General features: G+C 59.7%; 55 protein-coding genes (1 of these 55 running past the window's edge). 22 read left to right on the top strand and 33 right to left on the bottom strand.

Going from position 1 to position 56267, the window contains the following annotated elements; translation table 11 throughout:
* From BG455_RS11005 to BG455_RS10995, 3 genes are all read right to left on the bottom strand, one after another.
* Nucleotides 1-673, bottom strand: partial view of an FAD:protein FMN transferase gene (locus tag BG455_RS11005; protein WP_071470054.1) — the 5' portion only. 254 nt of this gene lie to the left of the window's left edge; only the first 673 of its 927 coding nucleotides appear in the window; the start codon lies at nucleotides 671-673; its stop codon lies beyond the left edge, outside the window.
* Nucleotides 670-2778, bottom strand: coding sequence for a 4Fe-4S binding protein (locus BG455_RS11000; protein ID WP_084386294.1), 2109 nt, complete (start codon nucleotides 2776-2778; stop codon nucleotides 670-672). Before BG455_RS11000 ends, BG455_RS11005 begins: the two co-directional genes overlap by 4 nt.
* Before the next feature lie 118 nt (nucleotides 2779-2896).
* On the bottom strand, nucleotides 2897-4642 hold the full coding sequence (locus BG455_RS10995) for a PQQ-dependent methanol/ethanol family dehydrogenase (RefSeq protein WP_071470053.1): 1746 nt from the start codon (nucleotides 4640-4642) through the stop codon (nucleotides 2897-2899).
* Between the two features lie 213 nt (nucleotides 4643-4855).
* Between BG455_RS10995 and BG455_RS10990 the strand changes: the two genes are divergently transcribed.
* The 3 genes from BG455_RS10990 to BG455_RS10980 are packed head-to-tail and all read left to right on the top strand — an operon-like array spanning nucleotide 4856 to nucleotide 7217.
* On the top strand, nucleotides 4856-5827 hold the full coding sequence (locus BG455_RS10990) for an ABC transporter substrate-binding protein (RefSeq protein WP_071470052.1): 972 nt from the start codon (nucleotides 4856-4858) through the stop codon (nucleotides 5825-5827).
* Between the two features lie 5 nt (nucleotides 5828-5832).
* A complete protein-coding gene (locus BG455_RS10985) occupies nucleotides 5833-6642 on the top strand; it encodes an ABC transporter permease (protein WP_084386292.1) in 810 nt (269 codons plus the stop codon).
* Nucleotides 6639-7217: an ABC transporter ATP-binding protein gene (locus BG455_RS10980; protein WP_071470051.1), complete on the top strand. Its 579-nt coding sequence runs from the start codon at nucleotides 6639-6641 to the stop codon at nucleotides 7215-7217. The genes BG455_RS10985 and BG455_RS10980 overlap by 4 nt, the downstream gene beginning before the upstream one ends.
* A gap of 222 nt (nucleotides 7218-7439) precedes the next feature.
* On the opposite strand, the gene BG455_RS10975 is transcribed toward BG455_RS10980, so the two are convergent.
* From BG455_RS10975 to BG455_RS10965, 3 genes are all read right to left on the bottom strand, one after another.
* A complete protein-coding gene (locus BG455_RS10975) occupies nucleotides 7440-8336 on the bottom strand; it encodes a substrate-binding periplasmic protein (RefSeq protein WP_071470050.1) in 897 nt (298 codons plus the stop codon).
* A gap of 23 nt (nucleotides 8337-8359) precedes the next feature.
* On the bottom strand, nucleotides 8360-9070 hold the full coding sequence (pedF, locus tag BG455_RS10970; protein WP_071470049.1) for a cytochrome c-550 PedF: 711 nt from the start codon (nucleotides 9068-9070) through the stop codon (nucleotides 8360-8362).
* Between the two features lie 78 nt (nucleotides 9071-9148).
* Nucleotides 9149-9574: a cupredoxin domain-containing protein gene (locus tag BG455_RS10965; RefSeq protein WP_084386290.1), complete on the bottom strand. Its 426-nt coding sequence runs from the start codon at nucleotides 9572-9574 to the stop codon at nucleotides 9149-9151.
* 146 nt (nucleotides 9575-9720) lie between these two features.
* On the opposite strand from BG455_RS10965, the gene BG455_RS10960 reads away from it, so the two are divergent.
* Genes BG455_RS10960 through BG455_RS10940 form a run of 5 tightly spaced genes read left to right on the top strand, consistent with a single transcriptional unit; the run spans nucleotide 9721 to nucleotide 13954 of the window.
* Nucleotides 9721-10890, top strand: a complete 1170-nt coding sequence (locus BG455_RS10960) for an ABC transporter substrate-binding protein (RefSeq protein WP_071470048.1) — start codon at nucleotides 9721-9723, stop codon at nucleotides 10888-10890.
* A gap of 12 nt (nucleotides 10891-10902) precedes the next feature.
* A complete protein-coding gene (locus BG455_RS10955; protein WP_071470047.1) occupies nucleotides 10903-11877 on the top strand; it encodes a PQQ-dependent catabolism-associated beta-propeller protein in 975 nt (324 codons plus the stop codon).
* Complete coding sequence (locus tag BG455_RS10950) at nucleotides 11877-12605, top strand: ABC transporter ATP-binding protein (protein ID WP_071470046.1); 729 nt, start codon at nucleotides 11877-11879, stop codon at nucleotides 12603-12605. Before BG455_RS10955 ends, BG455_RS10950 begins: the two co-directional genes overlap by 1 nt.
* Nucleotides 12602-13399 carry an ABC transporter permease gene (locus tag BG455_RS10945; protein WP_071470045.1) on the top strand — a complete coding sequence of 266 codons (798 nt, stop codon included), beginning with the start codon at nucleotides 12602-12604 and terminating at the stop codon, nucleotides 13397-13399. Before BG455_RS10950 ends, BG455_RS10945 begins: the two co-directional genes overlap by 4 nt.
* A gap of 12 nt (nucleotides 13400-13411) precedes the next feature.
* Nucleotides 13412-13954: an SEL1-like repeat protein gene (locus BG455_RS10940; RefSeq protein WP_071470044.1), complete on the top strand. Its 543-nt coding sequence runs from the start codon at nucleotides 13412-13414 to the stop codon at nucleotides 13952-13954.
* A gap of 297 nt (nucleotides 13955-14251) precedes the next feature.
* On the opposite strand, the gene BG455_RS10935 is transcribed toward BG455_RS10940, so the two are convergent.
* From BG455_RS10935 to BG455_RS10900, 8 genes are all read right to left on the bottom strand, one after another.
* Nucleotides 14252-15145, bottom strand: coding sequence for an EAL domain-containing protein (locus BG455_RS10935; protein ID WP_071470043.1), 894 nt, complete (start codon nucleotides 15143-15145; stop codon nucleotides 14252-14254).
* Between the two features lie 51 nt (nucleotides 15146-15196).
* Nucleotides 15197-15496, bottom strand: coding sequence for a DUF6812 domain-containing protein (locus BG455_RS10930; protein ID WP_143079924.1), 300 nt, complete (start codon nucleotides 15494-15496; stop codon nucleotides 15197-15199).
* Nucleotides 15497-15583: 87 nt separating this feature from the next.
* The gene (locus BG455_RS10925; RefSeq protein WP_218147536.1) at nucleotides 15584-16516 is read right to left on the bottom strand and encodes a type II secretion system F family protein; all 933 of its coding nucleotides are present in this window, start codon (nucleotides 16514-16516) and stop codon (nucleotides 15584-15586) included.
* A 47-nt stretch (nucleotides 16517-16563) separates the two neighbouring features.
* On the bottom strand, nucleotides 16564-17574 hold the full coding sequence (locus tag BG455_RS10920; protein ID WP_071470040.1) for a type II secretion system F family protein: 1011 nt from the start codon (nucleotides 17572-17574) through the stop codon (nucleotides 16564-16566).
* Nucleotides 17575-17611: 37 nt separating this feature from the next.
* Nucleotides 17612-19030, bottom strand: a complete 1419-nt coding sequence (locus BG455_RS10915) for a TadA family conjugal transfer-associated ATPase (RefSeq protein ID WP_071470039.1) — start codon at nucleotides 19028-19030, stop codon at nucleotides 17612-17614.
* A gap of 78 nt (nucleotides 19031-19108) precedes the next feature.
* Nucleotides 19109-20413, bottom strand: a complete 1305-nt coding sequence (locus BG455_RS10910; RefSeq protein ID WP_084386289.1) for a CpaE/TadZ family protein — start codon at nucleotides 20411-20413, stop codon at nucleotides 19109-19111.
* A complete protein-coding gene (gene cpaB / locus BG455_RS10905; RefSeq protein ID WP_071470037.1) occupies nucleotides 20410-21183 on the bottom strand; it encodes a Flp pilus assembly protein CpaB in 774 nt (257 codons plus the stop codon). The genes BG455_RS10910 and cpaB overlap by 4 nt, the downstream gene beginning before the upstream one ends.
* 136 nt (nucleotides 21184-21319) lie before the next feature.
* Nucleotides 21320-21502, bottom strand: coding sequence for a Flp family type IVb pilin (locus BG455_RS10900; protein WP_071470036.1), 183 nt, complete (start codon nucleotides 21500-21502; stop codon nucleotides 21320-21322).
* 283 nt (nucleotides 21503-21785) lie between these two features.
* Between BG455_RS10900 and BG455_RS10895 the strand changes: the two genes are divergently transcribed.
* The 8 genes from BG455_RS10895 (at nucleotide 21786) to BG455_RS10855 (ending at nucleotide 28398) form a co-directional block, all read left to right on the top strand.
* Complete coding sequence (locus BG455_RS10895) at nucleotides 21786-22541, top strand: LuxR C-terminal-related transcriptional regulator (RefSeq protein ID WP_071470035.1); 756 nt, start codon at nucleotides 21786-21788, stop codon at nucleotides 22539-22541.
* A 393-nt stretch (nucleotides 22542-22934) separates the two neighbouring features.
* Nucleotides 22935-23915 (top strand): sensor domain-containing diguanylate cyclase, encoded by a 981-nt coding sequence (locus BG455_RS10885; RefSeq protein ID WP_071470033.1) that lies wholly within the window; start codon nucleotides 22935-22937, stop codon nucleotides 23913-23915.
* 186 nt (nucleotides 23916-24101) lie between these two features.
* Nucleotides 24102-24872 (top strand): pilus assembly protein TadG-related protein, encoded by a 771-nt coding sequence (locus tag BG455_RS10880; protein WP_071470032.1) that lies wholly within the window; start codon nucleotides 24102-24104, stop codon nucleotides 24870-24872.
* Nucleotides 24869-25438, top strand: coding sequence for a TadE/TadG family type IV pilus assembly protein (locus tag BG455_RS10875; protein WP_071470031.1), 570 nt, complete (start codon nucleotides 24869-24871; stop codon nucleotides 25436-25438). Before BG455_RS10880 ends, BG455_RS10875 begins: the two co-directional genes overlap by 4 nt.
* On the top strand, nucleotides 25435-25866 hold the full coding sequence (locus BG455_RS10870; protein ID WP_170124769.1) for a TadE/TadG family type IV pilus assembly protein: 432 nt from the start codon (nucleotides 25435-25437) through the stop codon (nucleotides 25864-25866). Before BG455_RS10875 ends, BG455_RS10870 begins: the two co-directional genes overlap by 4 nt.
* A 325-nt stretch (nucleotides 25867-26191) precedes the next feature.
* On the top strand, nucleotides 26192-26872 hold the full coding sequence (locus BG455_RS10865; RefSeq protein WP_071470030.1) for an amino acid ABC transporter permease: 681 nt from the start codon (nucleotides 26192-26194) through the stop codon (nucleotides 26870-26872).
* Nucleotides 26869-27576: an amino acid ABC transporter permease gene (locus BG455_RS10860; RefSeq protein WP_084386283.1), complete on the top strand. Its 708-nt coding sequence runs from the start codon at nucleotides 26869-26871 to the stop codon at nucleotides 27574-27576. The genes BG455_RS10865 and BG455_RS10860 overlap by 4 nt, the downstream gene beginning before the upstream one ends.
* Nucleotides 27577-27609: 33 nt before the next feature.
* On the top strand, nucleotides 27610-28398 hold the full coding sequence (locus BG455_RS10855) for a transporter substrate-binding domain-containing protein (RefSeq protein ID WP_071470108.1): 789 nt from the start codon (nucleotides 27610-27612) through the stop codon (nucleotides 28396-28398).
* A gap of 138 nt (nucleotides 28399-28536) precedes the next feature.
* On the opposite strand, the gene BG455_RS10850 is transcribed toward BG455_RS10855, so the two are convergent.
* The 4 genes from BG455_RS10850 to BG455_RS10835 all read right to left on the bottom strand — a co-directional run bounded on the left by BG455_RS10850 (nucleotide 28537) and on the right by BG455_RS10835 (nucleotide 32210).
* A complete protein-coding gene (locus BG455_RS10850) occupies nucleotides 28537-29406 on the bottom strand; it encodes an ABC transporter permease (protein WP_111361331.1) in 870 nt (289 codons plus the stop codon).
* Nucleotides 29403-30212 (bottom strand): ABC transporter ATP-binding protein, encoded by an 810-nt coding sequence (locus BG455_RS10845; RefSeq protein WP_071470028.1) that lies wholly within the window; start codon nucleotides 30210-30212, stop codon nucleotides 29403-29405. Before BG455_RS10845 ends, BG455_RS10850 begins: the two co-directional genes overlap by 4 nt.
* Nucleotides 30212-31231, bottom strand: coding sequence for an ABC transporter substrate-binding protein (locus BG455_RS10840; protein WP_071470027.1), 1020 nt, complete (start codon nucleotides 31229-31231; stop codon nucleotides 30212-30214). Before BG455_RS10840 ends, BG455_RS10845 begins: the two co-directional genes overlap by 1 nt.
* A gap of 64 nt (nucleotides 31232-31295) precedes the next feature.
* The gene (locus tag BG455_RS10835; protein ID WP_071470026.1) at nucleotides 31296-32210 is read right to left on the bottom strand and encodes a fumarylacetoacetate hydrolase family protein; all 915 of its coding nucleotides are present in this window, start codon (nucleotides 32208-32210) and stop codon (nucleotides 31296-31298) included.
* A gap of 200 nt (nucleotides 32211-32410) precedes the next feature.
* Here BG455_RS10835 and BG455_RS10830 point away from each other — a divergent pair, with 200 nt between their 5' ends.
* Nucleotides 32411-33088, top strand: coding sequence for a FadR/GntR family transcriptional regulator (locus BG455_RS10830; protein ID WP_245735532.1), 678 nt, complete (start codon nucleotides 32411-32413; stop codon nucleotides 33086-33088).
* A gap of 209 nt (nucleotides 33089-33297) precedes the next feature.
* On the opposite strand, the gene BG455_RS10825 is transcribed toward BG455_RS10830, so the two are convergent.
* Nucleotides 33298-33984 (bottom strand): fumarylacetoacetate hydrolase family protein, encoded by a 687-nt coding sequence (locus BG455_RS10825; RefSeq protein ID WP_071470025.1) that lies wholly within the window; start codon nucleotides 33982-33984, stop codon nucleotides 33298-33300.
* Between the two features lie 108 nt (nucleotides 33985-34092).
* On the opposite strand from BG455_RS10825, the gene BG455_RS10820 reads away from it, so the two are divergent.
* On the top strand, nucleotides 34093-34806 hold the full coding sequence (locus BG455_RS10820) for a FadR/GntR family transcriptional regulator (RefSeq protein WP_071470024.1): 714 nt from the start codon (nucleotides 34093-34095) through the stop codon (nucleotides 34804-34806).
* 205 nt (nucleotides 34807-35011) lie between these two features.
* On the opposite strand, the gene BG455_RS10815 is transcribed toward BG455_RS10820, so the two are convergent.
* A complete protein-coding gene (locus BG455_RS10815) occupies nucleotides 35012-35887 on the bottom strand; it encodes a hypothetical protein (protein ID WP_143079923.1) in 876 nt (291 codons plus the stop codon).
* Nucleotides 35888-35940: 53 nt separating this feature from the next.
* Nucleotides 35941-36633, bottom strand: a complete 693-nt coding sequence (locus BG455_RS10810; RefSeq protein WP_071470022.1) for a hypothetical protein — start codon at nucleotides 36631-36633, stop codon at nucleotides 35941-35943.
* 49 nt (nucleotides 36634-36682) lie between these two features.
* On the opposite strand from BG455_RS10810, the gene BG455_RS10805 reads away from it, so the two are divergent.
* A complete protein-coding gene (locus BG455_RS10805) occupies nucleotides 36683-37708 on the top strand; it encodes a hypothetical protein (RefSeq protein WP_111361333.1) in 1026 nt (341 codons plus the stop codon).
* Nucleotides 37709-37713: 5 nt separating this feature from the next.
* On the opposite strand, the gene BG455_RS10800 is transcribed toward BG455_RS10805, so the two are convergent.
* The 10 genes from BG455_RS10800 to BG455_RS10755 form a co-directional block, all read right to left on the bottom strand.
* Nucleotides 37714-38322, bottom strand: coding sequence for a hypothetical protein (locus BG455_RS10800; protein WP_143079922.1), 609 nt, complete (start codon nucleotides 38320-38322; stop codon nucleotides 37714-37716).
* Between the two features lie 231 nt (nucleotides 38323-38553).
* Nucleotides 38554-39543, bottom strand: coding sequence for an alpha/beta hydrolase (locus BG455_RS10795; protein ID WP_071470019.1), 990 nt, complete (start codon nucleotides 39541-39543; stop codon nucleotides 38554-38556).
* Between the two features lie 2 nt (nucleotides 39544-39545).
* Nucleotides 39546-40535: an NAD(P)H-quinone oxidoreductase gene (locus tag BG455_RS10790; protein ID WP_071470018.1), complete on the bottom strand. Its 990-nt coding sequence runs from the start codon at nucleotides 40533-40535 to the stop codon at nucleotides 39546-39548.
* Between the two features lie 85 nt (nucleotides 40536-40620).
* Nucleotides 40621-41673 (bottom strand): TRAP transporter substrate-binding protein, encoded by a 1053-nt coding sequence (locus tag BG455_RS10785; RefSeq protein ID WP_071470017.1) that lies wholly within the window; start codon nucleotides 41671-41673, stop codon nucleotides 40621-40623.
* 36 nt (nucleotides 41674-41709) lie between these two features.
* Complete coding sequence (locus BG455_RS10780) at nucleotides 41710-43017, bottom strand: TRAP transporter large permease (RefSeq protein ID WP_071470016.1); 1308 nt, start codon at nucleotides 43015-43017, stop codon at nucleotides 41710-41712.
* Complete coding sequence (locus BG455_RS10775; protein WP_071470015.1) at nucleotides 43017-43547, bottom strand: TRAP transporter small permease subunit; 531 nt, start codon at nucleotides 43545-43547, stop codon at nucleotides 43017-43019. The genes BG455_RS10780 and BG455_RS10775 overlap by 1 nt, the downstream gene beginning before the upstream one ends.
* Nucleotides 43544-44593 carry a phosphotransferase family protein gene (locus tag BG455_RS10770; protein ID WP_071470014.1) on the bottom strand — a complete coding sequence of 350 codons (1050 nt, stop codon included), beginning with the start codon at nucleotides 44591-44593 and terminating at the stop codon, nucleotides 43544-43546. Before BG455_RS10770 ends, BG455_RS10775 begins: the two co-directional genes overlap by 4 nt.
* Nucleotides 44590-46170 carry an AMP-binding protein gene (locus BG455_RS10765; protein ID WP_071470013.1) on the bottom strand — a complete coding sequence of 527 codons (1581 nt, stop codon included), beginning with the start codon at nucleotides 46168-46170 and terminating at the stop codon, nucleotides 44590-44592. Before BG455_RS10765 ends, BG455_RS10770 begins: the two co-directional genes overlap by 4 nt.
* Nucleotides 46171-46204: 34 nt before the next feature.
* On the bottom strand, nucleotides 46205-47413 hold the full coding sequence (locus BG455_RS10760; protein ID WP_071470012.1) for an acyl-CoA dehydrogenase family protein: 1209 nt from the start codon (nucleotides 47411-47413) through the stop codon (nucleotides 46205-46207).
* A 10-nt stretch (nucleotides 47414-47423) separates the two neighbouring features.
* Nucleotides 47424-48215 (bottom strand): SDR family NAD(P)-dependent oxidoreductase, encoded by a 792-nt coding sequence (locus BG455_RS10755; RefSeq protein ID WP_245735531.1) that lies wholly within the window; start codon nucleotides 48213-48215, stop codon nucleotides 47424-47426.
* A gap of 84 nt (nucleotides 48216-48299) precedes the next feature.
* Between BG455_RS10755 and BG455_RS10750 the strand changes: the two genes are divergently transcribed.
* The gene (locus BG455_RS10750) at nucleotides 48300-49049 is read left to right on the top strand and encodes a TetR/AcrR family transcriptional regulator (protein WP_245735530.1); all 750 of its coding nucleotides are present in this window, start codon (nucleotides 48300-48302) and stop codon (nucleotides 49047-49049) included.
* A 222-nt stretch (nucleotides 49050-49271) separates the two neighbouring features.
* Here the strand turns inward: BG455_RS10750 and BG455_RS10745 are convergent, their stop codons facing one another.
* Together BG455_RS10745 and BG455_RS10740 are read right to left on the bottom strand one after the other, a co-directional pair.
* Nucleotides 49272-49451, bottom strand: a complete 180-nt coding sequence (locus BG455_RS10745; RefSeq protein ID WP_071470011.1) for a hypothetical protein — start codon at nucleotides 49449-49451, stop codon at nucleotides 49272-49274.
* Nucleotides 49452-49598: 147 nt separating this feature from the next.
* Entirely contained in the window at nucleotides 49599-51080 is a 1482-nt protein-coding gene (locus BG455_RS10740; RefSeq protein ID WP_245735529.1) for a gamma-glutamyltransferase family protein, read from the bottom strand.
* Nucleotides 51081-51623: 543 nt separating this feature from the next.
* On the opposite strand from BG455_RS10740, the gene BG455_RS10735 reads away from it, so the two are divergent.
* Together BG455_RS10735 and BG455_RS10730 are read left to right on the top strand one after the other, a co-directional pair.
* The gene (locus BG455_RS10735; RefSeq protein WP_071470009.1) at nucleotides 51624-52847 is read left to right on the top strand and encodes an efflux RND transporter periplasmic adaptor subunit; all 1224 of its coding nucleotides are present in this window, start codon (nucleotides 51624-51626) and stop codon (nucleotides 52845-52847) included.
* A gap of 10 nt (nucleotides 52848-52857) precedes the next feature.
* Entirely contained in the window at nucleotides 52858-56001 is a 3144-nt protein-coding gene (locus tag BG455_RS10730; protein WP_071470008.1) for an efflux RND transporter permease subunit, read from the top strand.
* The last annotated feature ends 266 nt before the right edge of the window (nucleotides 56002-56267 follow it).

The raw sequence follows: 56267 nt of genomic DNA, 5'->3' as shown, positions 1-56267 counted from the left end.
CAGCCATAGCCCTGTTTTTCAGCTGAACAGTTGCAAAATGCCCCCGGTCCGGATCAGCCACCCCCAGATGCCACGGGCCACCCAGCGCGGCTGTCTCGCCCATGTCGACCATGACGCGCTGCATTCCGGCAGCCTTTAGCGTGGCGGTGACCGCATCTGTGGCCATGCCTTGGGCGATGCCATTGAAACTTAGCGCCTGCCCCGCAGCAAGGCGCACCCCGCGCCGCGCGTCGGTTGGCAGGGCGACACGCTGCCAACCGACCAGAGCGCGCGCCGCCCGCACATCCCCCCCGCGCGCATGGGCCAGCCATAAGGGCTGTATGGTCGGGTCGAACGCACCATTGGTGGCGCGGTGCAGACGATCACTCAGGCCCAACATATCCTGCCAGCGCGCATCCAGATCAGGCAGCTCGCCTTGTGTATTCAGCCTCACAAGATCGGAATCTGGCCGAAACAGGCTGAAACGCGCCTCATAGGCTTCCAGTTCCAGACGAGCGCGCGCAAGGGTTGCGCGCGTCAACGCCTCGGGGCCGTCCAGCGTGATGCTGACATCGGCCCCAAGCGCTGTGCCGCGCCATGTCATGCGCGGTGCGGGCGGCAGGCTCTGGCCAGAGCCTGCCAGCGCGGTGCAGGCCGCGATGGTCAGAAAGCGGCGGCGGGACAGCGCGCTCATACGGGGGCTTCCTGCGGCGGGGAAACTGGCTTGGGCACTGTTCCGACAGGTTCCGCCCGCCCTGCCCTGCGCGCGGCCAGTACAAGCGGCACGCAGCGTGTCGCGTCATCATGGATGGCGACACAATCAAGGCATTGGAAACATTCGGAATAGGCGATCTTGCCGCTTTTCTCGATGGCACCATAACTGCATTTCACGCGGCAAAGCTGGCAGGGGCTGCCACATTCCGCGCGCCGCGCGATCCAGTCGCGGCCCCGGACCAGCCCGCCAAGGGCCATGACCGCACCGAGAGGGCAGAGATAGCGGCAAAACCCCTTGAACAGCACCATCCCCGCAAGCAGCCAAAAGGCGGCATAGGCGACAAAATACCACTCGCGCAGGAAAAACACGGTAATCGCGGTTTTGAACGGCTCGATCTCGGCGGCTGTGTCCACATGCTGGGGCGCGAAGGCGACCAAGCCGACCAGCCCACCAAGGGCTATGTATTTCAGCGATTTCAGGCGCTTGTCCCATTGGGCCGATGGCTCGATCTGCGGCAGGCGCAGGGCGCGGCCCAGATGGTGTGCAAATTCCTGAAGCGCGCCAAAAGGGCACAACCAGCCGCAAAACAGCCCCCGCCCCCAAAGCACAAACCCAAGCCCCGCCGCCGCCCAGACCATCAGCGAGAAGGGATCATAAAGCAAGAACAGGTAAGACCCGCCTTCAAGCGTGGTGCGCAGCACGCCCAGCGGCGTCACAATGGACAACTGCCCCTGCCCCCAGAAGCCTACAAAGCCGGTCATCACCGCAAGGATCAGCAGCCGCGCGGGGGTGAAATGGCGCCATGCGGCAAAGCGGTTCATGCGCGCCCCCAGTGCCCAGACCAGTGCGGCCAGCCCTAGCGCCAGAAGGGCCAGATCAACTTGTCGATTATACAGCGCTTCCAGCCATGGGGGCAGCGGGGTGATGATTTTCTCGCGCAGGAAGAAGCGTTCATCGGTCTGATGCTCCAGCGCCAGCTCTACCCGCCCGATTTCAGGGGTGATAAAGCCATGCTCGCGCACGGCCTCGATGATCAGGGTGAACGGCTCGGCCGGATTGAACCCCAGACGACGATCGGTGCGCAGGATCAGGGCGGTCCCTTCGGGCACACCGGGGGCCAGATCGACCAGAAAATCGGCATCGCGCAGGGCGATGGGAAAGCCGCCCTGTTCCGCCTTGATCAGATCGGGCGCGGTGTTGCGCACGAAACTGTCACTGACCAACCCATGCCGCCCCGCATCGATCAGCAGCAGGAATTCATCGGTCGGGGCCACGCCTTGAAAGCGCCTCATCTGGTCGATCGTGCCTTGATCCAGCGCTGCGCGCGCCAATGCGGGCGGCGTCACATCGACCAGCCAAAGGTCGAGATACAGGCCATCGGGATCAGCCTGCGCGGCAGGGTCGGAATAAGCCCAGCGCGTGCCCTTGAAGGCTGCGTCAATCTCGGCATTGGTGACGCGCAAGTGGCGGGCAAGCCCCTGTTCGACCAGATCGGCCCAGTGCAACGGCGCGTCATATTCGGGATCGGGGCGCGCGGCAGGGGCGGCAACGCGGCCCTGCATATGTTCGCGCGCAACCGCATGCGCTGCGGCCATGATCGATTCATGCGCGATGCGCACCGACGCCGTGGCCTTGGAGATGCCGTCCAGATGCACCAGCGACGAGCCCGCATCCGCGCCGCCATAGGGCGTGCCGATGGACATGGGCGACCAGATCGACTTGCCGGCATATTGTTCAAAAAACTCTCGAAACGGGCCTTCGCCCATGCCCGAGATGAAGATCGGCTCGTTATGATGAACCACGCGCACGGTGACAAAGGTGCCATCGCGGTCCAGCACCACCAACGCATTGACGGGTGCACCGGCAAAGCCCGGCAAGGGGGCATAGGGCTGGGTGGTGAACGCATAGCCCGCAGGTGCGCCCCCGGAATTCACGACGCGGTATAGCCCCTTGTCATTGAGCGCCTCGCCCAAAGCGAAGGGCGGCGGCACATAGGCCTGCATGTCTTGCGCCGACAGCACTTGCGCGCGGGCAGGCAGGGCAAAAAGACATGACAGGACAATGAGGCGAAGAATCATGAACATGGGTCAAAGCGTAGCGAAGGTCGGTCTTTGTGGATATGCGACTTTCGCCCAAAGCACCGGACAGAAGAGAACCCGGCGCAAGGCCGGGTTCGCCGCAGTCATCGGATTTCGCGCGGGATCATTGCGCAGAGGCGAGAAGCGCATCAGGAATGCGGAAGGTCCAGACCGACCCGCCCTGATTGAGATAGGCGACCTGCTGCGCAACCTCGCCCCCCCAAAGCGGAACTGCCCCGCCCCAGCCGGACACGACCGACAGCCATTGCACACCGTCTTCATCTTCCCATGTGATTGGCTGGCCGACCACGCCAGACCCGGTCTGGAACTGCCAGACAACCTCGCCGGTTTCGTCATCGATGGCCTTGATATAGCCTTCAGGCGTGCCGTAGAACACCAACCCGCCTGCCGTTGCCATGACCGAAGACCACAGAGGCGCGGCATTATTGACCTGAAACTTGATTTCCATCGTGTTGGGGTCAATCGCTTTCAGCGCGCCGATATGGTCTTCAAACAGGGGCTTGATGGTGAAACCCGCACCCAGATACGCGGCCCCCTGACGATAGGTGATCGGCTCGTTCCAGATATCCATACCCCATTCATTCGCGGGCACATAGAAATAGCCGGTGCGCTGGGAATAGGCCATGTGCTGCCAGTTCTTGCCCCCAAGGAAGCCCGGCACGGCCCAGACCACCTCGCCGCGGTCCCCATCTGCCGACTCTGCCGGGTTGCCGGGGCGGTTATCGGGGTTGAAGATCGGGCGGCCATCTTCGCCAATGCCACTGGCCCAGCTGATTTCCTCGACAAAGGGCATCGCATCGACAAATGTCCCGTCTTCGCGGTTCAGCAGGTAGAAAAAGCCGTTGCGATCCGCAGTGGCCAGACGGCCATTGCCTGCGGCATCGGTGAAGGGGATCACCTCGTTCACGCCGTCATAATCCCAGCCTTCCCATGGGGTTGTCTGGTAGTGCCACTTGATTTCGCCTGTGGCCGGGTCAAGTGCCACGCGGCTGGCCGCATAGAGGTTGTCACCTTCGCGCAGGTGGCTGTTCCATGGCGCAGGGTTGCCGGTGCCGAAAATCAGCGTGTCGGTTTCAGCGTCATAGGTGCCGCCCAGCCATGGCGCACCGCCGCCGGTTTTCCACAGATCACCGGGCCATGATGCGTTCAACGTGCCGGTCATGGTGCTTTCTTCGCCGTTCAACTCGCCCATGTGCCCCTCGATCACCGGACGCCGCCAGACCAGATCACCGTTTTCGGCATCGCGCGCCTCGATGGCGCCGACAATGCCGAATTCACCGCCCGAATTGCCTGTAATCACCAGCCCGTTCACAATCAGGGGGGCTGCGGTATAGCTATAGCCTTCGCGGTAATCGGCAATGCGCTTGTTCCAGACTGTCGCGCCAGTATGCCGGTTCAGCGCGACGATGCGCGCATCCAGTGTGCCAAAATAGATGTTGTCGCCATAAATTGCGGCCCCGCGATTGATCACATCGCAGCAGGGCAAAATGCCTTCGGGCAGCCGCGCATCATGTTGCCACAGCTTGCGTCCTGTCTTGATGTCCAGCGCGAAGACGCGGCTGTAAGAGCCGGTGACATACATAACCCCGTCATAAACCAGTGGCTGGCTTTCCTGCCCGCGCTGGCGCTCTCCTCCAAAGCTGAAGCTCCATGCAGGAAACAGGTTTTGCACAGTGTCCTTGTTGATCTGGTCCAACGGGCTGTAGCGCTGCATATGCCGCCCCATGCCGTTGGTCAGAACACTGGTTGTGACCACATCATCTTGCGCCAGATCGGCATCCGTGACCTGCGCCACGGCCATGGGTGCGGCCATAAGCCCGGCACAGACTGCCAGCAGAAATCTATTCATCGATCTTCCTCCCAAAGGGCCGGGCTTGGCCGGGTATCGGCACGGCGCGGCAACATAAGTGACACGAAGTATCCCGAAAACGTGAGGGCCGCGAAATTGGCCTTTGGTCTTACGACCTTTGTGCGACAGGCGCTGCCGGGTCTTGGCCTTTGGTCGAATAGGAGGCGCAGGCGTCAGGGCATATCCTGCGGTCACATGTTGGGAGGAGAGACCATGTCGATATTCACAAGCTTCCGGCGCGCGGCCTTCGCGCTGACCTTTGCCGCCGGTCCGGTTCTGGCGGATTTACCGGTCCTGACAATCGCCAGTCAGGCTGGCGGCACTGTCGCATGGGAGTTGGACACAATCCGGCACCACGGCTTCGACACCGCCAACGGCTTTCGACTGGAGATACAAGAGGTCGCGGGCAAGGCAGCGGGCCAGATTGCCTTTCAGGGCGGCGCGGTCGATGTCATTGTCGATGACTGGATCTGGGTTGCGCGGCAGCGGGCAGCGGGTCAGGATATCGCGTTTATCCCCTATAGCCGTGCTGTCGGGGGGGTGATGGTGCCCGCAGACAGCCCCGCCCGGACCTTGCAGGATCTGGCCGGTGAGAAGATCGGCATTGCCGGTGGCCCAAATGACAAAAGCTGGCTGATCCTGCGCGCCTATGCGGCGCAGCAAGGGTTTGATCTGATGGCCGCGACCGAACAGGTTTACGGTGCCCCGCCGCTGATCTTTCAGACCTCGCGTTCGGGTGAGTTGGGCGGTGCGATCAATTTCTGGCATTTCATGGCCAAACAGGAAGCCGCAGGGATGCGGCATCTGATTTCCGTCTCGGACGCGGCAGAGGCGCTGGGAATGGACCCTGCAATGCCACTTCTGGGCTATGTGGTCCAATCCGCGCTGGTGGCAGAGAGGCCCGAACTGGTGGCCGCCTTCGCTGCTGCCTCGCGCGATGCGAAAACGCAACTGACCACCTCTGACGCAGATTGGGACAGGTTGCGCCCGGTGATGAATGCCGCAGATGACGGGGAATTTTCAGCCCTCAAGGCAGGGTTTCGGGCAGGCGTTCCCAGTGATGGCCCGATCAGCGAAGCCTCGGCGCGGACCATGTTCCGCCTGATGGTGGAACTGGGCGGAGAAGAGCTGGTTGGCACGGCAACCGACCTGCCGGAAGGTGTTTTTGTGCCTTTGGGATCGTGACCCGCATGGCGCTGAGTGACACCGCCCGCCTGACCAGCGGACAGAGTGCCATTCCCCCACCCCGCGCCTTGCCAAACTGGGTGGTGCGCGGGCTGTCGCTGTCGGGGCTGCTGGTCTTCTGGTGGGGGTTGTCATGGCTCAAGGCCGATCCGATGGTGTTGCCGGGGCCGCAGATCGTGCTGCCGCGCCTTGGGGCCGAAGCCATGTCGGGCGCGTTGTGGCATCATCTGGGGGCCACCCTGTGGCGGGTGGTGCAGGCTTTCGTCGCTGCCATGTCGCTGGGGTTGGTGCTTGGCATTCTGATGGGGCTTATGCCAAGGCTGAACCGCTGGCTTGACCCGTGGCTGGTGTTTTTCCTCAACCTGCCCGCGCTGGTGGTGATTGTGCTGTGCTTTTTATGGATCGGGCTGAATGAAACCGCCGCCATCGTGGCCGTGGCGATCAATAAAATCCCGCTGGTCACGGCCATGTTGCGCGAAGGGGCGCGCGCGCTGAACGGCCAGCTGGCCGATATGGCGCAGGTGTTCGGCATGACGCGCATGGCACGCCTGCGCCATATCCTGCTGCCGCAGCTTGCGCCGCATCTGGCCTCGACCGCGCGCTCGGGCCTCAGCCTGATCTGGAAGATTGTGCTGGTGGTGGAATTTCTGGGGCGCGGACAAGGGGTTGGGTTCAAGATACACCTGCATTTCCAGATGTTCGATGTGACAATGGTGATGGTCTATGCGCTCAGCTTTATCGGGGTCATGCTGGCGATTGAAACGCTGGTCTTGCAACCTCTCGAGGCGCGCGCGCGCCGTTGGAGAGAGGCATGAGCCTGCACGCGGCCATCCACGCCAAAAGCTTTGGCGCGCTGCCTGTCTTGCGCGATGTCATGTTTCAGGTCAGGCGCGGCGAGGTGCTGGCGGTGCTTGGGCCCTCCGGGGTTGGCAAGTCAACGCTCTTGCGCCTGCTGGCAGGGCTGGATGCAGATTTCACCGGCGAGATCCGGCGCGAGGGGCGTCTGGCGATGGTGTTTCAGGAACCCACGCTGATGCCGTGGCGCACAGCTCTGGACAATCTGCGCCTGACAGCAGGGGTAGATGCCACGCAGGCACAAGCCGCGCTGGCGCGCGTGGGGCTTGCGGGCAAGGGCGGGATGTATCCGGGGCAATTGTCGCTTGGCCAGCAACGCCGGCTGTCGCTGGCGCGCGCCTATGCGGCCAAACCCGCAATTTTGCTGCTGGATGAACCTTTCGTGTCGCTGGATACCGCGCTTGTCACCGATATGCTGGCCCTGACAGAAAGCGTGATCGCCGAGCAACGGCCCGCGACCGTATTCGTCACCCATGCGCAGGCCGAGGCCGACCGGCTGGCAACACGGCAGATGATGCTGGGCGCATTGGCCTAAAGCGTTTCGGGTTTCCTTGAGATGCCGAAACGCTTTAACTTTCTGTTTTGCCGCAAATTCGAACCAAAAAACCTGTCAGTTTTTCTGAAATTTCTCTAGGCAAGCTTTTCTGCCGTTCCACATGGCAGACACGGCAAGAGGCGCCGGATCAAGTCCGGCGCGACGCCGTGCCGGACTTGATCCGGCACCTCGTGTCAGACCAAGCCGGGGCAGGACGGGCGCTCACCGCCCCGGTTCGTCCCAACTCAGCCCATGGGCGTGGTAGATCGCCGCCACCCGCCCGTCGCGCACGGCCGCTGTCAGGATGTCATCGACCTCATAGCTCAGCATCCGCGCTGTATAGAATGCCGTTGCAATACCGACCGGCCATGACCCGATAGCCAGCCCCGGCAACGGCCCGCTTTCAACTGCAAATTCCGGGTCATCGCGCAGGAAATGCTCCAGCTGCGCGCGACTGCCCATCACCGCACTCACCTCGCCCATGCGCAACAGATCAACCGCTTCGGACAGGGTGCGGCGGCGGCTGATGTTGGACATCAGCGCGCCCTGTTGCAATCCGGTCAGGTAGAAATCGGGCAGGGAGTGGTTTTCGACCGCCACGGTTTTGGTGGTGAAGCTTCCCGGCCAGGGTGGCTCGTCCGCATAATCCGAGACACGGTAGCCAATGGCGATGCGTTCCTGCGCATAGCGTCCGGTCAGCGCGGCCAGTTCGTTGCGGTAATCCAGTTCGCGGTTATAGGGCACGCGCATCAGCACGTTGACCACGCGCCGCCCCATGTAATGCCCCCGCCAGATATAGTTGCGCAGATCGGTGTCAACATCCTCATCTGCGGGCAGATCGATCACGCGCAGCTCGACCCCCAGCCCGTCCGCGATAAGCTGCGCCAGATCAACATCGACACCCACCAACTGCCCCGAGCCGTTGCGCCACGAATAAGGCGCGAAATCCTGATAAACCCCGACCTCGATATAGCCGCGTTCCATGATCGCATCATAGTCGATGCCAACACGGTCACGGCCTGAATCGTCTGACGGGTATTCACGGGCAAAAAGTCCTGACCCCGCGAGGGTCAGGACAGTCATCAGCATCACGGCTGACAGGGAGGTTCTGAGGGACATTCACATCTCCGTTCTGATCCGGTCTAGCGCGCGACAGACAGGCCGATGGTCAGAGTCTCATCCGCATCGCGCAAGAACCGCTCGCCGCCGCGTTCCAGAATAACCGCCGCGCGGCGTGCAATGCTGTCGGCTTTGGGTGCGCCTGACAGGGTGGGCACAGCCACGGCAATCTCCATCAACTCGGCATGGAGGGCTGCGATTTCATCGGCATAATCGGCGTCTGTCGCGGTGCCTGCGGCAATCGCTTCCTGTTTGTCGCGCAACCCGTCGCGGATGTCACGCAAGCGCGGCATGAATTCGGCAATCCCATCCGGGTCTGGCCGTGTTTCGATGAAAGTGCGGATCGCCCACATGGCCTGCTGGTTCATCAGATCTTCATAGGCAGGCATCCGTTCGCCAGAGCCACGGCGAATACGCTCCATATACCACTCATCATCCATTTCCTCGGCCATCAGATAGCGCAGGTCCGGCGCCAGCCCGCCCGAGACGACCTCCAGCCCGTGGCAGCGCGCGCAATTCTGGTTATAGGCGCTGTCACCGATGCGCAGGGCACGTTCCCAATAGTCGCCAGCCGGATCGCGGAACGGGTTTTCAAGCTCCCACCCGCTGGCAAGGTCCGGCAGTCCTTCGGTGTTCACAGGCTGAGGTGCGACATCCCCATGGGCCAGCGCCAGCGATGTTGACAAGGTGACAGCAAGTGCCGCCGATGACAGGATATTCAGATGATAGGGCATTCTTTCCTCCGGACTGTGTCTTGGCATTGACCCTAGCGAAGCCACCCTGCCCGCGCTATTCGACCATGGGCTATGCGACTATTGGACGACAAATGTGCCGGTCATCCCGCGATCTTCCAGACCACGGCAGCCAAAGCTGTATGTGCCCGGACGAATCGGCACGAAGAAAAGCTCCACCTCGCCGTCTGCATCCATTTCCAGCTCATTAAGCTGGGCGACCTTGATTTCCATATTCCCGGCCTCGATCTTGCGCAGCCATGCGTTCTGAAAAAAGCGTGGCGCTTGCCAGTTGCATTCGTGCCAGCCTACCGCCTGAACCTTCAGGCGATAAGCCTGCCCGGTTTGCATCTGGAATTCACTGGGCTCCATGCCAAATCCATTGTCTCCGGTGCCGACCTGCAGCTCCAGCGCCTCGGGCAGCGATGACAGATCGCCCCCTATCGCATGCGCCGCCCCGCCAAAGGCCAGCAGGGACGCGGCCGCCAGTGTCGTGATGCGTATCATGTTTATCTCCTCCATCTGCATGATCGTCTCAGCCTAGTCAGAGCGGCGCAACGATGGGAATACGACCATGGTCTATCGGACCAAAGTCCTATTTCGCGCGCCCTGCCCTGTGGCTAGCCTCTTCCTAACCTTTGGGAGGAGGCCATATGAAACCCACGCCCCTTGTCATTCCGACCCTTCTCGCAAGCCTTGCCGCCAATGCCGCGCTGGCTACGATTGAAGTGCCGATTGCCTATCTGGAACTGGAAATCGAGCGGCCCCCTGTGCTGACCAATCTGGACCCGGTTCCCGCTGATCTGGGCCGCATGGGCGCGGCACTGGGGCTGGCAGATAACGCCACGACGGGCGGGTTCATGGGCCATAATTACAGCCTGAGCGATGTAGTGGTGCCTTTGGGCGATGACTGGCTGGAGGCCGCGCGCACCGTGCTGGCCGATCACAGCATCGTGGTCGTGAATGCCCCCGCCGAGGCACTTCTGGCACTGGCCGATCTGCCAGAGGCCCAAAGCGCGCTGATCTTCAACGCCAGCGCCGAGGCAGAGGCGCTGCGCGAGGGCGCGTGTCGCGCGAACCTGCTGCACACCATGCCAAGCTACGCAATGCGCGCGGATGCCCTGATGCAATTCCTGATTTCAAAACGATGGGGCGATCTGGTCATGATCACAGGCCAGCGCGAGAGCGATATGGCTTTTGCCGAAGCCCTGCGCAATTCCGCCACCAAGTTTGGTGCGCGCATCCGCGCAGAGAAGGAATGGGACATGTCGTCGGACATGCGCCGCAATATCGGGCAGGAATTTCCGGTCTTCACGCAGGATTTCCCCAGCCACCATGTCATGCTTGTGGCCGATGAGGCAGGCGATTTCGGACCCTTCCTTGAATTCAACGCATGGGAGCCGCGCCCTGTCGCAGGATCGAGCGGCGCGCGCCCCGACGCATGGTCAGACCGTGTCGAAGCTTACGGCGCGGCACAGTTGCAACTGCGTTTCAAACGGCTGGCCGACCGGCCCATGGGGGCTGTGGACTATGCCGCATGGGCAGCTGTACGCGCGGTGGGGGAAGCGGTGACACGCACAGGCAGCAACGATGCGGGCGAGATTCGCGCCTACATCCTGAGCGATGCGTTCGAGCTGGCCGCCTTCAAAGGTGCCGCCATCACCTTTCGGGACTGGAACGGCCAGATGCGCCAGCCCATGCCCGTTGCCACGAAAACCGCCCTTGTCGCCATGACACCCATGCCCGGCTTCCTGCACGAGGTCAGCACCCTTGACACATTGGGGCGCGACCGCCCCGAAACGGCCTGCACGGCCTTCGACTGAGAGGAAAACCAAATGATCCGCAGCACAGTATCCGCCCTTGCCCTGACAACCCTTCTTGCCGCGCCCGCAGTGGCGCAAGAAGTCTGGGTCTCGAACGAGCGCGACAACACGATCAGCATCATCGACGTGTCCAGCATGGAAGTGATCGAGACGATTCAAGTCGGCGCGCGCCCGCGCGGCATTATGTTCAGCCATGACCACAAGGTGGCCTATCTGTGTGCATCCGATGACAGCACCATTCAGGTGATCGATGTGGCGACGCGCGAAATCCTGCACAACCTGCCCTCGGGCGAGAACCCCGAAACCTTTGCCCTGCACCCCGACAACCGCCATATCTACATCTCGAATGAAGATGACAACATCACCTCGGTTCTTGATGTGGTGGATCGCCGGATCGTGGCGCAAATTCCGGTGGGGGTGGAACCCGAAGGCAAGGCCATCAACCGCGCGGGCACCATCGCCATCACTACGTCCGAGACCACCAATATGGCGCATTGGATCAATACCGAGACATATGAGATATTCCAGAACTCGCTTGTCGGCTCGCGCCCGCGCCATGCGGAATTCACCAGCGACGACAAACGCCTGTTCGTCAGTGCCGAAATTGGTGGGGGGCTGCATGTGTTTGACACCGAAACTTTTGAAGAACTGGCCGAAATCCGCTTTGAAATCCCCGATGTGCACCCCCATGACATACAGCCCGTGGGCTTCAAGCTGACCGAAGATATGACCCGCGTTTATGTGGCCCTTGGCCCGGCAAACCGCATTGCCGTGGTCGATGCCGAAACCTACGAGGTGCTGGATTATCATCTGGTGGGCCGCCGCGTCTGGCACATGGCCATGTCGGATGACGAAACCAAGCTGTTTACCACCAATGGCGTGTCAGGTGATGTCACGATCATTGATCTGGAACGCCAAGAGCCGGTCAAATCCGTCAAGGTGGGCCGTTTCCCATGGGGGGCTGCTTACCGGCCTGCGGATAGCTGATGCACGACCCTGCCCTAGAGGTCACGGATCTCAGCTTTCGCTACGGCAAGAAAGAGGCGCTGCGCAGCGTCTCTTTCCGCGTCATGCCGGGCGAGTTCTGCGCCCTTCTTGGCCCCAATGGCGCAGGGAAATCGACGCTGTTTGCACTTCTGACGCGACTGTTCGTGGCGCGGCAGGGGCGCATTGCCGTCATGGGGCAGGATTTGCAGACCAACCCGCGCGCCGCATTGGCATGCATGGGGGTGGTGTTTCAGCAAATGACGCTGGACCTGGACCTGAGCGTGGCGCGCAACCTTGCCTATTTCGGCGCGCTGCACGGGCTGTCACGGCGCGAAGCGGCCTTGCGCGCGGGCGCGGTGCTGGAACGGCTGGATATGGCCGAGCGTGCGCGCGAAAAGGCCCGCAATCTGAATGGCGGCCACCGGCGGCGGCTGGAAATTGCCCGTGCGCTGATGCACCGCCCCCGCCTGTTGCTGCTGGATGAACCCACAGTGGGCCTTGATACAAGATCGCGCGCGGCCATCACTGCGCATGTGCATGCGTTGGCGCGCGATGACGGGATCGCCGTTCTTTGGGCGACACATCTGGTGGATGAAGTGGCCCCTGAAGACACGGCACTTATCCTGCATCAGGGGGAAATCCTTCAGACAGGGCGCGCCGATCAACTGGCCCCCAAGGGCGGGCTGGCTGCCCATTTCATGCACCTGACCGAAGAGCCGGTCACATGAGCCTCTACCTGCACGCCCTCGCGGCGATCCTGATCCGCGAAGCGCTGCGCTTTGTGACCCAGCGCGAGCGGTTTCTGGCAGCCCTTGTGCGCCCGCTGGTCTGGCTGATCGTCTTTGCCGCCGGCTTTCGTGCCGCCCTTGGCCTGTCGATCACGCCGCCCTATCAGACCTATATCACCTATGAAGTCTATATCATCCCCGGCCTGTGCGCGATGATCCAGCTGTTTAACGCCATGCAATCGGCCCTGTCCCTGGTTTATGACCGCGAGATGGGGTCCATGCGGCTGTTGCTGACCGCCCCCCTGCCCCGCTGGTGGCTGTTGTTTTGCAAGCTGCTGGCGGGGGTGCTGGTGTCCATTCTGCAAGTCTATGCCTTTCTTGGCATCGCCTATCTTTACGGGATCAAATTGCCGCCCATGGGCTATGTCTGGGTTTTGCCCGCGCTGCTGGTCTCTGGGATGATGCTGGGGGCTGTGGGGCTGTTTCTTGCATCGACCATCCGGCAGTTGGAAAACTTCGCAGGCGTGATGAATTTTGTGATCTTCCCTGTCTTCTTTCTGTCCACAGCACTTTACCCGCTGTGGCGCATGGCCGAATCCTCGCGCCTTTTGCGCGATATCTGCGCATGGAACCCGTTTAGCCACGCGGTCGAATTGATCCGCTTCGCGCTGTATATGCGCCTCAATCCTGAAGCTTTGGGTTGGGTCGCGCTGACCTTCGCTGTTTTTCTGACGCTTGCCATTTGGGGGTTCGACCCCGCCCGTGGTATCATGACCCGCAAAGCCAGCCCCTGAGGAGGACACAAGATGCGCGCTCTCGCCGCACTGCTGCTGCTATTCGCCCTGCCTGCCATGGCGGATGAAGAAGACTTTTCGCAATACGGCACCACCAACCCCGAGGAAATGACGCTGGAGCGGCTGGTCGAGCGCGCGGCACGCGGGGATGTGGATATGATGGTCTGCGCCAATGGATATCTGGCCACCAAGGCAGGCCGCCATGAACAGGCCCGCATCATCTTTGAAGCCTGCGCCAATGCGGGCTGGACGCAGGCCATGAACTGGATGAGCCAGCTGGACCATAACGGCCTTGGCGCGGATGAAGACCCCGACCGCGCCACAGAATGGAGCAGGAGGGCTGGCGAGATGGGCGATGCCGTAGGCACCTATAACCACGGGATCGACATGATCCGCGGGCGCGGCGTTGCCCAAGACATCGAAGCAGGGCGCGCCCTTGTGGACCGCGCGGCCGCGGATGGCCTTGGCATTGCACGGCGGTTGCAAGCGGCCGGATATGATCTGGACGAAGTCACACCCGATGCCGATGCGTGGAAATTCGCGCCCATGTTCTGACCGGCTTGGTATTCCTTGGCCGGTCCGGGGTGCCTGACAGGATGTGTAGTTTTGTGCCAGTCTGTGCTTGTCGGAACCTGTAGATGGGGGCGGCGCATTCGGATTGGCACGCCCACCACCGGCGCAGTAAATGCCCTGATGGCTGGTATGTGGCACGTTTGGGCCAATGGGGCGCGCGACACAGACAGCCCCTTGCGGGGCCGCCCAACTTTGCCGCCACGCTGAACTATGGATAGGGGCGCTTGCGCTGAAAACCTGATATCGGGTGGCCCCTGAAAACCCCAAGCAGACGACCCTTTACACTGTCATCAGCTCTGGCCTGCCGAACAAAAACCCCTGCGCTGCGCGACAGTTGTTTCCAACAAGCCAGAGCATCTGGCTTCGTGTCTCAACGCCTTCGGCGATCACATCGAGATCAAGGGCCTGCGCCAGCCGGATCATGTTCTTCACGATGGCCGCGCTGCGCCGGTTTTCCGGAAGTTCCCTGACAAAAATGCGGTCGATCTTTATTTCGGTGAAGGGCAACTGCTGGATCAGGCTAAGCGACGAAAACCCTGTCCCGAAATCGTCAAGCGATAGCGCCAGTCCCAAATGACGCAGGTGCCGCATGGTATTCTGCGTCACCTCAAGGTCATCCAGAGGCAGCGTTTCGGTGATCTCAAGCGTCAGGCGGTGTGCGGGCGCGTCCAGATCATGCAAAAGCGCGGCAACTCTGGCCGCGAAAGCGGGATCACGGAAATGCACCCTGCTTAAATTCACCGAAAGGCGCAAATGCGCGCGCTGCGGGTCATTTTTCCAGCCTGACAACAGCCGACAGGTTTGCTCCAGCATCCACATGTCGATATGCTGGACCACGCCTGTTTCCTCGGCACGGCAGATGAATTGCGGCGGCAAAAGCAGACCCCGATAGGGGTGATCCCAGCGCACAAGCAGTTCATGGCCCGTCACCATCACAGTATCCCCGCAAATCGCAACCTGCGGCTGTGCAAACAGGACGAATTGTTGCAACGTAATCGCGCGCTCTAACTCGGCGTCCAGCACATGGCGGTCCATACGCGGCCCATCCCGGCCCGACTGCTCGGCCATGTCGCAACCGGTATTCGGGCTGTCGGGGGGGGCAGGCCCCTGCTGACGGCCATTTGGGCCAGTGCCAAGCAAACTGGACAGAAGACGGGCTGTAAGACGGGGCATATTCTTGAAACCTTCATTCCGTTTTCGGGTCTGGGGGCATCTGGTTTCTGGTTACCACGCATTGCTTTGCATGTAGTCGCGGTCGAATTCCGGCAACAAATCTTGCAACTCTGACATATCCGCCAGATCAAGAACATTGATCTGGCGGACATGGGACTTGTTCACAAGCACTGTGCCGGTTTTCAGCCCTACAGGGAAAAAGGCGCGATCGTCACATAAAAGGTCCAGAATGCGTTGCCCCTGAAGCACAAAGACAATCCCGATAAGTGTGGACATGTCGGGAAACAGTATCCGCACGGGAACCTTGAATTTCGGGAAGACCTGGGCGGAATTTGGGGGCTGTCTGCTCATTTTATATCCGTCTTTGGTTTGGTGGTTTGGTCGGGTCTTCTGTTTCGCGGCCGTGTGGTGCAGGCGGGCGCGCGTGGGGGCATCGACTTAGCCTTGCAGCATCTGGATGATCATCGGCGCCAGAATCACCGCGAACAGGACCGGCAGGAAAAAAACGATCATGGGAACCGTCAGCTTGGGTGGCAGGGCGGCGGCTTTTTGTTCGGCATCGGCCATGCGGGCCTCGCGGCTTTCCCGCGACAGCACCCGAAGCGCCTGCCCAAGCGAGGTGCCATGTTTTTCCGACTGGATAAGCCCCACGATTGCCGATTTAACAGATGCAATGCCTACGCGTTTCGCCAGATTTTCATACGCGATGCGCCGCTCTGGCAGGTAGGCCAGTTCGGCTGTGGTCAGCAACAGTTCTTCGGCCAGCGCGGGGGAATCAGTCCCGATTTCTTGCGTGACCTTGCGAAACGCCGCTTCGCTGCTCATGCCGGATTCAACACAGATCAGCAGCAGATCAAGCGCATTCGGCCAGGCCCGCCGGATTGAAACCTGACGCTTTGTAATGCGGTTGCGCAAGTAAAGTGTCGGGACATAATAGCCGCTGACGGTACACAGCGCGACAATGGCCAAAAGCGCCGGCATCGAAAACTCTGGCTTGACCACCACGAATATATAGAAGGCCGACAGGCACAGCATGGCCAGCGGGCAGATCACCCGCAGCGCAAGATAGGTTATCACCGGCGATCTGCCCCGATACCCTGCGCGTTGTAGCAAGTGGATCGTCTCGCCATTCTCGGCCTGACTGACCAGATCAAGACGTTTGACAATATCGAGGAAGAACTTGCGCGGCGCGCGACGGACCAGCGCGCGCGCAGGCGGGGTGCCCAGCTTGGCCCTTTCGCGTTGTCTGATCCGCTCTTGGACATGGGTGATCTGGCGCATCCGGTGGTGTTGCGTATCGCGGCGCAGATAGGGCCAAGCCACGGCCAGCACAGCAAGCCCCGCTGCCACCGCTGCAAACAGCGCAGTCAAGATGTCTGGGTGCAGGGATAGGCTGGCAAGGTCCATGTCGATATTTCCTAGAAATCGAAGTTGATCATCTGGCGCATGATGGCAATGCCGCACAGCATCCACAGCGCAGAAGCGGCAAGCACCACATTTCCTGCGAATGTCGAAAACAGCAGCCCCACATAGTCGGGCGAGGTAAGGAACACGAGCAGACATACCACCGGCGGCAAAGAGCCGATAATCCATGCAGAGGCTTTGGCCTCGGAACTCATGGCGCGAATACGCCCCCGCATCTTGGCACGGTCGCGCAAGACGATGGACAGGTTTCCAAGCGCTTCGGACAGGTTGCCCCCTGTGCGGCTCTGGATTGTGATGACGATGGAAAAGAAACGCGCCTCTTCCAGCGCGACGCGCTCGGACATGCGATGGACAGCGTCATCCACCGCCAGCCCCATTGTCAGGTCTTCTACCGCAGTGCGAAATTCGGATCGCACCGGATCGGGCGATTCAGTTGCCACGATATGCAGGCAATCTGTCAGCGGAATGCCGGATCGCACACCGCGAACAATGATATCGACCGCATCGGGAAAAGCTGCGGTAAAGGCTTTGCGGCGTTGCTGTATCTGCCGCGCGATATAGGCATGGGGCAGCCACACCCCCAAGGCCAGCCCGAACCCCGCGCTTGCACCAACTGCAACCCCAAGCCCCAAGGACAGTGCAACCGTGACAGCCAGACCCACAACCACACAGATGCCGCCATAAACCAGCGGGGACCACTCCAGCCCCGCTTCGCGCAACCTGCCCCTCAGGGTGGTCCGAGAGCGCCAGCGACTGCGGGCCTGCCCTTTCTGTTCCAGTTCGCGCAGTGTTTCTTCAACCGACCGTCGCATATGGCGCTGGCCCTGCGCGGCTTTGGGGCCGCTGTGCTGCACTGTGCCGCCGCCCATGCCCAGCGCAAGCTCGCGCCGCTGTCGCATATGGGTTTTGCCCGCAAGGGTGGGCAGGAACAGCGCCAGCAACAGCCCGCCGACACTGGCGGCGACAAATGCGAATGTCGTCAGCGCAGAGAGGGCCGGACTCATGGCCACCTCTGCAACAGGTCGGGGCCACACACGCGCATCATCCCGATGCACCCGACGAGGCGTCAAGGGCGCGCGCAAGGCGTGTCTCTTCTCCGTAATAGCGGGCCTTGTCCCAGAAAGCGGGCTTGCCAATTCCGGTCGAGCGGTGCGTTCCGATAATGCGGCCATCGGCATCTTCGCCGATCATGTCGAAAACGAAAATATCCTGCGTGATTGGCACTTCGCCTTCCATCCCCAGCACTTCGGTGATGTGGGTAATCCGGCGCGAGCCGTCGCGCAGGCGCGCGGCCTGAACAATCACATCGATAGAGGCGACCGCCATTTCCTTGATGGTCTTTGCGGGCAGCGAGAAGCCCCCCATCGTGATCATGGATTCCATGCGCGACAATGCCTCGCGCGGGCTGTTGGCGTGCAATGTCCCCATGGACCCGTCATGGCCGGTATTCATGGCTTGCAGCAGATCAAAGGCTTCAGGGCCGCGCACCTCGCCCACGATAATACGTTCGGGGCGCATGCGCAGACAGTTGCGCACCAGATCACGCATTGTAATCTCGCCCACCCCTTCGATATTGGCAGGCCGCGTTTCCAGCCGCACCACATGGGGCTGTTGCAGTTGCAGTTCGGCAGAATCCTCGCAGGTGATGATGCGTTCATGCGCATCGACAAAGGCCGTCAGGCAATTCAACAATGTGGTCTTGCCCGAACCAGTGCCGCCGGACACGATCACATTGCACCTGACCCGCCCGATGATCTTGAGGATTTCGGCACCTTCCGGTGTGATCGCCCCGAAATTCACCAATTGATCAAGGGTCAGTTTGTCCTTCTTGAAGCGCCGGATGGTCAAGGTGGGGCCATCAATCGCCAAGGGCGGCGCGATGACATTGACGCGGCTGCCATCCAGCAGGCGCGCATCGCAGATCGGGCTGGATTCATCCACCCGCCGCCCCACCTGACTGACAATCCGCTGGCAGACATTCAACAGTTGCGCATTATCCCGAAAGCGGATGTCGGTTTCCTGCACGCGCCCTGCAACTTCGATAAAGATACGTTTGGTGCCATTCACCATGATATCGGCAATATCGTCGCGGGCCAGCAACGGCTCTAGCGGGCCATAGCCAAGAACATCATTGCAGATATCCTCTACCATGTCGTCCTGTTCTCTGGCCGATAATACAGTTTTGCGCGCAGCCAGAATATCTGCGGTCACACTGGCCACTTCGCGCCGCGCCTGTTCCGGCTCCAGTTCGGACAGGTTGGAAATATCGATGGCCTCGATCAGGGTGGCAACGATGGCTTTCTTCAGGTCGAAATAAGTCTCTGACGTATCGGCTTTTGCCCTGACAGCTTGGACCGGCGCGGATGCGCGCGGGGGCGCCCCCCCATCGGCAGCGGCGGCTTTGGGCTGGGTGATGATGGCGGATATATTGTCGGGGCGCTGCTGTCTTTTGCCGAACATGTTGCCTGCTTCCTGTTGGTGAACACAAATCCCGATCGGACCTGCCCCTTGTCACGTCTGTGGCCGCAGGCCGCGCATTCAGCCCGCCGCGTGCCACGGCATGCGAAACCACGCCCCTTTTTTGCCTGCCCCCGCACCCCCCAGTGCGCGATCTGCGGTGATATCTTTTGCCAATCGGGCGATTGCGCGGCTTGGCCCCGCGCGCGGGGCCATTTCGGTGATCAACCGGCCTTCGCCTGCGGCTTTTGCGAAAATCTGGGGATCGAATGCGATCCGTGTCTTGACCTCTACCTCCAGCCCTTGGGCAAAATCAGCGGGCGACACACCGGCCCGTTTGGAAATCCCCACCTGATTCAAGACCAGCCTTGGCAGCGTGTCATTCGGGCGTGCGGCGCGAAAGATATCGAGCAGGCATTTTGCATTGCGCAAGCTGGCCAGATCAGGCCCCGCGACAATGACAAGGTCATCCACCACAGCCAGTGCCGCGCGCATCCACGAGGATTGCAGATGTGGCAGGTCCAGCACCACCACCGGAAATGTCTGCCGCGCAAGGTCCAGCAGTTTTTCAACAGCGGCGGGGCTTGGGGCGGCGATTTCTTGCATGCGACCAGATGCAGGCAGGACATGCAGATAGGCCCCTTTCAGCATCAATGCGCGTTCCAAAAGGGCTTGGTCCAGCCGGTCGGGGTCTGTCGCCTGTTCCGCAAACCCTGCCGAGGGCACAAGGTTCAGATTCAAGGCCGCAGTGCCAAATTGCAGATCAAGGTCGGCCAGCATGACGGGGCCGCGCCTGTCCTGCCCCATGCGCCATGCGACATTCTGCGCAAGCGTTGACGTGCCAACACCACCTTTGGCCCCCAGAAAGGCGCAGACCCGCCCCATGCGCTTGGCAGGCCCGCTGGCATAGAGCCGCAGAATTGCCGCGATCGCAAAAAGAGTGTCCACTGGCGCGACAAGGTAATCCGAAACACCGCTTGCAAGAATGGCGCGGTAGAGCGCGATATCATTCGGCCTGCCGATCACGACAACTTTGGTGTCGGGGTCACAGACATCGGACAGTCTGTTCAGCCCTGCCAATATCTCGTCCCCGGTCGCGGTTGTTTCAAGGATCAGCAGATCGGGGGTTGGTTCCTTGGCGCAAAACGCAATAGCCGCCGCAATGCCGCCTGCGGCGATCCGCGGTGTCACGCGCGACATTCTGCGATCTTGCAGCGCATCGCGCAACGCATGTTCCGCAGCCGGCGTGTCACAAAACACGCCTGCCGAGATATGCGGAATCCGGCCCGAAAGGCCCGCTTCCCCCGGGGTGATGCGCGCCTCGGAGCGTAGCATCAGCGGTGCAGAGGCGTTTTCCATTTTGGGCATTTTTGCGGGCTGTGTCATCTGACATCTACCTGTTCCAAGACACCGCCACGGAAAATGCGCACAGCAGGTTTTGGCGCGGGCGTGGCGACAATGCGCGCGTCATCGTCATTATCCGCGAAAGAGCGCAGCGCCAAAGACAACAGGCCCGAGGCTTCTTTTGCCACGATAATTTCAACCTCGTTCGCTTCCAGTTCCAGCGTGGCCGTCTTGCCAAGGACAGTGTCATTCGTGCGGGTGTCGGTGGTCTGGTCAATGGCCAGAACCCGCACGTTGCGCAAAATGGTTTCACTGTGCATCTGCGTCTGGCCGGACGGGCCTTGTCTGCTGAATGTGCGCAACACATCGACACGGTCATTAGGCATGATGAACCCCCCGGCTGTGCTTTCTGCCGAAATGCGAACCGCGACGGCGCGCTTGCCCGGATCAAGCATGGATGACAAAAACCCGCCGCGCCGCTCGATCAGTCTTTCTGCGCGGATCGGCTCTCCCGCAGAGAAATCAACGCGTGTCAGGAAGCCGATAAAGGCATCAGGCGCGTCCGGCTGGTCGGTGCGGGTGATGAACCCGTCAACCAGTGTATGCGCGGGCCATGCCTGCCAGCGCATATCGTCTTGTGCCAGTTCGGCACCCTGCGCCAACGGGCTTGCGGCCACAAGCACTTGCGCTTCTGGCACGGGGTCAGGCGCGGTGGCAGAGGGTGGCGGCGGTGGCGGTGTCAGACTGGTTGACACCCATGCCGCCGCCCCGCCTGCCCCAATCGCTACAAGAAGGATAAGCAGGCGCAGCATGATGGCGTGTCATCTTCCTGTGTCAGGGGTGGGGGCTATAAGGCTGTTCCGGCGCGAAAGACGCCAGAACAGCTACGCTCGGTTGGGCGATGATGGGTTGCGGCCGCACAACAGAAAGAGAGCCGCAAAGACATTATCAGCCATCAGCATCCTTAGGATTAATTTCGGCACTAATTACCTCAAACAAAGCAGACAAATCACCACCAAAAAGCCCAAACGCCGCGATGATCGCAACAGAGACTATCCCTGCGATCAGACCATATTCAATCGCTGTCGCGCCAGAGTCGTTTTTGATGAAGCGGACCAGATAGTGTTTCATGTGATAACCTCTTGCTGAGACGAGCCAACTGCGCGCCAAGGGAGAGTGCGAGGAACACCAATAAGTTGCGGTATAACCCTTTTGCTCAACTTATACTTGCTTAAGTGAGACAACTTGAATAGTTAGACGCATGGCCTGTCCAAATTGGATGTTTGGACACTGTCCTCTCTCATCATCCGGGCAAATGCACTTGGACATGTGGATGGTGCCTGCGTCCATGCGAGTTCTGATAGTATGTCAGGCGCTCTCGTTCCGTCGCCAAAAAAATAAGGAAATCCACATCATGCTGGACCAGCCGAATCTAGGTTCGCACTCCACTGCCATCATCTCGGACAATGATGAATTCTTTCGCGTTGCCCTGCGCAGCCTTTTGCTGGAACGCAACGGGTTTGCCGAAGTGATCGAAACAACCTCTTTTGAAGAGGCGGTTGACCTGCTGGGCCATATGGGCGCAGTCGATGTGGGCCTGTTCGACCTAAAAATGGTGGGCATGGAAAACTGGCGAGACCTGTCGGCCCTGCGTGGTGAATTTCCGGATATGCTGCTGATTATCGTCACGGCCTCGCGCCAGCGCGAAGATATCCTCAGGGCGCTGGAAATCGGCGCGCATGGGTTCATCAGCAAAGGACTTGGCGCGTCCGAGTTGAGCCGCGCAGTGGCGCAGATTTGCAACGGTCAGGTCTATGTGCCGCCTTTCCTGCCTGAAAGCGTGTTCGAGGCACCGTCGGTCGCTACTGAAATCATGGCACCAGAGGCACATGTCCCCCCCCGAGAGGGCACCCAAACCCCTGCGCCGCCGACACCGCCCGCCCCCATCCTAGCCAATGCGCCAAACCTGCTGCATTGCAGCCCACGGCAACGCGAGGTGATTGACCTGCTTATTGCAGGCCATTCAAACAAAGGCATGGCGCGCGCCCTGAACCTTAGCGAGGGCACCATCAAATTCCACATGTCCGCCGTGTTGCGCCTGCTGGGTGCAAACAGTCGGGTAGAGGCCGCGACACGGGCGATGAAACTTTTACAAGGCGAAGCGCCTTGATCCGGCCTTGCACGCTGCATTTGGCATAGCGCGCTTGGGCGTTGCGCCCGCCGCAACAGTACTTGGCATGACCACTCTCTGACCAGCGCGTGAATTTCGGTATGTCGGGACTGCTGCGGCAAGCGCCTGTGCATGCAGGGGCACAGACCCAAACGCCAGTTCGGGCTTTCTGCCGAAAAAGCTGGCTTTCACAAACCCAAGAATGCGGAGCGAAACTGCTGTGGCCCGTCAGGGCAGAAAGCAAGACCAAACATATGGCCAACCCTTCTGGCCAGTTTCCTGTCGCCACCGCGCGCGATAGGTAAGTGCGCTATGTGAATTGCAACGCCCCACTGCCCTGTCCGAGACACAGCCGGACCCGTGCCCCATATCAGCAACACAAGGCAACCGAACATGACCGAGTCCTGCGAAACTCTGCGGCTGAAAGAGCTTGCACGGATCAATCCGGCCACAACCGCCTCGGAAGCGAATTTCGATCTGATCACCCGCCTTGTTCAACAGATACTGCATGTACCTGCCGTAGCGATCACATTGATCGACCATGACACACAATATCTGCGGGCGCGGCAGGGGATTGATCTTGAAACAACCAAGCGAGGTGACGCGGTCTGCGATATCGTTGTGCGCAGCGGAAAGCCCCTGATTATCGAAGATATGCACAAGGATGCCCGCGTCGCAGATAACCCGGCCGTCACAGGCCCGATGGGGCTGCGCGCCTATGCGGGCGCGCCGGTGACAACCAAGGCCGGATTCCATCTGGGGTCGCTCTGCGCACTGGACACAAAGCCGCGCGTTTTCTCGCCAGAGCAGATCGATATTCTGCGCAGCTTCGCACTTTTGGTCAGTGATCTGCTGGAATTGCGGGCGCAGGCGGATCAAGACTATCTGACCGGAATTTTGAACCGGCGCGGGTTTGAAACCGTGCTGGAACGCGAAATGTCGCGGACAAACCGGAACGGGTCCGCCGCAACCCTTGCCCTGATGGATCTGGACCATTTCAAATCGGTCAATGACACATATGGCCACCCCGTCGGCGACAAAGTGCTGAAGGCGCTGGCCGATCTGCTGTCGACCCGCTTGCGCAAAAGCGATTATCTGGCGCGCATAGGCGGCGAAGAATTTGCTGTCCTGCTACCAGATACCGCGCTTGAACGCGCCGCCAAGGTGGTTAACCGCATGCGCACATCCGTTGCGCAATTCCGTCTGGACGACTATCCGGACCTGTCGCTGACCATCAGCATCGGGCTGGTTGACATTACCAGATACGATCAAGATTCAGCCGCGATGATGCGCGAAGTGGATGCCGCAGTCTATCTTGCAAAGTCAAAAGGGCGCAATCAGACACGCTCCATTCCCACCGGCCCGTCGCTGTAGCGCAATAAACGTGACGGCGGCGCGCGTGCGCTTTTGCGCGCGCCCCTGCCCCGCCTGCGCCCAAGCAAACCCACCGGACTGGCCGCATGGCCAAGTGAAACTTGCGGCAAAACCGGCTATCATATGCAGGGCATACGATTGGCGATCCGCCTGCCTCAGTGATCGGCCACATGCAGGGAGAGGCGTATGTTGCACCACCACCTGTTCAGGACAGACCACGCAAAGGCTTTTGCCGCAGGCGAACAGGCGTCAGTTGCGGTGTCCAGCGCGCTGGTGCTGCCCGCCCTGCTTGGGATCGCCGGTTTGGCCATCGAATATGGCGATGCGCTGGTCACGCGGGCTGAAACCCAAAGAGTGGCCGATCTTGCTGCACATGCAGGCATTGTCGCTTGTGGACGCAGCGCGGCCACAAACCACGATATTGCCGGGCACTTTGACCTGTCGGGGGGCGTCACCTTTGGGCAGGGTGTCTATACGATTGACGGATATCTGCATCTGGGTGCGGTGGCGGGGGGCAGTGTCTGGTGTCAGGATGCGATGGTCAGCTTGCGCGCGATTGGTGTAAGCTTTGTGCTTTCGGGCAAGGGTCTGCACAGCAATAACCAGAATTGCAACGGCTATGCCGCCTTTTGCGCCAGCAGCGGCTATGATTCCATGCGCCTTGTCGCGCCATCCTCTGGGCCATATGCCGATATTGCCGTGATTGGCCCCTTGTCGCCAACGGTCACTGCGGGGGCAACATTCAGTGGTGGTGCCTTTGGCAGCCAGATTTCCGGCGCATTTTACGTTCCCAATGGCCCCATCTTGCTGACCGGCGGGGCCGGTGCAAGCAGCGCCGGTGAGGGGTGCTTCCAACTGGTCGGGGCAAGCGTCACATTGGAGGGGGGCACATCCACCACATCGGACTGCGTATCGGGCAACGCAGGGGGCGGTGCGCAGGTCAGGTTGATTGAATGACGCAGCCACCCCGCCGCCGCCTGCCCCTTTTCTGGCTTAGGGCTGCGCAGCAGGAAACCGGCAGCGCCGCTGTCGAATTTGCCCTGATTGCGCCTGTGATCTTGCTTATTCTGGCAGTCACTTTCGAGATTGGTCTGACACTTCGGGCAAAATCGCGTCTTGTCGGGGCCATCTCTGCCACTGCACACCAGACACTGGACAGTGCCGCCACAGTTGATGACGGGACGGCCCAAACCGTGGCGACAGCGCTTTTGGGGGGGCTGGCCGGTCGGGGACGCAGTGCAACAGTCAATCTGAACAACGCCGTCACAGCCCGTCTTGAAGGTGGCACAATCGTGGTCACAGATACAGGCGCGCCAGTTGCAAACTGCTACTGCCCCACGTGGGGCGAAGCGGGGTACGACTGGAACGCCAGCATGGCATGCAATACCGACTGTGCGGATGGCAGCCTTGCAGGACGGTTTGTGCAAATTACCGCGCAGGCCCCTTTCACCTCTATTCTGGGGGCATACAGTTTTTTCAGCCCCGAGACGCTGCAAAACTCTGCCGTGGTGCGTTTGCCATGATGGGCATCCGGCAATGCCGGAGCTTCCAGCGCGACACCAGTGGCGCAACGGCTATTGAATTCGCGTTTCTGGTCGGCCCTTTGTTGTTGCTGTTGATCGGGACAATCGAGGTGGGACGCCTGATGTGGTCCGGCCATGCTCTGGACGAGGTGGCCATCAGCGCGGCACGCTGCATGGGTATCCGCGCGACGGGATGCGCTGAAGAGGAGCAGGTCATTCCAGAGCGGACAAATGCCTTTATCATCAGCGCTGCGCAATCTTGGGGGCTGGTGCTGGACCCCACGGATATCAGCCTGAACGCCGACGCCGGTTGCGCGGGCGACACAGGGTTTTTGCGTGTCGCGCTAAGTTTCAGCTTCGTCAGTGTCCTGCCGGGTTTGGACGGCGCAACCTTGCAAGCGGAAGCGTGTTTTCCCGACCAGTTGTAACCCTTGCCCATGAACACGCACAGGTTCGGGATGCGCCCATGGGCGGCATCTCAGGTCAATCTGGCAGCACGCGCAGAGATTGCATTTTGACCCTTTCATAATCGACCCGCACATTATTTAAGCAAGGCACCTTGATGGCAGCAGATGGAATTCCGCGCGCCCTACGGCCAGATTTCAACATAGCGGCGTCCTATCAGACGCTTAAGCGCAGATATGGCGCATTATCAAAAAAACCCGAAAACTGTTGTCGCGGAAAAATATCTGGCTCGTGCATCATCAAGCCGTGTTGCCTCATTCCTGACATTGGGTATGGGGCGCGCGGACAGTGGACTTGCGGTTTTTTGAGATTTTCCGAAATGCCGATTATGTCTGGCGTCTTTTTGAAGGGGCCGCGCTGAGTGCCGGGATAACCTTGGCGGCGGGGATTATCGGCTTTGCAATCGCCATGGTCCTGTCCTTCCTGCGCCACCGAAGGGTGTTCGGCATTCACTGGGTCGCGGCGACATATGTCGAGTTCATCCGCAACACGCCGCTGATCGTGCAGCTTTTCTTCGTGGCCTTCGGGCTACCTTTGCTTCTGGGGTATCAATGGCCGTTTTGGGCGCATGCGCTGCTTGCGCTGGTGTTGAACTTCTCAGCCTATTTTTCGGAAATCCTGCGCGCCGGTTTCAACACTGTGGGCAAAGGGCAGGAAGAGGCTGCACAGGCCATGGGGCTAAAGCCGTTCATCATATTCCTAAAGATTACACTGCCACAGGCTGTGGGCAAAATGTTCCCCTCGCTTAGCAGTCAGTTTATCTTCCTGTTCCTGACGACTGGGATCATCTCTGAAATCGGCGTGCGTGACCTGACCAATGCAGGCATCTTTATCGACAGCCGGACGTTCCGCACCTTCGAGGTGTTCGTGACCTTGACCGTGATCTACATCGCCATCTCGCTTAGCTTCAAGGCGCTGATGGTTGGGCTGTACCGGCTGCTCTTTCCTTGGGTGGGATTGCAGCGATGAGAGACCTCATGATCGAGATTTTCGGGCGCCCGCATGGCATTGTGCTGTATCAGTTGCTGGATGCCACGCAATTTACCATCTACCTGTCATTGATCGCCTTCGTGGGTGGTGGCTTGCTGGGCGCATTGATCGCGCTGATACGGATCGCCCCCAACACATGGGGCAAGCGGATAACAATCGCCTATATCTGGCTGTTCCAATCGACCCCGCTTCTTATGCTGCTGTTCCTTACAGGACTTGGTGTGCCCCGCCTGTTCGGCATGAACATTGACCCATGGTACGCAGCCAGCATTTCGCTGACGCTGTATTCCAGTGCCTATATGTCCGATGTCTGGCGCGGCGCGCTAGAGGCGATACCGCGCGGGCAATGGGAAGGGGCCAGTGCGCTTGGTTTGCGCTTCCTGCCAACGCTGCGCCTTGTTGTTGCACCTCAGGCGCTGGGCATCGCACTTGCGCCAACTGTGGGGTTCATGGTGCAGATCATCAAGGGCACGTCACTGGCCTATATCATCGGCTTCACCGACCTGATGACAATCGGCAAACGCTGGGCCAACGCGCCGGTTCCGGGGACAGAACCCTACATCATCTTCCCGCTGATGGCGTTGATATATTTCAGCCTGTGCTTTCCACTTTCATTGTATTCGCGCCATCTCGAACGCCGGATGGGCACGATCAAGACCTTGCAACCCGTTGCGACTGCATAACTTTTGACTGTCACTCAGGAAAGGATGACACCCATGAAGACCCTGAAATCCCTTATCATCGCAGCGGGGCTTGGCCTTGCCAGCCTTGCGCCAAGCACCGCCCTTGCCGACCTGGCCGACATATTGGCGCGCGGCACCATCAATATCGCCGTGCCCGAAAGCTTCCCGCCCTTCGGCGCGCTGGGAATGGAAGGCGAGCATGAAGGCTATGATGTCGATGTCGCCAAACTGATCGCGGCAGAGCTGGGGGTCGAGGTGAATATCGTTCCCGTCAGTTCCAACCAGCGTATTCCCTATCTGGAAACCGACCGCGTCGATCTGGTGATCTCTTCCATGGGGGCAAACCCAGAGCGCGCGAAATCAATCTGGTTTTCCGCGGCTTATGCACCCTTTTATTCGGGCGCTTTCGCATCGGCTGATCTGGACATCTCCTCTGTGGCTGACCTTTCGGGCCTGAAGATCGGCGTCACCGGCGGCGCGCTGGAGGATCTGGAACTGACCCGCACCGCCCCGGATGGCGCGGAAATCATCCGCTTTGGTGACAATGCCGCCACGCTTTCAGCCTTTCAATCCGGTCAGGTCGATGTGCTGGTTACAGGCAACACAGTTGCTGCTGAACTTGCGGCCAACAACCCCAACCTAAGCGTGGATGTCAAATTCATCATGCGCGATTCACCCTGCTTCATCGGTGTCAAAAAAGGCAATTTCGATTTGCTGCAATGGGTCAATGTTTTCATTATGCACAAGACTTTGGGGGGTGAGTTGAACGAGCTGTCAGAAAAATGGTTTGGCCAGCCGCTGCCGCCCCTGCCCACGCTATGATGAAAATCGCCTTGCCACTTAAAGGTGGCAAGGCACTATTCCAAAGCCCGATACCCATCGCCAGACTATCCCCCTTGGCCCGCCTGTCGGCAGCACGCAACCTGTATCGCGGCGGGCGGGATCGGGCAGCGTTACGACTTAGCTCTCTCCACCCAAGCCCGCGCGTTCTTTGTGCCAGAAAACAAAGCGGCGCTGTACCCAGGCCACAAAGGCAAACAGTGCCAGACCCACGATCGACAGATACAGGATAAGTGCGAAGACGCGCGGTGTGTTCAGTTGGCTGGCGGCTGTGCGGATCAATTCGCCAAAGCCTTTGCCACCCCCCAGAAACTCGCCTGTGATCGCCCCGGCCATAACACCAACCGACCCGATCTTGAGGCCGGTAAAGATTTGCGGCAGGCCCATGGGCAGCTTCATCTTGATCAGCGTTTGCCAGCGGCTGGCACCCATCGTCTTGAACAGATTGCGGCTGTTCGTATCGGCGGCATGCAAACCTGCGGCTGTTCCGACGATAATCGGGAAAGTCGCAATGAAAGCAGCCAGCGCGACCTTGCTGTGAATGTCAAACCCAAGCCACGCCACGAATAGCGGGGCAAAGGCAACTTTCGGCATTGTGTCAATGGCCACAAGGTAAGGCATGATTGCCCGCTCGCCAAAGGCCGTTTCCCCCACGATCACGCCCAAGGTGAAGCCAATGGCGATCGCCAGCAAAAAGCCATAAAACACCTCTTTCAGGGTGATCCATAGCGCGGGCAGCATATAGCCCCCTGTGGCAAGGTTCTTGCCCACAAAGATCATATCTGCCAGCGTCTCTGCCGGCGTTGGCAGGATAATCGGGCTAACCAGCCCGAAGCGGGTTACCATATCCCACACCAGCACAAAAACGACAAAGACGAACAGCATCTGCACAGCGCGCGGAACCTGGTCCAGCCAGCCGACATGTTCTGTCCAGACTGTATCCTCTTCTGTCGCAGGGGCGGTGTCGGCGATCCGTTCCAGATTGCTCATTTGAAGGCCTCTTTGTCCAGAGAACTGCGGATATGTTCGACAAGCTCGCCAAATTTCGGGGTTGTCATCATGTCCAGCGTGCGCGGGCGCGGCAGATCGATTGTCACCACTTCTGCAACGCGACCGGGGCGGGGTTTCATCACATAGACAACATCGGACAGAATGACGGCCTCCTGAATGGAATGGGTGACAAGAAAAGCGGTCGCATTGCGCGTGGTGCAGATGCGCTGCAATTCCATATTCATGAAATCGCGCGTCAATTCGTCCAGTGCAGAAAACGGCTCGTCCAGTAGCAGCACCGCCGGTTCTGTAATCAGCATCCGGCAGATCGAGGCCCGCTGCGCCATTCCGCCCGACAGCTCGCTTGGATAGGTGTTTTCAAACCCTTTCAGCCCGACCAGTTCCAGAAGGGCGCGCCCTTGTTCATGCGCGGCCTTGGCGGCGGCCTTGCCGTCTCGGATCTCGATGGGCAGGACAATATTTTCCAGCGTCGTGCGCCAAGGGAACAATGTGGCCTGCTGAAACATCATCCCGATGTCGCGGCGCGGGCCGGTTACGGGGCGGTCTTGCAAGACCACCCGCCCCGTGGATGGCGGGATCAATCCCGACATGATTTTAAGAAGTGTTGACTTGCCGCAGCCACTGGACCCGATGACAGCAGAGAAGCTGCCTTTGTTCAGGGTCAGATTGACCCCTTCCAAAGCGACGATCGCATTTCGGGCATAGGTTTTGCCAACATTGCGAAGCTGATACACAGGTTCGCCAGTGGTGTTCGCCGGGTCGGTCTTGGCTGCGGCAGCCTGCATCAGTTCGCGCTCCCGTTAACTTTCAGCGTGAATTCATTGGTATATGCTTCGGTCAGGTCCGGCAAAGGTTCGGCAAGGTCACCCCCTGCAATCTGGACAGCCTGCCATTCTTCCCAGACTTCCGGCGGCTGGTAACCAAGCCCATTTGCCATATCGACAGGAATGGTTTTGCTGCGCACTGCCTCGAACAGCGAGGCCGCAAATTCCTTGTCTTCGCTTTCCTGCGGGTTGCCCGCTGCCAGATGCGCCAGCACCGCGTCGCGGTTCGCATCATCAAGCGCGAAAGCATGCCCTCTGTAGATTGCGCGGACAAATTTCTCTACCAGTTCGGGGTTGTCGCGGATCAAGGCACCTGTGGTAATGTAGCCATTGCCAAAGAACCGCGCATATTCTGAGGGGGTTATGTCACGCACCGCCTGCCCGCGCTGGTTCAGGATTGCCGCATCGGCGGTGGATGCTGAATAGGCGGAAATCGCGTTTTGCTGGAATGCTGCAACAGCGGGGCCACCATCGCCCACGGTCAGAAAGGTGTAGTCTGTCCCCTCTGTCATGCCCGAGCCGGACATCACGTTGCGCGCAAAGCCCACCTCGGCCCCATCCGCAGTGCCGGTGCCAACGACCATGCCTGCCAGATCGGCCGGGGTCTGCACAGGGCTATCTTCTGGCACGACAATGCCAAAATTGGACCGTGCCGAGAAGTTATAGATGAAAACCGCATCAACACCACGGCCCCGCGCGGCCAGAACCGGGCCAGGGCCAGGGCGCCCAAACTGTGCCTGACCAGCTGAAAGCGCCTGAAGCACAGCGCCAGAACCGTTGATGGCCTCTACTGTCACATCCAGCCCTTCATCGGCGAAATAGCCTTCTCCAATGGCCACAAATACGTTGAAAGAATTGATGGCAGATGGGCTGGGTTGCACGACAGTCACGCGTGTCATGTCCTGTGCCAGTGCCGGCGCGGTCATACCCAAGGCCATCGCCCCGGCTATGAGGGTCGTAAATCCACGTCTGTTTAGCATATTGCCTCCTCCCAATATGAAAATTTCAGTCCAGTGCGGCCCGGCCATGTGGCCGGTTCGCGTCTCAGACGGTGCGAAGGGTATTCGCCAACCGTCCAATTCCATCAATTTCGCAGACCACCTTATCGCCATCTTGCAAGAACCGGGGCGGGTCCATCGCATAGCCCACCCCCGAAGGCGTGCCGGTGGCAATAATATCCCCCGCCTCTAGCGTTAACCCTTCTGACAGCGACGCAATCAAGGTGGGAATATCGAAGATCATTTTCGCAGTTGTACTGCTCTGGCGAACCTCCCCGTTCACCAAGCAGCGCAACCCGATATTCTGCGGTTCGGGCAACTCGTCGCGCGTGACCACCACCGGACCTAGCGGGCAGGACCCATCCAGCCCTTTGCCTTTGAAATATTGCCCGCCATGCCTGCGCTGCACATCGCGCGCGGTGATATCGTTCAGGATTGTATAGCCCCAGACATGGTCATAGGCCCGTTCCTTGGCAATGTTGCGCCCCGGCGTGCCGATGATGACCGCAAGTTCCACCTCATAATCAATCTGGGTCGAGACCTGTGGAAAAATGGGAATCTCTGCCTCTGGTCCAATAACCGCGGTGCAGGGTTTGGTGAAGAATACCGGCACTTCCGTCACGGCAATCGTGGTGTTTTGCGCCCGCGCCCCTTCTGCGATATGTTCGGCATAATTGCGGCCAACACAAAACACATTCTTGGCAGGGCGCGGCAACGGGGCAAGCAATTCGGGATCGGACACAGCCAAGGCCGCAAGGCTTGGGTCGCCATCATCGGCGCGGGCCACAAGCTGCGCCAGTTCCGCCAAGGCGGCATCCCCGCCCTCGATCACCGCCTGAAGGCTGCCGTCCAGAAGGGCCGCATGTTGCACACCAGCCGCAGCGACGGGCAGGAACTGCCCATTGGCCAACTGGACCGCGCAGGCGGGTCCGGTGCGGGTAGAAATCGTTGCAAAACGCATAAGACGCTTCTTTCTTCACTAGAGTATGGGCTGGTGCGACTGACATCGACCTTTGACAAACCGGCCTGGCAGTGTAGACAGATTTGGCCTTGGCCAATGAATGTGTGGTGCACCAATCTTGTGCCGCTTATAGGTACGCTAACGGGGTTTCTGCCTTCTGCCTAGGATTTAAATATAACCAATACGGGGATTGGTCGTAAGTGGATATCACCGGCGCACAGCGGCTTGCTGAACAGATCAAGGCGTATATTGCAGCGGAACGGTTCAACCATAACGACCGCCTGCCGCCCGAACGGGTGCTAAGCCAACACTTTAACGTAACACGGGGAGAGTTGCGCAAAGCCCTGGCAGAGTTGGAAAAAGACAGGCTGATCTGGCGTCACGTCGGGCGCGGCACATTCATCGGTGCACAGCCCGTGCTGAATCTGGCCGATGCGGCCTATCTGGGTGAGCTTGCAAGCCCCGCGCAGGTTATCGTGGCACGGATGGTTATTGAACCGGATCTGGCACGATTGGCCGCGATCTACGGCACATCATCGGATTTCGACAGAATCATTTCCTGCAAAGAGCGGTGTCAGGCGGCCACCGATTGGCGCAGCTATGAAGCCTGGGACAACAACCTTCACTATGCCATCGCCAAGGCGACACATAACAAATTGCTGGTTTATTTTTTCGATATCCTGAATGTCGTCAGACGCTCGACCGTTTGGGGGCAATCCAGATCGAACAAGATGCCGCCCCCCGATCACCCCAGTTTTTCAGAGCATGATGCCATCTGCGCTGCCATCTTGGCACGGGATGCCACGCTCGCATCACAGTTGATGTCCGATCATCTGGTGTCAGTCCGCGACAGGGTGCTGCCAGCATTGGGGGGATGACCGCCATCTGCCGCGTGCTTGCCCCCCCGACATAAGCCCCCGAAAAGGAAGCGCGCGGGCGCGGAGTTTGGACGACTTACACAAGCCGCGCGGCGGCCTGCGGCCTTACTCCACACAAGGGGTGCAGCCCAGTCGCCCAAATGCCCCGCACACCCGAGCGTTAACTTTGCCCGCCGCGCACAAGCCGCACCCCCATAACAGGTGGCGAATTAAATAACTGTCACGGTCAAATCGCCAACACCTTCGACATGGCATTCCATCACGTCGCCGCGCACGACCGCACCAACACCTGACGGGGTTCCTGTCATGATCACATCGCCAGCGGCCAGCTCGAAGAAATCAGACAGATACGAGATCATCTCGGGCACTTTCCAGATCATCTGGTTCAGATCACCTGTCTGTTTCGGTGTGCCATTGACCTTCAGCTGCACCAAGCCTGCTGACGGATGGCCCACGTCTGACACAGGGCGCAGCGCGCTGACAGGCGCGGAGTCTTCAAAAGCCTTGCCAATTTCCCATGGGCGGCCCATTTCCTTGGCCACACCCTGAAGGTCACGCCGCGTCATATCCAGCCCAAGGCCATAGCCCCAGACATGGCCCAAGGCCTGATCCAACGGGATATTCTTTCCCCCGGATTTCAGCGCAACGATCATTTCGATCTCATGATGCACATCGCCGGTCTGGGGCGGGTAAGGAAACGTGTCGCCTGTGGTCAGATTGTTCGGGTTTTTCTGAAAGAAGAACGGCGCCTCGCGGTCGGGGTCGTGGCCCATCTCGATGGCATGCGCCGCATAATTGCGCCCGATGCAATAGACGCGCCGGACGGGGAAAAGCGCATCGGACCCTTCAATCGGCAGGGTTACCACAGGCGGCGGGCTGAACGCGTAATTTGGCATGGGCAAATGTCTCCTTTATAGGCTGAACCTCTTGATCACAGATTTGAATGGACAGATCAATCAGGATCAATCTGGACAGACTTAACCAATTCCAGTATTGACTAAACCATGCCAGACCATATGACCCTGCCACAGAAATCCGCGCCTGATCATGGTGTTTCCGAAAGTTCCGGTCTGGCGCAATTGCGCGCCTATATTGCCGACCGATCCTTCAAACCCGGAGAGCGCCTGCCATCGGAACGGGTGCTGTGTACCGATCTGGGCCTGAACCGCGCGGTGCTGCGGCGGGCCTTGCAGGTGCTGGAGCAAGAAAACCGCATTTGGCGCCATGTCGGAAAAGGCACCTTCCTGACCGAGGTGGACCCCGCCGCAGCACCGCCAGATGCCATAAGCCAACTTGCAAGGCAGGTTAGCCCTGCCGATGTGTTTCGTGCCCGCGCAACGCTGGAACCCGCCATTGCCCGAGAGGCGGCGCTGCATGCCTCGGCATCCGACATTGCCAAGATGCGGTTGAATGTCGAACGTGTCGCGCAGGTTGGCACATGGCGGGAATATGAAGCGCTGGACAATGACTTTCACCGTTTGATCGCGGAAAGCACTGGCTCTACCTCTCTGCTTGCGCTGTTTGACCAGTTGAACACGTTGCGGCGTATGGTCTCTTGGGGGCGCATGGTTCGCACCGGCCCCCGCCCGCAGGCCGAACACAAAAGCTTCGCGGAACATGCCAGAATCATCGAAGAAATCGCCCTGCGTGACCCGGATGCGGCGCAGGGGGCGATGCGCATGCATTTGCGCTCGGTGGAAAAGCGGCTGTTGGGGTAACCCGCCGTGAGTGTGCCGATTGTCGCCTTCGAGGTGCCACCGCCATAGCCGCCCATCGTGGCTGTCGTGATATTCGGTGACTGTTGCCCTGACCATTCCCAGCATTGTGGGCACAGGAAACTGCAATATCGAACGTGTCGCAGAAGCGCTTGGCCTGTCGGTCAAGCAGCTTCAGCGGCAACTGGCCAGCGCAACACCGCGCCGCCTAAGTTTCGCGGCGCTGCTCCGCGCGCGGGAAAATCCACGCGGTCACGAATTTTGTAACCGATATCAGGACCGCGAAGATGGTTATCAAGGCTGCAAGCATTGGGCTGGACGTGACCCGATCAATCCAGTTCGGCCTGATGATTGTGGGTTTGTCCGCCCCGAGGAAACGGATCGACAGCGCGGGCCTTCCAACAGATGTCAATCCGACAACCCGAAATGCATCCGCACGGTCTGCAAAGAAAATGTGGCCGAAACTCTGCATGGATATATGCGCGGGTTGCCGTGACGCCCGACTGGTATCTATCAAAGCAATCGCCTCGCCTTGGCGCAAGAACCCCGATTTCACCACTTCTGTGCCACGGATGCTTGGCCAGAACCACCTGAACAATTCGCGTATTTCAAATTGCCCTGACAACAGCAAACCGCGCTCGCCACTCTCGGCGGTTTTGCCAACAGTGATATATCCGAACCACGACAAAGCACCGATCGTCTGCCAGGTTTCCCGATCAACCAAGACAAGCGTCCCTTCGGGGTAGGTTTGCGAACGTATGACACGGATCATCAACCCGCCATCCGTGCCGACCGAGACATCTGCTTCCCCATCCCGGCCCCACTCTATAAATCCGGTTTGCGACTGGCTGATGTTGAACAAACGCGCATCGCAAGGGCCATCCCCGCGCGGTATGGTCAGGTCACGTTGCGGGCGCGTCAGGCAGACGGGCGATGTATCGATCGGCCAAGCCTCTGTATCACCTCCGAATTTAATGCCAGCCCAGCGGGTTTCCGCCTCGATAATAAGGGTCCGGTCACTGCCCAGACCACTTGCCAGCGCAATCAGAAACCCCATTGTCACGCCGATGACCAGAAACGCCAAAGATAGTTTTCGGACCTGGTCCAATCTGAAAATGACAAGGTGAATATCGTGCTTCATGGGTGCAGCCGGGCTGTCATTGGCAGGCCAAGTTCACCTGCCCGAATGGGGTAAATTACCAAATCAGATGCAGAGGGCGACGCAACGGGATCAAGGTCTACGGTGCAGCGCATGTCAAAGGCTGTGCGGATCGGGGCGTTCACAGGCTCGCACGCGATCTCTTCGCCATTCCACAAGACAAATGCCTCTTCGGACCGAAACGTATTCAGGAAGACCGACACGCGCACATGTTCTGCTGGTGCGCCAATCTCGACAGGTATTGCAAGCGCCTGTTCGCGTGGCAGATCGCAAGAGCCTTTCGTTGCAAGTGCCGTAATCGCATCGCTCTCGGCGCGTTGTGCCAGCGAGTTCCAGAATTGCGGCTTGCGAGAGCTGAATTCCAGCCTGACGGTTTGCGCGCCATGCAGCTGTGGCACATCATAGCTTGCCTGCGCCTCGTACAGCGCATCGACACTGACAACCCGCAGGCACACACTGTCATGGGACCAGCCATAAGGAACCTGAAGCAGGAAATCCGGTCCCGCGGCTTGCACCTCGGCGCCTGCCCGCATGATACCGACAATGCGTGCGCCTGAAATCGCTGGGCTGGCTCTGAGTTCCTCAATTATATTCGCTTGATCCGGAAGAAGCGTTGAAAAGCTGACAGGCTCTTGCGCATATGCTGGAGTAAAGAAAAAAGGGATTGCCATGAAAGAAATCTGTCGCATCTTTGCTCTCGTACTGTCAGCTGCAACTTTCATGTTAGTGATTAGCAGCGCCTCGTCAAACCCTGTATTCGCACAGATTGTCCGCGTCGAGAGCGGGCCGGAGGTTGGACATGGGTTCGTGCTGCGGCATGGGGGCGTCTGTTATTTGATTACGCCGCGCCATGTGACTGGCAGCCGCCGCATAGCGACGGTCAAGACAGCATCGCCCATGCGCAGCGCCAGTGCCACTATGGAAAGCCCGTTCTGGGATGACATGGATCTGGCCATCGGCACAGTCCGCGCCGAAGGGTTGGGGGACTATTGTCGCACCCCCCTGACGCAGTTTGACCAAAGCCTTGAAGTGGATGCCGGACAGCCGATGCATTTGCTGCGCCTGCGCGACACCGGAGAAGTAGAGCGCAGTGCGCTGGAGTTCGAAGACGCCCGCTATCTGACATTCAAGGCCCGCATGGCGCGGCAGGAAGATGCGTTCTTTCGCGGAACATCTGGCGCTTTCGCCTTTGTCGGGGACCGGCCTATGGGCATGGTGGTGACAACGACTGATGGCCAAGAGGGGCAGTTCATTCGCATCGAAGAACTGTATCAGAATGTCGCGCGTTGGGTCCAGCGCAGCGTGCGCTTTGTCGGCACTGCGCCAAGCGCGGATACAGCGCCACTTGTGGACGGCATGCGGATTGTGCTGCACTCTGTCACCCAGCCGCCCCTGAACAGCAACACTGCGCCCGAAAACATGCGGCAGGAGGGCGCATATGTCTTTCCTGCTGGTCGCAACCAGATCATTTTCCGAATTCCCGGTGTGAACCCGGGGGCATTGGCCCGCATCGATTTGCGGTCAGACCCGGACGCCGATTACGCGCTGCCGCGACTGATCCGCGTCGAAGTCAGCACAGCCGCCGAGCCGACAGCGGGCTGGCGCCACTTTGCCGAAGCTGAAATGGCACCTGATGGTGTGTTTACCATCAATCGCTCGGCACAACTGGCGCGGTGGGTGCGCTTTACAATAGAAACAGCGCAGGATTTCGGGCCCATTGGCATCGAGGCTGTCTTGATGCGATAACGTGATCACGGCACCGGCACACGGAAACGCACATTGGCGACTTGCCCGCCGCCGCCGATGCTGATCTCACCAGCAAGCTGCCCCTGATTGTCGATCGCGATTTCCTGCCAGCGTGACAATTGGTAGATCCATGCGCCGTTCGGTGTATGCCGGAACAGACACCCCTGCGCATTCCGGAAACATGTCCTCTCGGCATCGTATCCGGTAATTTGGGTAATCCAGATAAACTCGCCTTGGGAATTTGGCTCAGACCCCCAGTTTCTGGAAACAGAACGATAGTTCTGGTCAGGTGATCCGTTGTTTTGGAACACAATTTCCATGCGCGGATTGCTTTTGAACCAAGCCAGCATCGCAAGATGGCGGAATTCCGGATCTGGACTGTTCACGCCAAACTCTATCGCAATATCGCGCAACACCACATCGCCTGACTCGATCATGATCTCCATGGCGCGGCGTGCGATAGCCGGGTCAGGATCGGCCAGCAGTTCGTCATACGGGTTTGGCTGTGACTGCTCTGCCTCAATCTGCGCGCGAATATCCTCGACAGACAGGGACTGCGCCGCAGCCTGCATGCTTGACATTGCCAGGATGATGGGCAGGACGATATTCTTCATATTCACTCCAAAGGTCATTCAAAAACCCTAGTCTGTCGCCAAGACTGAAAGATTTCAACCACTTTGAACAGGTGACCGCCTCTGCGATATGGTCATTTTCTAAGCGTGCCGGTGATGCTGGCATCAAGACCCGCGCTTGCGACCGTCACCTCGGGGCGCGTGGGTACACAAGCAGGCGCGCTCCAGTGTGACCGCGGAATTTGTCAGGTGTCGTCGTAACCGCGCCGCGGTTTACAAAGCACCCTCCCGCTCTTGCTGGGGTGACGGGCGGTTTATGCGTCGCAAGAATGCGGCGACCTGCGCAAACAAGGCCGGCGCGCGATGTTCAGCATTTATGAAATGCGTGCCGTCTGCGATCTCGATATAAGCGCGGTCTGGCGCGCCAAGGCGGTCAAACACCCCAAGCGCGTCTTGGCGTGTAGAGGTTGGGTCTTGCGCGCCCCGAATAAGCAATGTCGGGCATGTTATGTCAGCCGGATCGTAGATACTGCGGCCGTTAAAGCACTCCCACAAATCCAGAAACGTGCCATTGGGCACCCGAAACGCAGGCGAAGGGGCAAGCATGCTTGCGCCATCATCTGCGATCGATGCCTCGACCAAGGCAGTCAGGGCACTCTCACAGCGCCAGTCTGCCCCTGCCGGAATCTGGGAATCCCAACGCTCTGTGGTGTCGGCCATGGTCACAAGGCGGAACGGTGCAAGCTGGCGCAAGCGCTGGGGGTCCGCAGGATCGGCCAGCATGTCGATCCAGCCTTGATTGCGCTGTGCGAAAATCGGAGCATAGAGCACCAGTGCATTCACCAAGCCCTGCATGGTTTGGGCGACATAGCGCGCCGTGGTCAGCGTCCCCCAAGACCAGCCAACCAGAGAGACGGGCACACCCCCATGCCGCGCCGAAATCCAGTCTACAGCATCCGCGATGTCTTCAATCGCTTCCGCGCCTGTCGCATAGGGCCGCGCGGGCGGAAAGGCGCAAGGCTGGGACAAGCCATAACCCCGGATATCGAGCGCATATGCGCAAAAGCCGGACTGCGCGACATCTTGCAACCAGTTCAGCCCCGGATGCGGGATATCGAATATCCGCCCTGAAAATGTGGCCCCATGAACAAAAAGAACAGGGGGGCCAGCACCATAGCGCCGCAATGCCAGATTCAGGCCAGGCTGGTGGCGCGATGCTATCTGGAATTTATGCGATAGATCATGTGCGCGCCAATCCGGCATTGTCAGCTGACCTTCAGAACAATCTTGCCGATATTTGCAGAGCTTTCCATCCTTGCATGCGCTTGTGCCGCGTCCACCAAGGGAAATACGCTGTCCATCACCGGGGCGATGGCTTTGCTTTCCAGATGCGGCCAAACTTCGGCTTCCAAAGCCCGAGCGATTTTTGCTTTCGCTGCAAGGGATTGGGGGCGCAAGGTCGATCCCGTTACAGTAAGCCGCCGCGTCATCACCTGCATCAGATCCACAGTGACTTTCGAGCCTTGTAGAAAGGCAATCTGCACCAAGCGCCCATCCATCGCCAAAGCATCAAGATTGCGCTGTATATAATCACCGCCGACCATGTCCAGGATAAGGTTTGCCCCCTGTTCGGCGCGCATGACGTCCACATAGTCGGTATGGGTGTAGTTCACCGCACGCTCTGCGCCAAGTGACAGGCAAGCGGCGCATTTCTCGTCAGACCCAGCAGTGGCAAAGACCCTTGCCCCGCGCAGGCGCGCCAGTTGAATAGCCGTGGTGCCAATGCCTGATGCACCGCCATGAACCAGAAAACGCTCTCCTGCCTGCAAATTGCCGCGCATAAAAACATTCGTCCAGACAGTGAAATATGTTTCGCAAAGCCCCGCCGCAGCGTCCATTCCCATGCCGCGCGGAACCGGCAACGCCTGATCGGCGGCTGTCACGGCATATTCCGCATAGCCGCCACCGGGCAAAAGCGCCGTCACTGCATCGCCTTCTTTCCAACGCGTCACATTGCGCCCGATCGCAGCGACATATCCCGATGCCTCTAGGCCCGGCAGTGGTGATGCATCTGGCGGCGGCGCATAATTGCCCGCCCGTTGAAGCGCGTCCGGACGGTTGACACCCGCATGGTCGATGCGGATCAGAATCTGGCCTTCGCCCGGTTCAGGCACGGGTAATGTGACTGGGCGAAGCACGTCAGGGCCGCCATAGGCACTGATTTCAACGGCTGTCATGCTGCTGGGCAAAGTCATAGAATCCTCATGTTTTTCAGGAACCGGAAACACGAGGGCCATGGATATGGCCCCCGTGACGTTCAAACGACAGCACAGGGCTTGATCAGCTGCGGCCCGTTACGCGCAAAAACTCGTGCAGCATTTCACCCAGACGCCCCGAATATTGCGGGTCTTGCGCAGAGAAGTCATCGACAACTTCCAGCGATGCCATGCGCAGATTGTTAAGGGCCTCTTCGTCCAACTGGACCAGTTCGCCATCCATCTCGTTCACGAATTGCTGCTTGAACTGAATGTCGCGGTACAGGAAATGCGCCGCTGCTTCCGCCGAAGTGGCGCGCACAACCTCATTCACGACGGCTTTCAAATCGTCGCCAATAGCATTCCAGGCATTCATGCCGACCATTACCTCGCCGTTCAAATGGCCCAACAGATCCGGCTCGATGATATGGCGGCAGACTTCCTGAAAATTCATGCCCCAGGCAGTCGCGGTAGACCCCCAATGCGCCCCGTCCACAACACCTGTTTGCAGCGCCTGATACAATTCGCCACCCGGAACCGCGACTGGCGACGCGCCCATTTTCGCAAGCACAAGACCCGCCGCCCCGGTCGAGCGTACGGGCCAACCCGCGAAATCTGCGGTGGTGCGCAGGGGGCGATTGCTCCACAATGTAAGGCCAGAATATGAAATTGGCCCGACCTGGTGGACACCCTGCTCTGCATATGCTTCGCGGATGACATCTATCGCACCCATCTCATAGTAGAAGATGTCCATCTCTTCATGGCTGTTCCAAGCCCCGATGTGACCATTCAGATGGCCCGCAGCAGGAACGCGCCCGATCCAGTATGCCGGATAGATGAAAGCACTTTCCAACAGCCCACGGCGCACGGCATTCAGAACCTCGCCTGTCGGAACAATTGCATCTGGTGCATATGGTTCTACTGTCAGCTCTCCTCCGGTCGCTGCAGTGATGCGGTTGCAAAACCGCACGAACACTTCGTCATAATACCAGTTTCCTGATGGCCAATGCGTTTGCATACGCCACACAGTGCGCGCCTGCGCAATTGCGGGTGGGGCGGCAAGCGCCACACCTGCCGCCGCGCCCGCAGATGCGGCAAAAAACGCCCTGCGCGATACGGGTTGTGTCTTGTCTGTCATGGTCTTCTCCTCCTCTGGTGGTATCTCCGCAGGCCCTTATCGGCGCACGGGGAGATCTGTGAAACTCGTCAGCAATCCCGGAAACAGGAAGAGCATTATTCCTGTTGCCATCATCAGGAAAAAGTATGGAAGGATCGCCCGATATATTTCGACGATCGGGGTCTGGGGACTGAGTGTTTTCAGATAGAACAGGTTGTATCCGAAGGGCGGCGATATGTAGCCGATGCACAGGTTCAGCTGGAACAGAATACAAAACCAGATCGGATCGTAGCCCAAGGTCAGCACGATCGGAAAAAAGATCGGCAAAACCAGCAGGATAATCCCGACCGGGTCCAGGAACATGCCCAGTATCAGCGTGATCAACTGCATCAGTACAATCATCATCCAAGGCTCTATTTCCAGCCCCAGCAAATAGCTTTGCATAAACCGTGTTCCGCCGCCGCCGCCATAGACCGCGACAAAGGCCGACGCCCCGAATACAATCCAGATCACCATGCCTGTCATGCGAGCCGTATCGGCGCAGACGCCGCGAAGATAGCTCCAGCTTAACTCACGGCGGATTGCGACAGACAGGATCACCGCCGCCGCGCCCACGGCGGCAGCTTCTGTCGGTGTGGCAATGCCCGCAAAGATCGACACCAAAACCGACACAATCACAACCAACGGCAAAATAACGGCCCGCAGCGAGCGTATCCGCTCTGACAAAGGTGCCAAAGTCTCGGACCCGGGGGCCAATGCGGGGTTCAGACGGCTTCGGATTGCGATATAGGCGATGAACATGCCAAGCAGCAGCAAACCGGCGATCAGCCCGCCCATGAACAGCCGCCCCACAGATTGCCCCGTCTGAAGCCCAATCAGGATAAGCGTGATCGAGGGCGGAATCATGATCCCCAGCGTCCCCGATGCCCCGATCGTGCCCAGGACGAAGCGGCGGTCATATCCGCGTTTGTCCATTGCAGGAATACCGACAAGACCTGTCGTGACAGTGGACGCCGCGCAGCTTCCTGTCATCGCTGAAAGGGTCGCGGCAAAACCTGATGTTCCCATCAACAGCCCGCCCGGTGTGCGGCCTGACCATAGGTAGAATGACTGATACAGATCATTCGCTATGCGCGATCGGGCCAGCGCGACACCGATGAAAACAAAAAGCGGGATGGCCGATAGCAGGATCGACCACATCGATCCGAACATGGTGGACACAATCGTGAACATACCATTGGGGCCAAAGGTCAGCAGACCGAACACCACAGCGGTTCCACCCAATGCAAAGGTCAGCGAAACCCCAAGCACGATTGCGATCAGCAACATGCTGAACATACCGATCGTCAGCAGTTCAGGTGTCATTATGTGGTGCTCCTGATATTGTCTTCGCGGCCGACATCGGCATTCGGGTTGACGATAAGAATAAGCGATCTGATAGCTTCCACGACGCCCTGTAGCGTGATCATCAAGACACCCAGAAACATCGCAAATTTGACCGGCCACATGGGGTGGCGCAGCGCGCTGTCATCAACCTCGTTGAAGCGCCAGCTGTCTTCAAAGAACCAGAAAGCTTCCCAAGACAGAACACCCCCCCACAAAATGAGGAAGGACACATTTACAAGGTCCAGAAAGGCGCGGCCACGCGGCGGGGCGGCATTAAGCAAGATGTCCACACGGACATGATCTTTGCGCAAAAGCGTATAGGCACCGACAAGCACAAAGTATGACCCGAAGATGCGCTGTGTATAGCCATGCGCCCAAAGCGTTGGCTGGCCAAAAATATAGCGGGCAACAACCTCGTAGCACAGCACGACTATACCAACGAGGATCAGCAGGCTGATCGCCTTGCCGATGGCCGTGTTCAGTTTATCAATCCCCTTTAGCAGGATCATTGCGCGGCCCCCTCTGATTTCAGTGCGGCATCAATCACCTCGATCGCGCGATGGGCAAAGCGTTCTGCCAAGGGCGCAAGGTCTGCGGCTTCGCTGGATGCCGCAGACCCGCTGCGCGCACGATCTGCAATTCCAACGAAAATCACTGCAAAGCGAAACAGGGCAAAGGCCACATGAAACGGTGCAAGCGGCGCTGTGGGCAGGGCATGGGCATGGTATTCTGCCTCGAACGCGGCGCGCTCCGGTATGCCTGCGCCGCGCCAGTCTGTACCCAGCAGCCCGCCATATTCATCGGGCGCGCTGTGCCATGGGATCACGCAAAACCCCAGATCAGCCAGAGGGTGGCCAAGCGTGGACAACTCCCAATCCAGAACGCCGATTACACGGGGTTCTGTCGGGTGGAACATCAGGTTCCCGATCCTGAAATCCCCATGCGCTATCGACACAGCGCCATCATCTGCAGGCATATTGGCAGGCAACCATTCCACCAGCCGGTCCAGATCGGCAATGCGCGGCCCTGTCGAGGCCGCATATTGCCCGCTCCAGCGTGTGATCTGGCGCGCAAAATAGTTTCCGGGGCGTCCATAATCGGCCAGCCCCAAAGCCTCGGGGCGCAAGGCATGCAAACGCGCAAGCGTGCGCGCCATGTCCAGATACATCTCGTGACGCTCTGATGCAGAGACGTCAGGTAGCGCCGCATTGTCGAATACCCGACCTTCAAGCCGTTCCATGACATAAAAAGGTGCGCCCAGAACCGCCGCGTCTTCTTCCAGCCACAGCGCCTTGGGGACAGGGACATCACTGTCTTGCAAGGCGCGCAGCACGCGAAATTCCCGCTCTATCGCATGGGCGCCGGGCAATATTGGTCCATGCGGTTTCATGCGCAAGACCAGCCGCGCATCGCCCCAATCGACAAACCAAGTGGGGTTGGATTGCCCGCCCCCAATCCGGTGCAGGACAGGCAGGCCAGAGGCGGGACTGCGCGCTGCCAGCCACGCAGCCAGCGCGGCGATATCAAGCGCGTGGTTATCGGTTTGGGTTGTCATTGCGGCCCCCGATCGCGGGCAATGCGCAGCGCGTCTTTGCGCAACAGGAATTTCTGAATTTTGCCCGTTGCCGTGCGCGGCAAGGGGCCAAAGACGAAATGTCGGGGCCGCTTGAACCCTGCAAGCCTCTCGCGGCAGAACTGGTCAAGCGCATCAGCTGTCAGCGAACTGCCATCCACAAGCTCGACAAAAGCCCAAGGTGTCTCGCCCCATTTGGCATGCGGGGCTGCAACCACGGCGGTCAGGCGGATGTCGGGATGCTGGTAAAGCGTCTTTTCCACCTCAAGGCTTGAGATATTCTCGCCACCTGAAATGATGATATCCTTCGCACGGTCCCTGATCTCGATCTGGCCATCGGGGTGCATCACAGCAAGGTCGCCGGAATGGAAGACCCCCCCGCGAAAGGCCGCAGCCGTTGCTTCTGGGTCGCGGTAATATCCGGCCATAACTGTATTTCCGGCCAGAACTATCTCGCCAAGGGTCTGGCCATCAGCCGGTACATCGCAGCCAGACTCGTCCACAACCCGCGCGCGGCCCGCTGTCATATGGCGTCGGCCCTGCCGCGCCATCAGCGCCGCCCGCGTTTCAATGTCAGACACATCGCCCGGGTCATTCAGGGTGGCCGGACCATAGCTTTCCGTCAGGCCATAAAGATGGGCAATATCGAAGCCAAGTTTTGACAGCCCCGCCAGCAAGGCAGGGGTTGGCGCGGACCCGCCTGTGGTAATCCGCACCCGCACCGGCGATGGCTCGGTCGCGTGCTCCAGCAACATATATAGAACCACGGGTGCGCAGCTCATATGGGTGACGGCATGGGCTTGGATGGCATCGGTGATCAAGCGCGGCTTGACCTTGTCAAGGCAGATATGCGTGGCCCCCGCTGCAGTCACCGCCCAGGCATGGCACCAGCCGTTGCAATGAAACATCGGCAGCGTCCAGAGGTAGCGGCTATGTTCATTCACCCCCAGCGCCAAAACAGACCCCAGAGCATTCAGGTAAGCCCCCCGATGGGTGTAGACGACGCCTTTGGGCTTGCCCGTTGTCCCAGAGGTGTAATTCAGGCTGATCGGTTGGCCTTCATCGGCAATACCGACCGCAAAATCCATATCCGGCACGGACCCTGAAAACAGATCAAGCCCATCACCTGCACCGGGTGCGCTGCACAGCCGTGTGACAGGCGTATCACAGCCTGCAAGCGCCATTTCGGTTTCCGGCGCGCATAGCACGATCCGGCTGTCCGCATGGTCCAGAATATATCCAAGGTCGTTGGGTTCCAGCCGTGTATTCAGCGTGTTAAGCACGGCACCCAAAGCAGGGATCGCAAAATGTGCCGCCACCATTTCAGGGCGGTTGGGCAGCATCACAGAAACGACGTCACCCGCGCCAACACCTTGTGCGCGCAGATACCCCACAAGCCGTGCGACAATGCTGCCAAATTCCGCGTAAGTCCACGAATGGTCCCCCCAGATCACCCCCACGCGCTCGCCATAAAACTCTAGCGTCCGGTCCAAAAGGTCCAGTGGTGTCAATGGCCGGAAATTGGCGTCTGATGACGCCAGATGCTTCATACTCAACATGCTTGGCCCTCCCCCTTGTTCTGAACCGTCACGCCTATTGCTGACTGATATCCCAGTGCCAGAAATTGTGTTTTTCATCGGCCAGATGGCGGTTCAGGACCATCTGATGAACCTCATCCGCGCCATCAACCAGACGGGCCTGCCGCGCATATCGGTAAATCCATTCCAACACGGTATCTTGCGAGTAGCCGCGCGCACCGTTGATCTGGATTGCCACATCCGCGGCCTTGTGCAGCAGGTTCGCCACATGGATTTTGGCCATCGACACTTCCTTGCGCGCGAAACGGCCCTGATCAAGTTCCCAAGCCGCCTTCATCACCAGCAAGCGCCCCATCTCGATTCCCATGGCCAGATCGCCCAGTTTGATCTGGATGCTCTCGCGCTCGGACAGGCGCACGCCAAATCCGTGCCGGTTTTCGGCATATTCGCGCGCAATTTCGGTGCAGCGCTTTGCAAGGCCAAGCCAGCGCATGCAATGAGTCAGCCGCGCAGGGCCAAGCCGCATCTGGGTCACCTTCAGCCCCAGCCCTTCGCCCATGATGACCCGATCGGCGGGAAGCTCCATATCTTCGTAAATGATTTCACAATGCCCGCCATGTTCTTCCGGCCCCATGATGGGAATCCGGCGGTCGATCCGCCAGTTCGCGTCGTCACGGTGGTGCAAGAATGCGGTCAGACCACGGCGCGGATCATCTGATGTGCGCGCGATAAGCAGAAAATGGGCGGCATCCTCGGCACCTGTGATGAACCACTTGCGCCCCCGGATCACATATTTGTCGCCTGCTTTGCGCGCAGTGGTCAACATCATTCCCGGATCAGACCCCCCACCCGGATGCGGCTCTGTCATCGCAAAAGAGGATCGGACCTGCCCCGCCACGATTGGCGCCAGCCAGCGTTCCTTTTGCGCGGGCGTGGCAGCTTGCTCCAGCACCATCATATTGCCATCATCCGGCGCGGCAGAGTTGAAGACAACAGGCCCGAAAATCGAGCGGTTCATTTCCTCATAGCAGACGGCCATGCCCATCTTGCCCAAACCCTGCCCACCCGTCTCGGGTTTGAGCTGCAGACACCACAGCCCCTCGGCCCGCGCCTTCTCTCGCAGGGCCTCCAGCCAGTCGATGGCAATGTTGTCGTGGCTGTCCCACGCCTCGCGCCGCACCTCGACCGGAAGGATCTCATCATCGACAAAGCGTGCGATCCGTGTACGAAACTCCTCGACTCTTGGGGAGATGCAGAAATCCATAGAAACCCTTTCAGAGAGATGAAACCAGATGGCCGCCATCGACCACAATTTCGGTTCCTGTCATGAAGCGTCCAAGATCAGACGCCAGAAGCAACAGCGCACCATCCAGATCTTCCGGCTGCCCCAGTCGCCGCTGCGGAACACGCCGGATCAGCGCTTTGCCCGCGTCAGTGGCAAAGAAGTCGCGGTTCAGATCCGTCTCGATATACCCCGGACACAGGGCATTCACGCGAATCCCATGGCGCGCCCATTCCAGCGCCATGGCGCGCGTCAGATGCACCAATCCGGCCTTGGATGCAGCATAGGCCGCAACCTGCCCCGACACCCGAAACCCGAGAATAGACGCGATATTGACAATACTGCCCCCCTGCCCCTGTGCGGCCATATTGGCAGCGGCGGTGCGGGCGACATGAAACGACCCTTTCAGGTTGGTATCGATGACCTTGTCGATAATCGCGGCATCATGATCGAACGCACTGGCTGAAACAGCAATGCCTGCATTGTTGATAACAATGTCGAACACCTTGTCTGCCAGCGCCTGCGAAACGCCTTGTGCATCTGTCACATCAAGGCTTAGGGGCGTTGCGCTGCCGCCAGCTTCCTCAATGCTTTCACACAGCGCCGCAACCTTGTCAGCGCGCCGCGCCGCCGCAGTGACATGAACGCCATTTCGCGCAAGAAGTTTTGCGAAATGCGCACCCAGCCCCGCAGATGCCCCTGTTACAAGGGCTTTGCACCCCTTCAGCCCCGGCCAATGTTCCACACCTGCATCGGTCACGATATTCAGGGCCTCCCTTCCCAAAAAATCGATCGATCGTTCGATAGATTAGGTTTACAGTTAAGATCACTCTTGTGGCAAGAAGTTTTTACATGCAAATCTGAGGACATGATGCAGAATGCACCGCACCTTGAAGATGCCGCCAGTTGCAGCGGCTTTGAACTGACAACCGAGGGGCTGTGCCGGTCGATCCTTGCACGGCATCAGGACACGATCTGTGTACGCAAAAGCGCCATCGCTGTCCCGCGCCTCAAACGGATTCTCGAAGCGGCACTGGACTTGTCAAACCGAGGCGGCTTTCAGGCCATGTCGTTACGCGATCTGTCGCGCGCATCTGGGCTGTCCACGGGCGGGCTTTATGCCTATTTCGACAGCAAGACGACACTGCTCAAGATGATCCTGCTTGAGGTGACAGATCTTGTGCAACGCGTTCTGGGGCGCCCCCCCGCAACGCTCGCCGCAGACCCTGTCGCGCATCTCAGATGGCTTATCGACACGCATCTTCACCTGACCGAAGCGCTGCTGCCGTGGTTTACCTTTGCCTTTATGGAAGCAAAGAACTTCCCCCCCGCCGAACGCCGGATCGCTGTCGATAGCGAAGCGCTGACCGAACGCTTGTTTGCAGAAGTCATCGAGCGTGGCACGAAAATGGGGGTCTTCCGGAGTGACACCTCGCCTTTGCTGCCCGCGATCATCAAACCACTGTTGCAGGAATGGTATGTAAAGCGGGCAAAATACCGGCGACGGGGCGTCGCCATCGAAACCTATAGCGCAACGGTCCAGGGACTGGTCTTAAGCGCGTGCCTGTCAGATAGGCCAGGCCAACCCTCCGGATCTCGACAAGTTCAAGGAAGTTAATGGGATATTAAGATGTGACCAATGGTCCGAAATTTCGCGACCACTTCTGTTGTCCGCAATGACCGAACTCTTGCCATCGTCCTCAGGCGTTCCGCGTCATTTTGGGCGTGCTTTCAATGCATTCTGGCGCATCTGCCGCAAGGTCCGATGAAGTGCGCAAATCAGCTTTTCTTCAAAGACATCGCGCCTGACCACGCGGGCGCCATAGGTCCGGCCGCTGGCCTAAAAGGTCTTGCCAATGGCGGTGCCGAGCTTCGCCTCAAGGATTGTCTGGTCGCTGATGGGGCGATTCAGCCATGCATGGAAGCCCGAGCGCGAGACTTCCAGAACATCGCACAGCCAACTGACCGGGCAGACGTGCCGTTGCTTCGCGATGAAAGCGAACTTCACGTCTTCGGGCATTCACTCGGACCGATGGCAGTCATGTCTTTACATGAGCGTGACACCCCAGCCGGTCGGGCCTGTGGGCGGGAATACCGGCCGAACAACCGCGCAACTGCGTGCGCTGCGGTTTGTCTTGTCCTGAACCCCCTTGCCGCGCGGGAAAACCTATTCGCGCGGATCATGCCATGCCCTGCATCCGGCACGGCCCAAGGTTGCGATCCCTGCCTGCCCCGCAATCGGACTATGCGCAGCGATAAGGCTTATCTCATGCCCGCGCGCCTTCAGCTCTGCGATGACTTCGGGCGCGACATCGGCTTCAAGTTTCAGGCTGTCACGACTGTCGGAAAACGTGCGCCCCAGCAAAAAGCGCGGGGCCGCAAGCGCGTGTTCGGGCGGTTGGGAAAAATCGATCAATCGCGTCAGAAGCATGCTTAGGGTTTGGGGCTGTCCGTCCGCGCCTTGGGTGCCATAGACGAATTTCGGCTTGCCACCCGCAAGTGCGATACCGGGGTTGAGCGTATAGAATGGCAGTTTTCCCGGCGCAAAGGCATTGGGATGGGCGGGATCACTGCTGAACGCCGCGCCCCTGTTTTGCCAGATAATACCGGTATCGCCCGCAATTACCCCGCTTCCCCAGTCGAAATAGGTGCTTTGCAGCACGCTTGCGGCATTCCCCTGTTCATCGACCGCCCCGATAAACACTGTATCGCCATGTTGCCACACATGTGGCCAAGGCAGCGCTTCTTGAACCGCGATGTTCTGGGCAAGCTGCGCCAATCTGTCATGTGACAGCCATTCCGATGTCATCTCGCGCGCATCGGTTGTGTCTGAAATTTGGTGGCGGGTCAGGAACGCCCGCTTGGTCGCCTCGACGCACAAATGTATATGGTCGGCGCTGCCGGGCTGGAGTGAGGCCAGATCGAAATGCGACAAAAGCCCCATAATCTGCAAAGTGGTCACCCCCTGTGTCGGCACAGGGGGGGCCAACAAGGTCATGTCACGATATGTCAGCGCAAGCGGCGCTGCCTCTTGTGTTGTGGTGCGCGCCAGATCTTCGGGGCCAATGACGACGCCTTCTGCCCGCAACCCCTCGACGATCCGCTGTGCGAGTGCGCCGCGATAAAACTCTGCGGCCCCCTTCTCGGCAATCTGGCGCAGACTGGTTTCCAGCGCGGGCTGGCGCAGCAGAGAACCTGCTTGCAATGGTTGGCCTTGATCCATGAAGATGGCGGCAAAGCCGGGCCACGCGCCTGCTTCGGCTGCGCGGAAATCTCCCCAAAAGGCTTGGGACTTCGACACCTCAATGCCCTGCCCCGCCAAGCTGATGGCTGGTGCCAACAGGTCTTCCCAATGGGCCTGTCCGCCCAAATGGGTTTTGGCATAGTTGAACGCATGGTCCCAGCCATCGACCACTGCGGCCGTTGTCAGCACCGAACCCGGCCCCCGAAGTGGAAACGGGCCTTGGGGCATGGGCCTGTCAATGCCTTGGCCAATTGCCATGAAACTGCGCTGACGGCCTTGGTGATCGACCACCAGCCAGACAGCATCGCCGCCCAAGCCACAAAAATGCGGCATCACCACTGTTAAAACGGCACCCGCGGCAATAACCGCCTCGGGGGCTGTGCCGCCTTGGTTCAGAACCGCCATTCCCGCCGCTGTTGCAAGCGGGTGCGGAGTGGTCAGCGCACCGCTCATGCGGCGCTATGGGCTGGCGCGGGGACGAAAGCCGTCAGACCCGTTGAGGAGATGGAGGTGAAAGTCAAACTCACTTGGCGACCGTCCTATGCGATATTTTTCGTGTGATCAGGGGTTTTCGTAACTTGTTCACCGGATGGCTGACTTTGGCAAGGCCGGTGAGAAACGACTCTCCGAATTTCTCATGGGGTGCATCGGCAGCACAGCGGCGGGGTTTTATCGCCTCTCGCCCCCAATTCGGCAGCAGGGTCACGGCGGATGATCTGCTATTTTGCTTTTCTCATACCCGCCCCCCGCAGAATCCGCGGTATGACAGCACACAGCATGCGCCCTTAATCGGGCAGCATGCCCTATTTGTTTGCATGCTGCGGACTTGGTTCCCAAACCATGCATCTCTTGGGGAAAAAAGATAACGTCCCTGTGTCCTGACTTCCTTTTTCCAAGAAATGCTCTAGGACCAAGGGTCTAACAGAATGACAGGGTGGTGGTGGCACGATGAAGCTGATCAAGACAGCACTTATCTGTTTGGGGCTTCTGGTCGCAGGCGTTTTGGGGTGGGCAGTTTTCCTGCCCGGGGCGCACCCCGTGTTGGAGCGGGCAGGCCTGCTTGCCCCCATGCGCGCATTGGGCCTGCCCATCGCTGAAAACGGCGGCGCTGGCGGCGGCGGTGGGTTTGGGGGCCGTGGCGGGGGCGAGGTGCGTGTCGTGGGCCAGCAGGTTGTCATGGCCGAAGCTGTCAGCCGCGTTGTCGCCATAGGCACGGCCCGGCCGCAGCGCAGCGTCATGCTGACAACCGAGGTGGCGGGCACATTGGAAGAGGTGCTGATCCAGTCCGGCGACTGGGTCGATGCAGGCACACAGGTTGCGCAGATCAATGCCGATATGCAGCAGCTGTCGCTGGCGCGCGCACAACTTGGCCTGCGCGATGCGCAGGCGCGCGCAGACAGGGTTGCCCAGCTTCGCCAAAGCGGATCGGCAACGCAGGTCCAGATTGACGAAGCCGAACTGGCCCTAAACCGCGCCGAGCTGGATATCCGCGATGCCGAACTTGAATTGCGTCGCAGACAGGTGGTCGCGCCCATCTCTGGCTGGGTCGGGATCATCGCCGCAGAACCGGGCAACCAGCTTCCTGCCAATGGCGAGATTTCACGGCTGGATGATCGCCGCAAGCTTCTGATGGAATTCGAGGTGTCCGAGCAATTCGTGGGCCAGATCGGCGTGGGCGATGATCTGGAGGTCAGCCCCCTGTCACGCGGCCATGAAATGCTGACAGGGCGGGTCCGGGCATTGGATGCCCGCGTGGACGACGCCAACCGCACCCTGCGCATTCAGGGCGAGATTGACAATGAAGGCGACCGTCTGCGCCCGGGCATGGCTTTTCGCATCGCAGTGCCCCTTGCAGGAGAGGTTTTGCCACTGGTGGACCCTCTCGCCATTCAATGGGACAGAGGGGGCGCGTTTGTCTGGGCAGTCGATGACGAAGGCCGCGCGCAGCGCGTCAGCGTCGGTATCGCGCAGCGCCGCGATGATGCTGTCCTCGTGCGCGCTGACCTGACCGAGGGGCAGGTCGTCGTGCTGGAAGGTGTGCAAAGCCTTCGGCCCGGCGCGGCAGTCGATGTCAGCGACCTGCGCCCTGCCCCTGTCGCAACGCCGGAAGATGCCCCGCAGGAAGCGGCGCGGCAGCTCACAGATACCGAAGATTCCACCCCCGACATTTGAAGGGCGACACATGCCAGCCGATACCAGCGATAGGGACAAGGACGAACTGCGTCAGGTGGCGCGATCGGGTATCGCGCTATTCGTGCGCCGGCCCATTCTGGCCTTCGTCTTCAGCGCTTTAATCGTGATCGCGGGGCTTGCTGCCCTGTTTGCCGTGGAAGTGCGCGAATTGCCCAATGTGGACCGTCCGGTGGTCACCATCTCGACCGGGTTCAGTGGCGCGGGACCGGAATCCATTGACCGCGAAGTGACCAGCCGCATCGAAGGCGCAGTCGGGCGCGTGGCGGGGGTGCAATCCATATCCTCGACCTCGCGCTTCGGGAATTCGCGTGTGGTGGCCGAATTCAGCGATGCCACCGATATTGACGTGGCCGCAACCGATATCCGCGACGCAATCGGGCGCATCCGCAATGCACTGCCCGACGGTGTGGACGAGCCGCGCATCATCAAGGCAGACTCGGATTCCGATGCCGTCATGCGGATCAGCGTCACCTCGCGCGCGCGCTCGGTGCAAGACCTGACGCGGCTGGTCGAGGATTTGGTTGAAGATCGGTTAATCTCGGCCCCCGGCGTGGCCGATCTGCAAGTTTTCGGTGCGCGCGAAGCGATTTTTCGCGTCGATATCGACATGCTGGAACTGGCCGCGCGCGGCCTGAGCATTGCCGATATCCGCGAGGCGCTGCGCAATGTCTCGTTTGATGTGCCCGCAGGCGCGCTGTCCAATGACCGCCAGAGCATTCAGGTGCGCACCACTGCCAATGTCCAGACCCCTGCGGCCTTTGAAGCGCTTGTGCTGCGCAATGATGTTCGCCTTGGGCAGGTCGCCACAGTGACGCTGGGGCCATCGCCGGGCGAAACGATCCTGCGCGCCAATGGGGACACCGGTATCGGCCTTGGCATTATCCGGCAGGCACAAAGCAACACGCTGGATATCTCCAGAAATGTGCGCGCCATCGTGGATGAGGTGCAGCAAATCCTGCCCGAGGATGTGAAAATCTTTGTCACCTCGGACGAGGCAACCTTTGTGGGCGGCGCGATTTCCGAAGTGATCAAGACCCTTAGCATGGCGCTTTTGATCGTGATCGCCACCATCTATCTGTTCCTGCGCGATGCCCGTGCAACGCTTGTTCCCGCCGTGACCCTGCCCATTGCGCTGATCGGCACGCTGGCGGCAGTGTATCTGGCTGGGTTCTCGGTCAATATTCTGACGCTGCTGGCACTGGTGCTGGCAACGGGCATGGTGGTGGATGACGCTATCGTGGTGCTGGAAAACATTGTGCGGCGGCGGGCGCAGGGCTTGGGGGCGCGGGCCGCGGCCGTGCTGGGCACGCGGCAGGTGTTCTTTGCTGTTGTGACAACGACCGCCACGCTTGCAGCGGTCTTTGTGCCGCTGTCCTTCCTGCCGGGGCAGGCAGGGGGCCTGTTTCGGGAATTCGGCTTCACGCTGGCAATGGCGGTGCTTCTCTCCTCGGTTGTGGCGCTGACACTGTGCCCCGTCTTGGCAAGCCTGCTGCTGAAAGGGCAGGAAGGCGGCGAACCTGCCCCACGCGGCCCTGTCGCGCGGTTTGGTGACCGGCTTGCACGCGCCTATAAATCCAGTCTGGAACGCGCCCTTGGTGCGCCCTTCGTGGTGATCCTTGCCGCGCTGGTCTTCGCGGCATCGGGCTGGTTTGCGGCCCAATCCGTGCCGCAGGAACTGACCCCGCCCGAGGACAGGGGTGTGGCCCTTCTCAGCGTGACCGCGCCGCAAGGTGTCTCCATCGACTACACCGATGCCAAAGTCCGCGAGATCGAGGCGACCATCGCGCCTTTGCGCGAAAGCGGCGAGGTGACGAACCTGTTTTCCATCGTGGGGCTGGGGGGCGGCGACAATCGGGCTTTCATGGTCATGACGCTGGCCGACTGGGACCAGCGCACGCGCAGCCAACAAGAGATTGTGGGCCAGATCAATGCCGGGCTGCGCAACATCATCGGTGTGCGCGCCTTTGCGATCCAGCCCAATTCCCTGCGTATCAGGGGTGCAGGGCAAGGGCTGCGCTTTGCCATTCTGGGCAGCAATTACGACGCATTGGCCGATAGCGGGCAGGCACTGGTTGACCGCATGAACGAGGATGCGCGCTTCGGGCAGGTCCGGCTGGATTTCGAGACGACGCAGCCGCAATTGTCCATAGAGGTAGACCGCGAACGCGCGTCTGATCTGGGCGTGAACCTTGATGGTCTGGGCGAGGCGCTACAGGCCATGCTGGATGGCCGCCGCGTAGGCTCGGTCTTTGTGGATGATCGCAGCTTTGACATTCAGATGCTGTCTACCCGAACCCCTGTCCGCGACCCCGGCGATCTGGAAAGCAGCTTTATCCGCACCCAAAGCGGGCAGATGCTGCCACTCTCTGCCTTTATCAGCCTGCAAGAACGCGCGATTGCCCCGCAACTGACCCGCGAAAGCCAGCAGCGCGCGGTTCAGGTAACCGCAAGCCTTGGCGATGCTGTGCCGCTGGGCGTTGCATGGGCCGAGGCGGAACGTCTGGCCGCCGAAATCCTGCCCGGGGATGAGCGGCTGATTCCGCTGGCCGAAGCCGCAACACTGGATGAAACTTCGGGCGGAATTCTGATTGTGTTCGGATTTGCGATTCTGATCGTGTTCCTTGTTCTTGCGGCACAGTTTGAAAGCTTCATCTCTGCCGTGGTGGTTATGGCCACAGTGCCGCTGGGTTTGGCCTGTGCAGCCTTCGCGCTGTTGTTCACAGGGGTCAGTCTGAACATCTATTCCCAGATCGGGCTGGTGCTGCTGGTGGGGATTATGGCCAAAAACGGCATCCTGATTGTCGAATTTGCCAACCAGTTGCGCGACGACGGCGCAGAGGTGCGCGAGGCGATCTTGAACGCCACAACCATCCGGCTGCGCCCTGTAATGATGACCATGTTGTCAACTGTGCTGGGCGGCGTGCCCTTGGTGCTGTCCGTCGGCCCGGGGGCGGAGGCGCGCGAGGCGCTGGGCTGGGTCGTGGTGGGCGGGCTGGGGCTGGCGACCCTTGCCACGCTGTATCTGACCCCGGTTGCCTATCTGCTGCTGGCACGCTTCAGCACGCCGCGTTCGGCGGGTATGGCGCATCTGGAAGCAGAATTGACACGCGCATCCGCGCGCAAAACCATCTAGAGTTCAGCACCTGACAAAAGCTGCGCAATGACAGCATAGAGGGCTCTTCAGACATTGGCGTGATGAGACTAGCCGCGCAGCGTAGGGCCGTGGTGCGGCGATCCGCTCCCCCTGCTACAGCACTTTATGCTGGCAAAATCCGCGTATGATCAAGGCTTTGCGCGTAGCCAAGCCAAATCGCCGTGCCGGGGGACGGCCCGGCGATGCGCGGCGGCGCTACGCGCCTCGACTCCGCGCGAACGGCTGAAAAGTCTCGCAAAACTGAC

The sequence above is a fragment of the Roseinatronobacter thiooxidans genome, from assembly GCF_001870675.1.
GTDB classification, from domain to species: Bacteria; Pseudomonadota; Alphaproteobacteria; order Rhodobacterales; family Rhodobacteraceae; genus Roseinatronobacter; species Roseinatronobacter thiooxidans.
The sequence above is the reverse complement of the archived record's forward strand: the minus strand, read 5'-3'. Positions and strand labels throughout refer to the sequence as shown.

What these genes read in the sequence shown, in the direction of transcription:
- BG455_RS10955 (WP_071470047.1), top strand. Translation starts at nt 10,903, where the DNA reads ATGATCCGCAGCACAGTATCCGCCCTTGCCCTGACAACCCTTCTTGCC.
- pedF (WP_071470049.1), bottom strand. Translation starts at nt 9,070, where the DNA reads ATGCCCTATCATCTGAATATCCTGTCATCGGCGGCACTTGCTGTCACC.
- BG455_RS10990 (WP_071470052.1), top strand. Translation starts at nt 4,856, where the DNA reads ATGTCGATATTCACAAGCTTCCGGCGCGCGGCCTTCGCGCTGACCTTT.
- cpaB (WP_071470037.1), bottom strand. Translation starts at nt 21,183, where the DNA reads ATGCTGCGCCTGCTTATCCTTCTTGTAGCGATTGGGGCAGGCGGGGCG.
- BG455_RS10895 (WP_071470035.1), top strand. Translation starts at nt 21,786, where the DNA reads ATGCTGGACCAGCCGAATCTAGGTTCGCACTCCACTGCCATCATCTCG.
- BG455_RS10945 (WP_071470045.1), top strand. Translation starts at nt 12,602, where the DNA reads ATGAGCCTCTACCTGCACGCCCTCGCGGCGATCCTGATCCGCGAAGCG.
- BG455_RS10835 (WP_071470026.1), bottom strand. Translation starts at nt 32,210, where the DNA reads ATGCGTTTTGCAACGATTTCTACCCGCACCGGACCCGCCTGCGCGGTC.
- BG455_RS10860 (WP_084386283.1), top strand. Translation starts at nt 26,869, where the DNA reads ATGAGAGACCTCATGATCGAGATTTTCGGGCGCCCGCATGGCATTGTG.
- BG455_RS10810 (WP_071470022.1), bottom strand. Translation starts at nt 36,633, where the DNA reads ATGGCAATCCCTTTTTTCTTTACTCCAGCATATGCGCAAGAGCCTGTC.
- BG455_RS10870 (WP_170124769.1), top strand. Translation starts at nt 25,435, where the DNA reads ATGATGGGCATCCGGCAATGCCGGAGCTTCCAGCGCGACACCAGTGGC.
- BG455_RS10980 (WP_071470051.1), top strand. Translation starts at nt 6,639, where the DNA reads ATGAGCCTGCACGCGGCCATCCACGCCAAAAGCTTTGGCGCGCTGCCT.
- BG455_RS10805 (WP_111361333.1), top strand. Translation starts at nt 36,683, where the DNA reads ATGTTAGTGATTAGCAGCGCCTCGTCAAACCCTGTATTCGCACAGATT.
- BG455_RS10785 (WP_071470017.1), bottom strand. Translation starts at nt 41,673, where the DNA reads ATGACAGACAAGACACAACCCGTATCGCGCAGGGCGTTTTTTGCCGCA.
- BG455_RS10855 (WP_071470108.1), top strand. Translation starts at nt 27,610, where the DNA reads ATGAAGACCCTGAAATCCCTTATCATCGCAGCGGGGCTTGGCCTTGCC.
- BG455_RS10825 (WP_071470025.1), bottom strand. Translation starts at nt 33,984, where the DNA reads ATGCCAAATTACGCGTTCAGCCCGCCGCCTGTGGTAACCCTGCCGATT.
- BG455_RS10940 (WP_071470044.1), top strand. Translation starts at nt 13,412, where the DNA reads ATGCGCGCTCTCGCCGCACTGCTGCTGCTATTCGCCCTGCCTGCCATG.
- BG455_RS10845 (WP_071470028.1), bottom strand. Translation starts at nt 30,212, where the DNA reads ATGCAGGCTGCCGCAGCCAAGACCGACCCGGCGAACACCACTGGCGAA.
- BG455_RS11000 (WP_084386294.1), bottom strand. Translation starts at nt 2,778, where the DNA reads ATGTTCATGATTCTTCGCCTCATTGTCCTGTCATGTCTTTTTGCCCTG.
- BG455_RS10900 (WP_071470036.1), bottom strand. Translation starts at nt 21,502, where the DNA reads ATGAAACACTATCTGGTCCGCTTCATCAAAAACGACTCTGGCGCGACA.
- BG455_RS10750 (WP_245735530.1), top strand. Translation starts at nt 48,300, where the DNA reads ATGATGCAGAATGCACCGCACCTTGAAGATGCCGCCAGTTGCAGCGGC.
- BG455_RS10765 (WP_071470013.1), bottom strand. Translation starts at nt 46,170, where the DNA reads ATGTTGAGTATGAAGCATCTGGCGTCATCAGACGCCAATTTCCGGCCA.
- BG455_RS10800 (WP_143079922.1), bottom strand. Translation starts at nt 38,322, where the DNA reads ATGAAGAATATCGTCCTGCCCATCATCCTGGCAATGTCAAGCATGCAG.
- BG455_RS10775 (WP_071470015.1), bottom strand. Translation starts at nt 43,547, where the DNA reads ATGATCCTGCTAAAGGGGATTGATAAACTGAACACGGCCATCGGCAAG.
- BG455_RS10920 (WP_071470040.1), bottom strand. Translation starts at nt 17,574, where the DNA reads ATGAGTCCGGCCCTCTCTGCGCTGACGACATTCGCATTTGTCGCCGCC.
- BG455_RS10960 (WP_071470048.1), top strand. Translation starts at nt 9,721, where the DNA reads ATGAAACCCACGCCCCTTGTCATTCCGACCCTTCTCGCAAGCCTTGCC.
- BG455_RS10985 (WP_084386292.1), top strand. Translation starts at nt 5,833, where the DNA reads ATGGCGCTGAGTGACACCGCCCGCCTGACCAGCGGACAGAGTGCCATT.
- BG455_RS10760 (WP_071470012.1), bottom strand. Translation starts at nt 47,413, where the DNA reads ATGGATTTCTGCATCTCCCCAAGAGTCGAGGAGTTTCGTACACGGATC.
- BG455_RS10875 (WP_071470031.1), top strand. Translation starts at nt 24,869, where the DNA reads ATGACGCAGCCACCCCGCCGCCGCCTGCCCCTTTTCTGGCTTAGGGCT.
- BG455_RS10740 (WP_245735529.1), bottom strand. Translation starts at nt 51,080, where the DNA reads ATGGCGGTTCTGAACCAAGGCGGCACAGCCCCCGAGGCGGTTATTGCC.
- BG455_RS10795 (WP_071470019.1), bottom strand. Translation starts at nt 39,543, where the DNA reads ATGCCGGATTGGCGCGCACATGATCTATCGCATAAATTCCAGATAGCA.
- BG455_RS10965 (WP_084386290.1), bottom strand. Translation starts at nt 9,574, where the DNA reads ATGATACGCATCACGACACTGGCGGCCGCGTCCCTGCTGGCCTTTGGC.
- BG455_RS10950 (WP_071470046.1), top strand. Translation starts at nt 11,877, where the DNA reads ATGCACGACCCTGCCCTAGAGGTCACGGATCTCAGCTTTCGCTACGGC.
- BG455_RS10975 (WP_071470050.1), bottom strand. Translation starts at nt 8,336, where the DNA reads ATGTCCCTCAGAACCTCCCTGTCAGCCGTGATGCTGATGACTGTCCTG.
- BG455_RS10995 (WP_071470053.1), bottom strand. Translation starts at nt 4,642, where the DNA reads ATGAATAGATTTCTGCTGGCAGTCTGTGCCGGGCTTATGGCCGCACCC.
- BG455_RS10915 (WP_071470039.1), bottom strand. Translation starts at nt 19,030, where the DNA reads ATGTTCGGCAAAAGACAGCAGCGCCCCGACAATATATCCGCCATCATC.
- BG455_RS10885 (WP_071470033.1), top strand. Translation starts at nt 22,935, where the DNA reads ATGACCGAGTCCTGCGAAACTCTGCGGCTGAAAGAGCTTGCACGGATC.
- BG455_RS10930 (WP_143079924.1), bottom strand. Translation starts at nt 15,496, where the DNA reads ATGAGCAGACAGCCCCCAAATTCCGCCCAGGTCTTCCCGAAATTCAAG.
- BG455_RS10935 (WP_071470043.1), bottom strand. Translation starts at nt 15,145, where the DNA reads ATGCCCCGTCTTACAGCCCGTCTTCTGTCCAGTTTGCTTGGCACTGGC.
- BG455_RS10745 (WP_071470011.1), bottom strand. Translation starts at nt 49,451, where the DNA reads ATGCCCGAAGACGTGAAGTTCGCTTTCATCGCGAAGCAACGGCACGTC.
- BG455_RS10840 (WP_071470027.1), bottom strand. Translation starts at nt 31,231, where the DNA reads ATGCTAAACAGACGTGGATTTACGACCCTCATAGCCGGGGCGATGGCC.
- BG455_RS10780 (WP_071470016.1), bottom strand. Translation starts at nt 43,017, where the DNA reads ATGACACCTGAACTGCTGACGATCGGTATGTTCAGCATGTTGCTGATC.
- BG455_RS10910 (WP_084386289.1), bottom strand. Translation starts at nt 20,413, where the DNA reads ATGACACAGCCCGCAAAAATGCCCAAAATGGAAAACGCCTCTGCACCG.
- BG455_RS10820 (WP_071470024.1), top strand. Translation starts at nt 34,093, where the DNA reads ATGCCAGACCATATGACCCTGCCACAGAAATCCGCGCCTGATCATGGT.
- BG455_RS10880 (WP_071470032.1), top strand. Translation starts at nt 24,102, where the DNA reads ATGTTGCACCACCACCTGTTCAGGACAGACCACGCAAAGGCTTTTGCC.
- BG455_RS10770 (WP_071470014.1), bottom strand. Translation starts at nt 44,593, where the DNA reads ATGACAACCCAAACCGATAACCACGCGCTTGATATCGCCGCGCTGGCT.
- BG455_RS10850 (WP_111361331.1), bottom strand. Translation starts at nt 29,406, where the DNA reads ATGAGCAATCTGGAACGGATCGCCGACACCGCCCCTGCGACAGAAGAG.
- BG455_RS10730 (WP_071470008.1), top strand. Translation starts at nt 52,858, where the DNA reads ATGCCAGCCGATACCAGCGATAGGGACAAGGACGAACTGCGTCAGGTG.
- BG455_RS10790 (WP_071470018.1), bottom strand. Translation starts at nt 40,535, where the DNA reads ATGACTTTGCCCAGCAGCATGACAGCCGTTGAAATCAGTGCCTATGGC.
- BG455_RS10735 (WP_071470009.1), top strand. Translation starts at nt 51,624, where the DNA reads ATGAAGCTGATCAAGACAGCACTTATCTGTTTGGGGCTTCTGGTCGCA.